Source organism: Morganella sp. HSTU-ASny43, assembly GCF_022819185.1.
In the GTDB taxonomy this organism is placed as follows: domain Bacteria; phylum Pseudomonadota; class Gammaproteobacteria; order Enterobacterales; family Enterobacteriaceae; genus Morganella; species Morganella morganii.
The window spans coordinates 1-57,671 of record NZ_WSPG01000024.1 but is presented as its reverse complement, the minus strand read 5'-3'; the positions used below and the strand labels follow the sequence as shown (position 1 = coordinate 57,671).

Sequence of the window (57,671 nt, the reverse complement as noted above, 5' to 3'; positions counted from 1 at the left end):
AATCAGATAAAACCACACTGACTTCAAAAGCACACCTGAAATCAGGCGGAACCGATGACAATATCGCGAAAAACGCGATCGGTTATAAGCTGATCAACGGCGGTGTGCTCAATCACGACGGTAATATTGATTTCAGCAAAGCGGATAACGCCACCGGCATCCGTGTGGAAACCGGGACGGTTAATAACACCACCGATATTACCGTGAATGGTGTGGGTGTTGATATTTACGGCCGGAATTCCGTGGTAAATAACACCGGTAATATTACCGCCAATAACGGTACCGCCGCAGTCCGTCTGAATAAAGATGCCTCAATGACCATCGGCGGCAAAGGTAAGATCCTCGGTGAAAACTCGGCGGATGCGGTACGGGCCCATTCCGGCTCAAACGTGAAACTGGATAACGCCAATATTGAAGTCACCGGCAGTGGCAGCGGTCTGCATCTGCTGAATACAGATGATGACAGCGGCGCGTTTAAACTGTCCGGCACCGGCACCATCAATGTCAGCGGTGAGAATGCCTCCGGTCTGAAGCTGGAAGCGGATGACGGCAAAGGCGGGGTGATGATGGCGAAAAGCAAGCTCGACACCTCCGGCGCCGGCGGCACCACTATCAATGTAAAAGATAAGGGCGGCAACGGTATTGTGACCAATACTTCCGGTGATGTTATCAGCGGAATGAATGTGAATATCGAATCAGCAGAAGGGGAATCCGCACTGGTGGTGCTTGGTGGGACTAAAAACATCACACAGAGCGGCAAACTGACGTCAGCATCTGACCACAGCGTGGTGGATCTGACTGCGCTGAGAAACGATTTCAGCTTCACCAACAGCGGCACTGTGACTGCCGGTGCCAGCGGTATGGCGGTGGATGCACATCAGAACAGCAATATCCGCTTCACCAACGGCGGCACGATCAGCGGAAAATCGGTGCTGGGCGGCGGTAATAACACCATCGCGCTGAGCGGTAACACCAGTGATATCGCGACAGGCCACGGTGATAACACCATTGAAATGCTCGAAAAAGCGGTAACCGGCATTCTGACAGCCGGTAACGGCAACAATACCGTGACACTGAACGGCGGTACCAAATTACAGACCGGTACTGTCGGTAATGGTCAGAACAATGTGATTCTGAAAAATGTTTCTGAAGCACAAAGTGATGCCCTGTTCGGCAATCTGAAGGCGGGCAGCGGCGGACAGGATGCACTGACGCTGCAGGGCAAAGCAAGCCACTATGTATTACAGGACAGCAGCAAAATCAGCGGCTTTGAAAAACTGAATATTGAGGAAGGCCGTTTTGAACTGCGCAATACCGATATCACGCTGAATGAACTGACAGCAGATGACGGTATCACCGTAAAACAGGGCGGTGAGCTGTTTATCAATCAGAATAAAGCCGATACCTTTGCCCATCAGTTGCAGGGGGATGGTCTGGTCACCACCTCAACAGCGGGTCAGGCGTTTGACTTTAATAATAAGAGCGCGGCTTTTGCGGGGGATAACTTCACCGGCACGCTGCGTCTGACAAACGGCACATTTGATATCGCCGGTGATAACACCCGCGCGCTGCAAAAATCCCGTCTGGATATCGGTGATAAATCTGTTGCAACCGTCCGCGCAGGCGTCGGCACACAGTCATTTGATCGCCTGGCAATGAGCGGCGGGACACTGGCCTTTAACGACAATATCACCGGCAGCAGCAAGGCGGATGGTCACATCAGCGTGAACTCCCTCGAACTGGATAACGCGAAAGGCACTGTTCAGGTGAAAGCGGACGGTTTTGATAATCTGCCAACGCCGTCAGCGGATAACAAAGTGCCGCTGCTGGAGCAGGATGAAGGGGATTCCGTGGTTCAGCTGGTCAATGCCGGTAAAGCCTCGGATTACACCGGCGGGCTGAATCTGCAGCTGACGGATAAAGACGGTAATGTGATCCCGTCAAATACGAAGACAGAGCAGGATCTGCGCCAGGACGGTAAAGTGGTGGCGAAAGGCACCTATGATTACGGCTTACAGACCAGTGCAAACGCCGGTGGTAAAGCGGACGGGTTGTATGTGGCTTATCAGCTGACCGAGGTGGATCTGCAGGGCAAAGGCAGTGATGCGCTGGTGCTGGCAGCACAGTCCGGAAAATCCGGATCGGCGGCTAACCTCGGGGCGAAAATCACCGGACAGGGCGACCTGGCAATTGATACTGCAAGTGAATACGTCACTCTGTCTAATAACAGCAATGATTACACCGGCAGCACGTTTGTCCGTCACGGCAAATTACGGGCAGAAGCCGATAATGTGTTAGGGAATACGCAGTTACTGGATCTGGTATCCGGTACCGCAGTTGAACTGACCAGCACCACCGGTGCCGGTACAGAGCAGACTGCCGGGAAACTCACGTCTGCGGCAAACAGCCTGGTGGCGCTGGGTAACGGCAAACTGACGGTGAAAAACGGCGGTGAGGTAAACGGTTCTCTGAGCGGTACTCAGGCGGGTCAGCTGGTGGTGAATAATGACACACTGACTGTCACCGGGGCAAATAGCGGGATGCATTCCGCAGTGACTATCGATCAGCCTGCACAGGTCACTATCCGTAATATCGCGGGTCTGGGAGACAGCCTGGTCGCCGTGGCGGGTACACTGCGCACGGAAGGCGCGCAGGGTCTGCTGCGTAATCAGCTGACCGGCAGCGGCACCACCGAAATCGCACAGAAATCGGATGCTCAGCTGACGGCAGATAACAGCGGGTTCAGCGGACGTTTCACCACGGATGCAGACAGTACACTGCGTGCCTCACAGGCAGAGCATATCGGCAGCGCGGCAATTGAAAACGCCGGTACGCTGGTGCTGACGCACAATGACGGCAAACAGCCGTGGGATCTGACCAACAGTGTCACCGGGACAGGGACACTGGTGAAGCAGGGCGCGGGCCGTATCACGCTGACAGATAAATCGGCACAGTACACCGGTGCAACAGAGATTCAGAACGGCACATTACAGGCGGGGAGCTATGATTCCGCACTGGTGATGAACAGCCGTCAGGTGAATATCGGCACTCAGGGAATATTTGCCGGTCAGGGTACACTGAAAGGCAGCGTGAATAACGCCGGTCAGTTCTATGTCGGTGAACCGGATAAGAAAGATCTCGGACAGGCAACGGATTACCGCGTTGACGGCAACTTTGTCAACAACGGCGGCAGCATCTGGCTTGCGAGTCAGAAAGAAACCGAAAGCCGTCTGAATGTCGGCGGGGATTTCACTGCGAACGGCGGTTCGATCACACTGAATACCGTGCTGAACAGAGGTCATGAAGACACAATGACTGACCAGCTGGTGGTTGACGGTAATGTGTACACCGGGAAAAACGGCGCAACTACGCTGAATATTAATAATGTTGGTGGCGAAGGTGCTGATACCCTGAAACAGCCGGATGCGATTAAAGTGGTTCATGTCGGCGGAAAATCCGATAAAAATGCCTTTAAACTGGGCGGGCCGGTTGCTATCGGGGTATACGAATATCTGTTACACAAAGGGTATAAAGATGACAGCTGGTATCTCGACTCTTTCGATACCAATGTCTATCCGCCGGATGAAAACAAGGAAGATCCGAACCGTAACGTGAACCCGGAAATCGGCGGACACATGGCTAACCGCACGGCGGCACTGGGCATGTTCTCCATGACCCTGCATGATCGCCTGGGCGAGCCGCACTATGCCGACAGCTTTAAAGGGGATGAAAACGCCTCTTCTGTCTGGCTGCGTATCACCGGGGATCGTCAGCGTCAGGATGCGGTCAGCCGTTCACTGCGTCTGAAAGGGGATACCTACACCACCCAGCTGGGCGGCGATATTATCAACTGGAACAATGATGCACAGGACACTACGATCCGCGGCGGTATCATGGGCGCAATCGGTAAGTCTGATTACACCAGCAGCGCTAAACGGACCGGTACGAAAGCCGATGCAAAAATTGATCGTGCTTACAGCGTCGGTTTATACGGCACCTGGTATCAGAACCGCGAAGATGAAAACAATGCCTATGCGGATGTCTGGGCACAGTATTCCTGGTTTGATAATAAAGTCTCCATGGCCGGCAGTTCATCGGATTATAAGAGCCGCTTAGTCAGTGCTTCTGTTGAAACCGGCTACAGCATGGCGGTGTACAAACCGGATGCGGATAAACAGTGGCTGTTAACACCGCAGGCGCAGGTTATCTTTAATTCGTATGATTCTGATGACAGCAGCAGCGGCACCGGTCTGGTGATGAAAGGCGGGCGCAGTAACAGTGTGGATACCCGTCTGGGGGCCCGTCTGACCTACGCAAACCAGAAGCAGTCAGATAAATCCGCGCAGCCGTTTGTTGAGGTAAACTGGCTGCACAGTACGGCGAAGAGTGATATGACCTTTAATAAACACTACACCTTCAGTGATGATCGTCCGGCGAACCGGTTTGAGATCAAAGCCGGTGTGGAAGGGCAGATTTCACCAAACTGGACAGTCTGGGGTAACGTTTCTCATCAGATGGGCGCGGATGATTACTCCGGTGACCGTGCGATGATCGGCGTGAAATACCAGTGGAAATAAGCTGAACCGCTGAGATAAAAATCCCCCTGTGTTGCCACAGGGGGATTTTTTTTTATCAATAACGTTCCTGATGTCAGCGCCGCGGCGCGAAAGGGTAACGAACAGTGTGAAATCAGTTTGCAGAAGCAGGTTCTAATTTGATTTTTGTTTCTTTTTCTTCTGACAGTGCCTGCTGGCGGTTACGTTCCAGTTCCAGCGCACCGAAGTGAGACAGAATACAGAAGATGATACAGCAGACGATACCGCCTAACAGCAGATAGAAACCGCCGTGCCAGCCCATACGGTCAACAATGAAACCGAACAGGGTGGTGCCCAGGGTTGCACCCAGGATGTAGCTCATGAAACCGCGTAAACCTACCGCAGAACCGACCGCGAAGCTCGGGACGATTTCCATGGTCTGCACGGATGCCAGGAACTGAGGCACATAAATCAGGCAACCGACAACCGCAGCGAAGAAGGTGACGACGGCCAGGGACTGGCTCTGCCAGTAACCGATCAGGCAGAAGAAAATCAGGGTCATACAGACGATCGCCAGCGGCATTCTGCGGCCTTTGAACAGTTTGTCTGTCAGCCAGCCTGCCAGCAGGGTGGACGGAATCGCAGCCCATTCGAAGAACAGGAAGGCCACACTCATCTGATCTTTGCTGAAGTTTTTCTCGGTCAGCAGGTAAATCGGCAGCCAGCTGATGATCCCGAAACGAACCATGTACACGAACACGTCAACAAAAGAGACATACCAGGCGTTTTTGTTTTTCAGTACATAGGTGCAGAAAATCTGAAATGCAGACATATTTTCCGGAGACTGCTCTTTCTGTGCATCAGATAACACCACTTTTTCTTCCGGCATCATTTCTGCCAGCGCCGGTAAGCCTTCCTGTTCCGGAGAACCTTTACCCAGCAGCAGGACGATCACAGCGAAGACTACGGCGATAACTGCCGGAACCGCGTAGCTTGCCGCCTGCCAGTGCTCGGTACCGAGAACCGCGAAAGCCGCACCCACGATTGGCGCAACGATACCGCCGCCGACGTTGTGGGAGATATTCCAGAAAGCCCCGATACGGCCGCGTTCACGGCGCGGGAACCATTTGGCGATAGTAATAAAAGAAGGACCGACGCCCATGCCCTGGAACAGACCGTTGAGGGCAACGAAACCGACGAACAGCCAGAACGCGCTGCTGAAGCCCATACCGAGGTTAACAACGGCACAGAGGATCAGACCAAAGGCCATAAAGGCTTTCGGGCTGGCTTTATCCGCCAGGCTGCTCATAATTCCTTTACTGATCCCGTAAGTGATCAGCATGCAGCTGGTTAACATACCGATCTGCGTTGTGGTCAGATCGAGGTTTTCTTTCAGATACGGTGTGGAGAGCGTAAAGTTATTGCGGACAATATAATACGCTAAGTAACCGAGGAACACGCTGAGCAATGCCTGAACACGATAACGTTTGTAAGTGGCGGGCACTTTTCCGGGTGCTACTTTATTTTTTGCCATAGCCGGCTTTAAAAATGACAGCATAATTTCACCTGCAGAAATGTATTTTAAAATAGGATTACTGTGTGTATGGTCGTTTTTTTTCTGACAGGGTTATCATGTTCCGGCTGAATAAATATCTCAATATCATGCTTTTGAGTCACTTTTGACTCAATGTTAAATATAAAAGGCATAAACTGACACAAATAAGTTTATTTATATGTTTGTTTTGTATCACCATGAAATGAAAGAAAAAATGAATGAAACAAATGATAAGTGAAAATGAATTAACAGCTTTTATATTGAACTGTAAGGCTTTTATTCTTGTTTTGTTGTTATGGTGATTTATTGCTATTATTATTTCCTGCATTGTTATTATCTGTTTATGGCGATGATTTAAAATATCAGGCCGGTTACCGTTCCTGTTAGTTATTTTATTTAATATCTGCGGCGCAGATGCCGGTAAACAAACGGGTAATATTTGTCTCAAACGGACTTTTGCGACAAACTGAAAAAGATGTCATTTTTATGATGTGAATCACACCCCGCAAACGAATACAGAACCCAGCTTATGCCACAACGCCGAATCCGCCGCTTTGCGGCCAGTATGATAACCGCCGCCGTACTGATGTTCAGTCTGTCAGCCACGGCGAAACCGGATGAACTGGTGATCGCCACCACGTTTTCACCGGAAGCAACAGCCCATATTATCAGCAGCTGGCAGCAGCAGCCCGGTGCTGTCCGTATCCGTACCATTAACCGCACCAGTGCGGCACTGGAGCGTCTGCTGGATACCCCGGCACTGGAAGATGTGGATCTGGTGGTGACATCCTCGCCGATGTTATTACAACATCTGCAGGAACATGACCGGCTGGCGGAACTCACAGATCTGCCGGAGGTCTCCCGGCGTCTGGTACCGCTGCGGCTGCGCGATAATGCGGCAGCGGTGGCGTTTTCCGGTTACGGCATTCTGGTGAATAAACGGCGGATGGCGGAAAATAATCTGCCGGTTCCGGCATCGTGGGATTCCCTGACCGACAGCCGCTATCAGGGGTTGCTGCTGATGAGCAGCCCGTCACGTTCGGATACCTATCATCTGATGGTCGAATCGCTGTTACAGCAGCGCGGCTGGGATGAGGGCTGGGCGCTGCTGCTCAATGTTTCCGGGAATCTGGCGACTATCTCGTCACGCAGTTTCGGGGTGGCGGACAAAATCAAAGCGGGGCTGGGTGGTGCCGCGCCGGTGATTGATAACTACGCCTGGCTGCTGCTGGGCGATCCGGAGCTGGCCTTTAATTATCTGCCGGATTCCGCGACATCCCCGACCTTCGTCGCGATAAGCCGTCACAGTCTGAATAAAGACAAGGCCCGCGCCTTTATCCGTTTTTTGCTCAGTGAACAGGGGCAGAACGTGCTGGCGGACAGCAGCACCGGTAAATATCCTGTCACACCGCTGCCGCAGGGAAATCCGCGTGAGCCGGTGCAGCGCCGCCTGCTGAATTCCCCGCATCAGATGGATGAGAATCTGGTGCTCAAACGCCAGCGTATGGTACAGCAGCTGTTTGATACCGCGATCACCTTCCGTCTGACGGAATCCATCGACGCCTGGCGTGCCCTGTATACCGCCGAAGCCCGCGTGAAACGCCCGCTGCCGCATATCCGTGCTCTGCTGACCGCCATGCCGGTCTCTGCACAGGAGAGTGCCGACCCGGCCTATTACTCACGTTTTGACGATAACCGCAAAGCGGAGGAAGAGTATATCCGCTGGCAGCAGTTCTTCCGCGAGCAACAGCGCAAAGCGATTTCGGAACTGGAGAAAGTCCGGTGAAACAGCGTATTGCCCGTTATATCGGCCGTTTCAGTATCAGCGCGATCCTGCGCGGCGCGTTTGTTATCGGCACGCTGATGACACTGATTGTCAGTTGTGTGAGCCTGTACGCCTGGCAGGCGCAGAACCGTCAGATCCGCTACGCGCTGGGGGATTATTTTCCGCGTATTCAGGCGTCGTTTCTGATCGAGGGACAACTGAACACGCTGGTGGATGAGCTGAATGAGTTCCTGAAAGCGCCGGATACTGCAGCACGTCTGCAGCTGCGCAACCAGATCACGCTTCATTTATCACAGATCGAAGCGATCAACCGGAAACTGAGCGGCGAGGATCAGGTACAGATCGCCGCGATTGTGCAGCAGGGACAGGCGCTTTTGCAGCGTCTCGATAATGCCCTGTATACCCTGTTTCTGGCGCGGGAGAATGTAAATACGCTGTCTGCGCGGATTGCCTGGCTGCATGATGATTTCAGTACCGAACTCAGTTCGCTGTCACAGGATATCAGCTGGCAGCAGGGCTCTCTGCTGGATCAGACAGAGCAGGATCCGTCCCGGGCTATCGCCCTGCAGGGCAGTCTGCGCAAAGTGCAGGGGGAGTTACAGCTGATTTATACCCTGGCACGGCTGGAGGGGCAGATTATGGATGATCTGACCGGGCGTCTGCGGGATGAACAGAATGAAAGTACGGAAAGCAGCGCAGATTCGCACAGTTATGTCCGTTATCTTTCCTATCTGAAGTCCGGTGCGGAATCAAACGAAACGGCGTCGGATATGTATCCGAGCACCGTGACACTGCGCCAGACTATTGATGAACTGCTGGATATCGGTCTGTCTGACAGCAAAATGCCCGGTGTGCTGAAAGATTACCGCGCGGCGAAAGCGGAGCTGGCGGCCGCCACGGCAGAAAAAGATCGCATTCTGGAGCGGTTCCGTACACAGCTCGATGTGCAGCTTGATAACAGCCACAGCCAGTTACAGTCTCTGAATCATCATCTGTCCGGTATTATGAGTTACAGCGGCATTATCATTATTATTACCGCGCTGTTGGCGTTATTACTGGCGGTGATCTTTAACCACTATTTTATCCGCACCCGGCTGGTCAGGCGTTTTACAGTGCTGAATCAGGCAGTTGCACGGATAGGACACGGTGATCTGACCGCGGAAATCCCGGTTGAGGGGCGCGATGAAATCGGCCGTGTGGCCATGCTGCTGCGCCAGACACTCAGCCAGATCAACCGGCAGAAAGCGCAGCTGGAACAGGAAATCACCGACAGAAAAGCCATTGAGGCCAATCTGCGGGCTACACAAAATGAGCTGATCCAGACGGCGAAACTGGCCGTGGTCGGGCAGACCATGACCACCCTGGCGCATGAAATCAATCAGCCGCTGAATGCATTATCCATGCACGTTTATATGGCGAAGCGGGCACTGGCGGCGGAAGGAAATACCAATGCCGTGAATGCCCTGAATAAATCCGCGCAGCTTATTACCCGGATGGACGGCATTATCCGCTCTCTGCGCCAGTTTGCCCGGCGGCGGGATGACGGCGCGACACTGCAGCCGATTGATTTGCATCAGAGCATTCAGGATGCGTGGGATATCCTCGCATTACAGAACAAAATGCGTGATGTCACCCTGCACCAGCCGGACTTTCTGCCGCAGGTGCAGGGGGATGCTATCGGCATACAGCAGGTGCTGGTCAATATGCTCTCCAATGCACTGGATGCCTCACCGGCAGCAGCTGAAATTGTGATTGATTTTACAGAGTCCGCCGATGAGATTTCTCTCTTTATCAGTGATAACGGCTGCGGCTGGCCGATGGCGCTGGCGGACTCACTGATGAAACCCTTCACCACCAGTAAAGAAATCGGCCTCGGGATCGGCCTGTCTGTCAGCAGCTCCATTATGCAGCAGCTGGGCGGCAGCCTGCGGATCGCATCCACGCTGACCCGCCACGGATGTGTGATCCTGTGTTTTAAAAAGGTAACTGAATATGCTTGATGATAACTACGATATCTTATTAATAGATGATGATACGGATGTACTGGAAGCTTACTGTATGCTGCTGGAGCAGGCCGGATATCGTGTTTATGCCTGTCATGACCCGCTGGCGGCAAAAGAGCTGGTTCACCGCGACTGGTGCGGTATTGTGCTCAGTGATGTCTGTATGCCGGGGTGCTCAGGTATCGATCTGATGGCATTGTTCCTGGAAAAAGACAAATATCTGCCGGTGCTGCTGATCACCGGCCACGGTGATGTGCCGATGGCGGTGGAAGCCGTCAAACAAGGGGCGTGGGATTTTCTGCAGAAACCGGTGGATCCGGAGCATCTGCTGACCCTGACAGAAAAAGCTCTGGCAGCCCGCAAACAGCGGGTAACCCAGCGCCGCTGGAGCTCAGAGCAGCTGACACTGAATCTTGCTGGTGAGAGTGAATGGACAGAGCACGTCCGCCAGCAGTTGCGCGGACTGGCGGAAACCCGTGCTGCGGTCTTTCTGCATGGTGAGCCGGGGAGCGGCCGCACCTATCTGGCGCGCTACCTGCATCAGATAAGCAGCAATAAATGCGGGCCGCTGGTCATCAAAACCCTGCTCAGTGATGAGGAGATCCCGCTGGATGCCTGGCTGGATGAAGTGACGGACGGCACACTGGTGATCAAAAATATCGATCTGATGCCGCTCAGCCAGCAGCGCTGGCTGGTACAGCATATCCGTCAGGAGCAGCGGATATTCCGTCTGATCGGGATTGCCGACACGCCGCTGATTATGCTGACCAAACAGCAGAAGATTATCGCTGAGCTCTATTACTGTTTCTCCATGACACAGATTGCCTGCCTGCCGTTGTCCCAGCGCAAAGCCGATATTGCACCGATATTCCGTTACTATCTGGAACAGGCCTGTTCCCGTCTGAATCATCCGCTGCCGAACCTTGCGGAGCCGCTGGTGAAAAAACTGACCCGGCGGCACTGGCCGGGCAATGTCAGTGAACTGGCGAACGCGGCGGAGCTGTATGCGGTCGGGATTATGCCGATGGGTGATACCGCGAACCCGCTGCTGCCGTCCGTGGCACCGACTGCGCTGGACCAGCGGGTGGAGAGCTATGAGCGGCAGATTATCACCGAAGCCCTGAATATCCACCAGGGGCGAATTAACGATGTCTCAGAGTATCTGCAAATCCCGCGTAAAAAACTCTATCTGCGGATGAAAAAGTACGGGCTGGACAAGCATCACTACCGTATATGACATAAATTAATCTGATGGTTTTTACCCGTAAGCCGGTTTGTATAAAATAAACCGGCTTTTTTATTTGTTTTCATCCGGTTTTAATTTAAAATTTTTGAATGATTTATTCGTATTATTTTAACGATGACGTTAATAATCAAATATAACGACTATCACCAATGTTAATATCAAAATTAGCGATTCGTGCGCTTTACCTTATTGCTGTTTAACAATAAATGCTTTGGTTTTGAAACTATTTGTCACATTATCCATGCAATAAGTGCTTTTTTTGACATATCTTGCTATTTAGCGTCAATCGGGGCTGAGATCGTGTTGTAATATGAACTTTCAGGGTGAATAATCTACAAGGCTCTGTGTAAATAGGGTCAGAGAGTAGTGGTTAATATAATAGGAATATAAAATGAAAAAGACATTATTAGCTGTATTAGTCCCGCTCGTTGCATTAAGCGGCGCTGCAAACGCGGCAGAGATTTATAACAAAGACGGTAATAAACTGGATCTGTACGGTAAAGTCGATGTTCGTCATTTATTCAGCGACAATGACCACTATGGTGACAGCCAGAACGGTGATGACTCCCGTTTCCGTATCGGTATCAAAGGTGAAACCCAGATCACTGATCAATTAACCGGCTTTGGTCGTTTCGAAAACGAAATCAAAACCAACGGTACTGAAGGCGACAACAAAAACAAAGTTCGTTTAGCCTACGCTGGTCTGAAATTTGCTGAGTTCGGTTCACTGGACTACGGCCGTAACTACGGTGTTATCTATGACACCAACGCATGGACCGATGTGCTGCCAATCTTCGGTAACGACACCATGACTCAGACCGACGTCTACATGACCGGTCGTGCTGCAAACCTGCTGACTTACCGTAACTCTGATTTCTTCGGTTACGTTGACGGCCTGAGCTTCGCATTACAGTATCAGGGCGCGAACGACGATAACTCTATCGCTAACCGTGGTACTCACAACACAATCAACGATACCTACAGCTATGACAACACCGCTAACGGTGACGGTTTCGGTTTCTCCACCGCGTATGACATCGGCTGGGGTGTGAGTGTTGGTGGTGCATATTCAAGCTCCGCACGTCCGCAGGGTCAGAAAGAAAACCTGGCAAGCGGCGCTCTGGGTGACCGTGCAGAAGCATGGAACTTCGGTGCTAAATACGACGCTAACAACCTGTACCTGGCAGCAGTTTACGGCGAAACCCGTAACATGACTCACTACGGTACTAACGACGACAACCGTGGCTTAACTGCTAACAAAACTCAGAACATCGAGTTAGTGGCTCAGTATCAGTTCGATTTCGGTCTGCGTCCGTCCATCGCTTACCTGCAGTCTAAAGGTAAGAGCCTGAGCGGCGGTTACGGCGACGACCAGGACCTGGTTAAATATGTTGATTTAGGTGCGTACTACTACTTCAACAAAAACATGTCTGCTCTGATCGACTACAAAATTAACCTGTTAGACGAAAACGACTTCACCCGTGGTTCCGGTATCAATACCGACAACGTACTGGGCTTAGGTTTAGTTTACCAGTTCTGATTTAATTCAGAGAACGTATAATGAAAAAGGAGGCGAAAGCCTCCTTTTTTTATATCTGAAAATCAGTGAAATAATCACTTTTGAAAACTTTTTAATCGTGTGAGTTATTATTCCACTTTTTTTCAGGCAGTAAAAAAGGAGGCGGTTGCCTCCTTTTTTGGCTTATTGCTTGTAATTTGAATCGACACAGACAAATCACCAATAAGAATTTGTTCGAACGTTGTAATAATAGTTCATTTCAGAATAAAACATTTAACTATTGATGTGATTTTAGGGTTTCATTTATTAATTTTTTGCTTATGATTAATTGATACATAATGTAAGTAAATATGAATAATATTTTTGATGATTTGCTCTGTAATGTCAGGCTGGTTACCGATCAGATTACTTTATGTATTGTGCCGGTGAACCGGCACATCAGAAGGGTTATGCAACCCGGACATCCCCGATCCGGCGCAGGGCATCCGTGACCAGATCCCAGAAGCGGGAGTGATCCAGTTTTACCGCCACCTGTGTCGGACAATCCGCCGGAGCCGGCGAACGGAAATCCGCAACGGTCATACCGAGAGTCAGTGTGCCGGTCAGCTCCACGTCCAGCGGTACTTTGCGGGTGGTCATCACGGACGGATCGATCACATACGCGACCGCGCAGGGGTCATGTACCGGCGGGTAATCAAATCCCTGGGCGCTTTTGTACATGGTGCCGAAAAATTCCAGCAGTTCGAGCACAAACTGTGCCGGTGCTGTGCCGACTGCCGCAATTTTGCTGACAACCTCCGGGGTTGCCAGCGCCTGGTGTGTCAGATCCAGCCCCACCATGGTGAGCGGCCAGCCCGCATTAAACACAATATGTGCCGCTTCGGGATCAATTTTGATATTGAATTCCGCAACCGCACTCCAGTTGCCGGTGTGATAGCCGCCGCCCATCAGCACCACCTCTTTGACCCGGTCAATAATACGCGGCTCCAGCCGGGCGGCCAGCGCGATATTGGTCAGTCCGGCTGTCGGTACCAGGGTAATGGTTTTCGGCGGATGTGCCATGATGGTATCAATGATCAGCTGCACTGCATGGCGCGAATCTAATGTCAGCACCGGCTCCGGCAATACCGGTCCGTCGAGGCCGGAATCGCCGTGAATATCCGGCGCGGTTTCAATCTCGCGGATCAGCGGGCGCGGGCAGCCCGCCGCAAAAGGAATACCGGTAATACCGGCAATACGGGCAACCGCCAGCGCATTGCGTGTCACTTTCTCCAGTGTCTGGTTACCGACCACTGTGGTGACCGCCAGCAGATCAATCTGCGGATTACCGTAAGCAAGTAATAGTGCGATGGCATCATCATGGCCGGGATCGCAGTCAAGAATGATTTTTTTCTTCACATATTCCTCTTTATCTGTCCGTTTACATTCACCGCTATGTTACATACTCTGCGCCCGGAAAAATAATAAGCCGCCCGAAAATCTGAGCGGTGCCCGGGTAATCACAGGAATAACACAATAACGGCGGAGAATAATGCCTGTTTACGGGAACAGAGAAAGTTCAGAGACAGGTGGCCGGATTATCCGCGGAGAGGATCCCAGATTTGCTGAAAACGTTTGGAATTACTGGCGGTATAAATAACGGTGTGGGAAATATTCCGGTGTCCCAGATAATCCTGAATCAGACGGGTATCACGGCCGAGATCCGCAAGGGAATAGCCGCAGGCATGGCGCAGCATATGCGGATGTGGTGCCACGGATATATTGGCAGCCCTGCCGTACTGTTTTAATAAGGTATGAACCTGCTGACGGGAAATAGCCCCGCTTTTCTGCGATAAAAATACCCATTCCAAATCCCGGTTACGCCAGGTATTTCTTATATTCAGCCACGACACCAGCGCATTATATTCAATATCAATAAGCGGTTGTGTGGTGGAAAGCCCGCCTTTCAGACGCCGGACATAAATAAGGCGGCTGTCCAGATCAATATCAGAAAGTGACAGATGACATAATTCACTGACGCGGAAACCGTGCAGATAGCACATTAAAATCATGCAGTAATTCCGTTCGGCATACCGGCTTTTCCGGGCTTCTTTCAGGATGGCGTCAACTTCATAACGGGTCAGAAACTTACGTTTGTCCATGATTTATTCCTGTTTATTGTCCGATAAGTTCATAAAAACCAGAGATATCACTATAGCAAGTAATAAAAATGAATAAAGACAACGGACAGGAAAGAAAGTACTACAAAGTGTTTACGTATTGACAATATATTCATAAAAACCAATCAGCAATTGGCTTTTTTTAATCTGAGACAGATCAATTTAAGGCCATTGTACAGAGGTAAATATTCTTAATTTTAAAAAAGACAAAATACATCAAATTGTTTGTAATTATCACTAAAGGTTTTCCCTTAGTCAAATATTGATGTGTCAGCCAAATTAGCAACACATAACTCATTAATTTTTAAAAGGTTAATATTTTCTTCTGCCGGGCAGAGGCTGCCTGCTTCACCGCTGTCATTATTTTTGACAGTGCTTAAAAACAGAGAGGGGTAGAAACGCGATATTAACCTGTTTTGCGTGATAAAAAAGAACAGCTTTCTTAATTTTTATTCGATAACAGCCATTCATTCTTAACGGGACATTTTGATGTATTTTGTCCCGTTTTTTCATATATCCGGATAACGGAACAGACATATTCATCAAATAACGATAACGCCGCGCGGTTTCATATTTCCGCGTGTGACCGCGTTATTTTTAATATCAAAAAAGCAGAACGTAATATAGGAAATAACATGACTTTGAATAAATTAGCATTAGTGCTGGGCTTTGGTATGTCTGTGGTTGCAGGTGCGGCATCTGCTGCTGATCAGGGACACGGTACTGTTAAATTCACCGGTTCAATTATTGACGCGCCTTGCTCTATTACGCCTGATACCGAAAACCAGACTGTTCCGTTAGGCCAGATCTCCACTGCCGCACTGAAAGACGGCGGCCGCAGTAATTCCCGTGATTTTAAAATCGCATTAGAGAATTGCACCACAGAAACCTACAAAACGGTACAGACCACTTTCACCGGTTCTGAGGCGGCTGATATTCTGGCCGGTTCCCTGGGTATTGAGGGGATTGCCAAAAACGCGGCGGTTGTTATTACTGATGCGGGCGGCAAACAGATCAAATTAGGCACACCAAGCGCGGCGCAGGCTCTGCGTGACGGTAATAACGACCTGAACTTCGCAGCGTATTTACAGGGTTCTGCTGCTGAGGCCGCTGTTCCGGGTGACTTCACCGCTATCGCAACATTCGCACTGACTTATCAGTAATTAATGCCGGTACGGCTCAGGGATGAACCGTGCCGCTTTTCAGTTGCGTGCGTTCAGCGGAGGCAGGAAATGGTGAGCAGAATCATCCCTCAGGGAGTGCTGATAACAATAGTGTGTTTTTCCTCTTATACAGCGGCAGGTGAAACGAAACAGGATGCAAAAACCAGTCTGCGTTTCGGTGCGGTACAGATGCAGGGCACGATCCTCGAGCCGGTCTGCACTATTTCCACCGCCAGCCGTGAGCAGGCCGTGGCGCTGACCGATGTTTCTGTTCCGCAGTTGCGTGATGAAGGGCAGGGACCCGCAGACTACTTCTGGATCAGGCTGGCGGAATGCACCGTGCAGCCGGTGAAAGGCGGTGCGGCGGATAATCTCCGTTTCCGGGTCACGTTTGAGGGGGCTGAACAGGACGGACGTTTTCAGCTGACCGGCTCCGGCAAAGGGGCTTCCTTATCGATTTCAGACCGCAACGGGAATGAGGCGGTTCCCGGCAAACCCTTACCGCCCGCAGATATTGATCTCAATAATATGGCGCTGCGATATCAGGCGCGTCTCGTGAAAAACAGTGATGAACTTCAGTCCGGTTATTACCGGGCAACAGTGGGTTTCAAGCTGGAATATTATTAAACCGAGCTGACTGGATCCATTATGGTAATTCCGCTGAGTACCGTCTCCCGCCGGAGACTGACAGTGCTGATTTCATTAATTCTGACCGGTATCCCGCAGGCAGCTTATCCGGATAATCAGGATGTTGAATTTAATACTGATATTCTTGATGTAAACGATAAACAGAATATTGATCTGTCCGATTTTTCCCGTGCCGGCTATATCATGCCCGGCACCTACGACTTTTTTATCCGAGTAAATAACAGTGAGTTACCTGACAGTTATCCGGTCTCTTATATTGTGCCGCCGGATGATCCGAAAGGCAGTGCCGCCTGTTTATCTCCGGAGCTGATAGCGCAGGCCGGACTGAAACCGGAATGGGCAGAGCGCCTGCGCTGGTGGAATAACGGCAAATGTCTGGATACGGCGTCACTGCCGGGTATGTCGGTGTCACCGAAACTGGCGGACAGCGAGCTTATCCTGACACTGCCGCAGGCTTATCTGGAATACACCGCCGCTAACTGGGATCCGCCTTCCCGCTGGGATGAGGGAATTTCCGGCGTGCTGTTTGATTACAACGTGAATGCCGGTATTAATGACCCGGCACACGGCAAACAGACACAGCAGGTCACCGGGAACGGGACCGCCGGGGCAAACCTCGGGGTCTGGCGTGTCCGTGCCGACTGGCAGGCGAATCTCCGCCATACCACCGGTTCCGGGGATCGCTCCGAACATAACTGGACATGGAGCCAGACCTATCTCTACCGGGCGATTGCCTCATTACAGGCAAAACTGACGATGGGGGAAACCTTCTCGCGCTCGGATATTTTCGACAACTTCCGCTATATCGGGGTCAATCTGGCCACTGATGACAATATGCTGCCGCCGAATCTGCGCGGCTATGCACCGGAAGTGACCGGCGTGGCGAAAACCAATGCCAAAATTACCGTCAGCCAGCAGGGGCGGGTGATTTATGAAACTCTGGTCGCGCCGGGGCCGTTCCGTATTCAGGATATTAATGATGCGGTCAGCGGCAAACTGGATGTCCGGGTGGAGGAGCAGGATGGCTCTGTACAGTCATTTCAGATGGATACCGCCAGCATTCCTTACCTGACCCGTCCGGGCCGGGTGCAGTACAAACTCGCCGCCGGGCAGCCGTCCGAAATCGGCCGTCACGGGAAAGGCCCTGTCTTTGGTATGGGGGAATTCTCATGGGGGATCAGTAACGGCTGGTCATTATACGGCGGCTCCCTCGTTGCCGGGGACTATAACGCCGTTTCTCTTGGTGTTGGTCGTGATTTGATGGCCTTTGGGGCCATCTCTTTTGATGCCACCCAGTCTTTTGCCCGTCTGCCGCAGGAAGACAAACAGTATCGCGGCGGCTCATACCGCCTGAGTTATTCCAAACGGTTTGAGGAGCTGGACAGCCAGGTCACGTTCGCCGGATACCGTTTCTCCGAGCGCGACTTTATGAGCATGAATCAGTATCTGGATCGCCGCTACAGCGATAACCGCGCGGATAACAATAAAGAGCTGTACACCATCATGTTCAGCAAGCAGTTCCCGGATATCGGGCTGAGCACCTATCTGAACTACAGCCACCAGACTTACTGGAACCGGCCGGATAACGACAACTATAACCTGTCGCTGGCGAAGTATATGGATATCGGCAGTTATAAGAACATCAATATCAGCTTATCCGCTTACCGCAATAAATATCAGGATAAGAATGATGACGGGGTATATCTCAATATCAGCATGCCGCTGGGGGATCGCGCCACGGTCAGCTACAACAGCATGATCAACCGTCATGGTAATTCTCATAACGTCAGTTATTACGACCGTCCGGATGATAACAACAGTTACCGCCTCGGTACTGGTCTGAGCAGCAACGGCAAAGCCTCCGTTGACGGCTATTACATGCACTATGCTGACAGCGCGCTGGTCACCGCCAGTGCCGGACATATTGACGGGGAATATACCTCCGCATCGCTCTCGCTTCAGGGCGGGGTGACAATGACACCGCAGGGCGGGGCATTCCACCGCATCAATATGCCGGGCAGCGCCCGTCTGCTGGTGGATACCGGCGGTGTGGCGGATGTGCCGGTCAGAAGTACCGGGGCACTCAGCTATACCAACCGCTTCGGGAAAGCCGTTCTGCCGGATATGAATAATTACTTCCGCAACAGTGCCGCCATCGATATCAACAAACTGCCGGAAAATGCGGAAGCACGTCGTTCTGTTCAGCAACTGACGCTGACAGAAGGCGCCATCGGCTACCGTCAGTTTGATGTGCTGTCAGGACAAAAAGCCATGGCCGCTATCCGTTTGGCAGATGGCAGCGAGCCGCCGTTCGGCGCGGTGGTGACTTCGGCGGATAACCGCGAACTGGGGATCGTCAATGACGGCGGGCAGGTGTATCTCAGTGGCATTAACAGCGGGGATATTCTGACGCTGCGGCGCGGCAGTGAGGCTGCGTGCCGGATGACGGTGCCGGAGCTTGCGCCGGGACACGCGCTGTACACCCTGTTGCTGACCTGCGGCGCAGAGCCGCAATCCGTTCCGGAAAAACCGCAGCCGGTTGCGCTGCCGTCTTCCCCGCCGCCGGCTGACCGCCCGCAGCAGGGGAAATGGCTGAATATCACAGGCCGGGCAGACCCGGCACCTTCCACACGTAACGAAATGAGTGATTCATTATGATGTCAGTTAAACAAACCCGTCTCTCTGTTCTGGCCGTTGCCGCTGTATTGCTGGCCTCAGCACAGTCGCACGCGGCTATCGCGCTGGACAGAACCCGTGTCATTTTCAACGGGGCAGAGAAATCTGTCAGCCTGAATGTCAGCAATCTGAATAAAGAGCTGCCGTACCTGGCGCAGGGATGGATTGAGGATCAGAACGGAGAAAAAATTTCGTCACCGCTGGTGGTTCTGCCGCCGGTGCAGCGTATTGAACCGGGTGATAAAAGTCAGGTAAAAATTCAGGCATTACCGGCGATCGCCGCACTGCCGCAGGACAGGGAAAGTGTCTTCTATTTCAATCTGCGGGAAATTCCGCCGCGCAGCAACCGGCAGAATGTCCTGCAAATCGCCCTGCAGACCCGCATCAAACTGTTTTACCGCCCGGAAGCTATCTATGCCTCACAAACGGATCTGACTAATCCGTGGCAGGAAAAAATCACCCTGACGCGCCGTGGTGATCACTATGAAGTCCATAACCCGACTGCGTATTACGTGACGATTGTGGATGCGCTCAGCGGGCTGGGCGGCAAAAGCCTGAACGGGTTCTCCCCGCTGATGGTGGCACCGAAAAGTCAGGGCACACTCGGCCTGAGTGCAGCCGCTCTCGGCAGTGCGCCGGTGCTGAGTTATATCAACGACTACGGCGGCCGGCCGCAGTTGCAGTTCAGTTGCAGCGGCGCAGAGTGCCGTGTGACAAAAACGGCTGCCGGTAACTGAACAGACAGGGGATAAACCATGGATGAGCGGATCAGAAAACAGCGTTTCCTCCGGCGGATACTGGCGGTTGTGCTCTGTATCTCAGCGGGAAGTGCTGCGGCACTGCCGGAGCGGGTGGCCGGTATCCGGGGCGTGCCCGGGATCACCTATGTCACTATCCGCGGCAATGTGATTGCGCCGCCGCCGTGTGTCATCAACAACGGCAATACCATTCTGGTGGATTTCGGGGAGGTGATGAGCACCCGCATTGACGGCCAGCGCTACAAACAGCCGGTTAATTACACGGCGGAGTGCACAAAGATGCCGACCAATGCCATGACGCTGGCTATCACCGGCAATACCGCCGGGTTTGATGCCGGGTTATTACAGACTGAAATTGCCGGGCTGGGGGTGCGCATGCTTTATCAGGGACGGCAACTCAATCCCGGTGAAAAAGTGAAATTTACTTATCCGGTCTTCCCGGCGCTGGAAGCGGTGCCTGTCCGCGATATGACGGCGGTGCTGACCGGCGGGGATTTCTCGGCGGTGGCAACACTGGAACTGGATTATCAGTAAGGAGCCAGACCATGGCAATACATTACCGGCGGTTACTGATGCTGCTGCTGTGTGCCGCAGCGGGCAGCGCAGCCGCCCCGAACATGAAGCTGTTTGGCACGCTGCTGGTGCCGCCTGCCTGCACAATCAGTGATAACGGCGTGATCGATGTGTTTTTCGGTGACAACGTCGGCGTGCATAAAGTGGATGGCGTCAATTACACCCGGGCGGTCAATTACACCCTGGTGTGTGAGGACAATATTAAAGGCTGGGATCTGGGATTGTCGGTTACCGGTCCGGTCAGCGGGTTTGATGATGCGGCCTTACAGACCAATATTCCCGACCTGGCGATTCACCTGACACAAAACGGAAAGCCCTTCACGCTCAACAAACGCATTGCGGTATCACCGGATAACCCGCCGGTGATTCAGGCGGTGCCGGTAAAACGGCCGGGCAGCACACTGCCGGAAGGTGCATTTGATGTGACCGCTACACTGCTGGCGGAATATCAGTAGGAGCAATGCAATGAATGAAACAATAAGGCGCTTTTTTATCAGTACCTGCGGTGTATTTCTGTTATCACTGCCGGGGGCGGATGCCGGGGCGGTTCCTGACAACCTGTATTTTCACGGCACGCTGGTGGATGAACCCTGCACGATACATCCGGGGGATGAAACCGTGGAACTGCCGTTCGGCAATATTCCTGATAAAAACCTGTACGCCTATCAGCGGACACCCTCAAAGGATTTCCGGATCCGGCTCTCGGAGTGTGACACCTCTATCGGCAGGCGGGTGACAGTGATGTTTGCCGGGGATGAGAATCCGTTTATCAGCGGTGCGCTGGCGATAAGTCCGGGCAGTCAGGCGGAAGGCATTGCAGTCGGGCTGGAAAATGCGGACGGCACGGCGCTGGCGGTCAATGAGGTGTCACCGCAGATTACGCTGAATGACGGACTGACGCTGCTGAACTTCCGCGCCTATGTGCAGGGAGAGCCGGATGCGCTGGCAAATAAAACCATTAAACGCGGGCCGTTCAGTGCCATTGCGACATTTCATCTCAATTATGACTGACGGGTAACTGAGGCTCGCTATGAACAGATTTATGAAAATAATTGCGGCGCTCGCGCTGCTCTGGTCCGCTTCGGCGGGGGCATCGATTTTCTCTTATATCACCGAATCCTCGGGGACACCATCGAATGCCATTTACACCTATATTATCGAGCGCTGGGATCCGGAAGACCCTTCGGCTCCCAATCCCTGCTACGGCTGGTCTGTCTGCTGGATCAATATCAACCACAAACACGATGTTGACGGCTCACCGGGCTCTTCCACCAAATCGATTGTCCGTGTGGAAAAGCTGAGAACACTGGCGGAAGTGCGGGATGCGGTTCTGAACAATATCTCGCTGCCGTATAACGGCACAGCGAAGCATGTCGGCCCGGCGCTGAATTCCAATCAGGAATGTGTGGGGCTGTTTTATGAATCTGAATCAGGCGGCTGGTCGAAAAACGGACGTCTGCTGCCCGGTTCACTCTGTGGTATCGCCCCGCCGCCGGTGGGCGCCTGTGAGGTCACCAGCGGCTCTGTGATCCTGGATTACGGGGATATTGATGAAGTCAGTCTGCCGGATGCGGCGCGTAATAAAAGCATCACTGTCACCTGTAATCTGGATATGAATATCCTTGTGATCGCCTCAGGCTCAGACAGCGGCCGTGTCCCGCTGCGGCCGGATAACAGCCTGTACGCGGATCTTTATCTCAACGGCAATCCGGGAGAGCAGGGGGCACCCATTCATGTCCCGGCCGGTGGTGCGACTCAGGTGGATGTGAAATCGGTGCTGAAAGTGAACGGGCGGGTTGCGCCGGGCGCTTTCGAAGGTTCCGGCTCCATCATTCTTGTTATGCCGTAATTTCTTATTTTCTCTCACAGTGCTGCGGAAACCTGCAGCACTGTGAGCCCGGAGTGAGACTGAAATATGATTACAGAAGATACTGATTTAACCGTTAATAAATCTGTCGGCTACCGGATCTTCCGCAAGCGGAAAGAGCTGGGCTGGTCCGGCAGCCGCCTGGCCGATCATCTCGGGATCAGCCAGCAGCAGTTCTCGCGCTATGAGCGCGGATGCAGTCAGATTAATGTCAGCCTGCTGGTCAGGGCGGCAGAAGTGTTACAGACACCGGTCAGCTGGTTTTTCGCTGACTGTCCGGAAGCGCGTTCATACCGGGAGTGCTTCCGGGGAAAAGCGGATATTTATACGGCGGAATCTGTTCCGGAGTATGGATTATCCGCACCCTCCCGGTACAAAAGGAAACCGGATGAAGGAAAACAGACGTAAACACCTGATGCAGTCTGAGGTGGAAAAAATGATGACAGCGGCGGAAAACGGCCGTGATCCGGAGCGGAATACCTGCCTGCTGTGGATGTGTTTTATCCACGGCTTCCGCGTCAGTGAACTGGGACAACTGAGCTTATCGGACATGGATGTTGCTGCCGATAACCTTTATATAAAGCGGCTGAAAAACGGCCTTTCCACCACCCACCCTCTGAGCGGCACAGAAAAAGCCTTACTCACCCGCTGGCTTAACTGCCGCACCCGTTATCCCCGCGCTGCTGAAAATCACTGGTTGTTTTTATCTCATAAAGGCGGACATCTTTCCCGCTCCCGTATTTACCGGATATTAAAAGAGCTGGGGGAAATGGCCGGGCTGCCGGTGGCGGTTCATCCGCATATGCTGCGTCATGCCTGCGGTTATGCACTGGCAGATAAAGGGGCAGACACCAGGCTGATTCAGGATTATCTCGGACACCGCAACATTCAGCATACTGTGCTGTACACCGCAGCAAATTCGGGGCGCTTTCGCGGGCTATGGGACTAGAATAATGTAACATAATAAACCAAAGCGTCGCTATATTATTTGTTGTCTGTTTAATGGGCAATATTTAAATTTAAAATACATCAAAATAAGTTCATAGTTCCGTCAAAACCACTACCAGTCTGTTTTTTAATCAAAAATAGTTTGTTTTTTAAGTAAAAAATGCCCGTTTTTTATCCTGTGCGGAATTTTCTTAACGATTCGTGCTGGCCGGTTCTGATATAAAATCGCAATATCCCGTCTTTTTTCCGGCTCGTTTCACCTTCCTTTCTTTTTGGTCTCTGCCAAATCAATTTTTGCCATCCGGTAAATTTATACATTTCAGCGTGATACGTAAAACGCAACATTTTGGTTTATTTCGTTGCGTCACGGGGATGAAAAGTAGCCGTCCGGAACGGGCGCTGATGACGAAATAAACCGGATAACCGGCCGGATCATAAATCCGCTGACGGTGAAACGGTACAGGCAGTTCCGGAACTGCATCAAAAACGCACAAAAGCAAAACATTGCTTATGTATGCCTTATGTCGGCATTTTTATCTAAAAACGAGCAGATCAGGAATTTTGATATGAGTATGAAAAAAGTGGTTCTCGCACTGGCAGTTTCTTCCGCAATGGCAATGACTGCACAGGCAGCAAATCAGGGCGGCGGCAAAATCAACTTCAACGGCGAAGTGATTGATGCGGCATGCTCTATCGATGCAAACAGCCTGAAACAGACTGTTGAGCTGGGCAGCGTGGCAAAAGTTCAGTTAGCGAAAGGTGGTAAATCAACACCTGTTGATTTCACTATTCAGTTGCATAACTGCGATATCACCGGCAAAACCACCACGACAGTCACCTTTAAAGGTGTTGCAGGCGGCGCTGCGGCAGACGGTCTGGATAAAGCCTTTGGGGTCAGCGGCCCGGCGACCGGTGCAATGGGTGTGGTCGTGACGGATGCGGGCGGTAATGTGATCGCCCCGGGGGCAGCATCATCCGCATTTACCTTAAACGAAGGTGATAACACGCTGAAATTTAAAGCGTATATGCAGGGTGCCACAACGGCTGTCACCGTTGCGCCGGGTGCTTTCACTGCAACAGCCGACTTCCTGATGGACTATCAGTAATCGGGGTCAGTGTACTTTACCCGTACCGGATATCCGGTACGGGGATCCGGCGGAGAGCAAGCGTGAAGTTAAACATACTCAGTACCGGACTGCTGGCAGTCTGCCTGACTGCTTATGCGGCAGAGGGTGAACGGCAGACCGGGCAGGTCTGGTTACAGGGATTTGTTCTGGACTCCTCCTGCACTATCAATATGCAGGATAAATATCAACGGATTGAAATACCGCAGGTTGCCGCCACCGCATTATATCAGCGCGGATACAGTCCGGCCTTTGCCTTTGCTGTCCGGCTGGAAAACTGTCTGTTGTCAGCGGATGACAAAAATCTGCGGATAACCTTTACCGGACCTTCGGACAGCAACGGATTGTTTGCAGTCAGCGGGGAGGCAGAAGGTGTCGGGATTCAGCTCAGCCGGGAAGAGGGTTCGGTGATCATACCGGGAAAAGCAGTGGCACTCCCGGATATACCACAGACAAAAAATATCACACTGAACTACCGGTTACGGCTGATTGCTGATCGCAACTCACTGAAAACAGGGGCATACCGGTCGACTGTTAATTTCAACCTGGATTATTTGTGATGAAAGCCAATGCACTTCCGTCAGGCCGCAGAACACTGTGCCCGGCGGTGCGGTTAAAACCGCTGACATTTATGATCCTGCTCTCTCTGTTTTCTGCAGCGGCACAGGCGGAGAAGATTACAGAATTCAATACTGAGGTATTGGATCTGAATGAGCGTGGACAGATTGATTTATCACAATTTTCTCAGGCTGGTTATGTGATGCCCGGAATCTATTCCCTGGCACTTAAGGTCAATAACAGCATGCTGGCAGAGCGGCAAATCCGTTTTCTGGCCCCGGATAATGACCCGCAGGGCAGCATGGCCTGTATTACGCCTGATATGAGCGAAGAGCTGGGACTGACCTCATCTGCAAAAGGGGATTTGACCTGGTGGCATAACGGAGAGTGCGCGGATCCGGCATCACTGCCGGGGATGACTCTGCGGGCAGATTTTGCTGCCGGGGCACTGCATGTCAGTCTGCCGCAGGCCTATCTGGAATATACCACAGATAACTGGGATCCGCCGTCACGCTGGGATGAGGGAATTGCCGGTTTTATCCTTGATTACAACCTCAATACACAACTGACAAAACAGCGCGAGGCCGGACACAGTGACCGGCAGGACATCAGCGGTAACGGCACCACCGGGCTGAATGCCGGTGCCTGGCGTCTGCGTGCGGACTGGCAGGGGCGCTATTCGCGTACTAATCATGAATCGGACCAACGCTGGGACTGGAACCGGTTTTATGCTTACCGCGCGATTGCACCGCTGCGGGCAAAATTAACACTGGGGGAAAATTATCTCACCTCCGGCATGTTCGACAGCTTTCGCTATACCGGTGTGGCACTGGATACGGATGACATGATGCTGCCGCCGAATCTGCGCGGCTATGCCCCGGAAGTGTCCGGAGTGGCGAAAACCAACGCCAGGGTCACCGTGAAACAGCAGGGACGGGTGATTTATGAAACCACGGTTGCCGCCGGACCGTTTCAGATCAGGGATTTAAGCAATGCGCTGTCCGGCAAACTGGATGTGGAAGTGGCGGAGCAGGATGGTTCAGTACAGACCTTTCAGGTGGATGCGGCAAGTGTACCGTATCTGACCCGTCCGGGACTGGTGCGTTACAAAGTGGCGCTCGGTAAACCCTCGGAATATGACCACCGTGTCAAAGGACCGGAGTTTATCAGCAGTGAGTTTTCATGGGGTATCAGTAACGGCTGGTCTGTTTACGGCGGCGGGTTATTTGCCGGTAAATATAATGCTGTCTCGGCGGGTATCGGCCGTGACCTGCTGATGCTGGGGGCATTATCCGCCGATATCACCCAATCCCGCGCGTCACTGCCGGACGGTGAAACCAAAAAAGGCGGCTCTTACCGGCTGAGTTATTCCAAACGGTTCGATGCCACCAACAGCCGGGTCACCTTTGCCGGATACCGGTTTTCAGAGCGGGATTTTATGACCATGTCGCAATATCTGAAAGCCCGTTATCACAATTCAGCGGTAACGGGTAACGGCAAAGAGATGTACACCATGACATTCAGTCAATCGTTCAGTTCGCTGAATACCAATGTGTACCTGAATTTTAACCACCAGACCTACTGGGATCGCCCGGCAAGTGATAACTGGAATATTTCCACCTCTCATTATTTTGATATCGGGCAGGTGAAAAATATCAGTCTGAATTTATCGGCTTACCGCAACCGCCACGAAAACGGACGCGATGACGGGATGTATGCCGGGCTGTCTGTGCCGTGGAGGGAGAGTGGTAGTTTTGGTTACAGCGGACAATTCAGTAAAGGGCAGAACAGTCACTCGGCGGATTATAGTGACCGGATTAATGAGCGGACAAATTACCGTCTCAGCACAGGAGTGACCGGCGATCACCGGGTCACCGGTAACGGTTATATGAATTATCGCGGCGATAAAGCGGAAGTAACCGCAATTGCCGGATTTTCCGGTGAACGCTACAGTGCGGCCGGGCTGTCTGTACGCGGCGGGTTTACCGCCACCGCAGAAGGTGCGGCACTGCACCGCAGTGGTGTGATGGGCGGAACACGGATGCTGGTGGATACCGGCGGAGTAGCTGATGTTCCTGTCCGGGGCGGAGGTGCTGAAACCACAACCAACTACTTTGGTAAAGCGGTCGTCAGTGACGTCAGTAACTATTACCGCAGCAGCGTTAATGTGGATCTGAACCGGCTGGGGGAAAACGCCGAAGCCACCCGCTCTGTAGTACAGGGCACGCTGACGGAAGGTGCTGTCGGTTTCCGCCGCTTCGGTATTGTCTCAGGACAGAAAGCGATGGCGGTACTCAGCCTGGCTGACGGAGATGTTCCGCCGTTCGGGGCCGTGGTTCAGAACCACGATCATATACAGACCGGGATGGTCAGTGAAGATGGCATGGTCTGGCTCTCCGGTATCAATCCGGAAGAGACAATGCAGGTGTCATGGGGCGGGGATGTTCAGTGTGAAATCCGTTTCCCGGCGACGATCCCGGACGGAAATCTGCTGTTGCCGTGTGTCTCTGTGGCGAATCCGGTACATGAAAAGTCAGAAAAGTCAGAAAAGTCAGAAAAGTCAGAAAAGTCAGAAAAGTCAGTAAAAACAGAAAAAATATCCCGTTGGCTGACAGATGCTGACGCGGAGAACACCAGAGAGAGTAAGCAATGAAGAATCAATACAACCGTTTTACTTCACGAAGCCTTCCGGTACTGATACTGGCCGGTATCCTGGCTGCGCCGGCAGGACAGGCGGCGATTGCACTGGACAGAACCCGTGTCATTTTAAACGGCAGCGAACGGGCGGAAAGTGTTGAAATTTCTAATCAAAATAAAGAGTTACCGTATCTGGCTCAGGCATGGATTGAAGATGCGCAGGGTAACAAAATCAAAGATCCGCTGGTGGCACTCCCCCCCATTCAGCGGGTGGAAGCCGGTGAAAAAAGTCAGGTAAAAATTCAGCCGACAGCCGGAATGAAGATGCTGGCGCAGGATAAAGAGAGTCTTTATTACTTTAATCTGCGGGAGATCCCGCCGAAAACGGACAAAGCCAACACATTGCAGATTGCCTTACAGACCCGCATCAAACTGTTTTACCGTCCGGCGGGCTTAGTGGTGACGCAGAATGCAAAACCATGGCAGGAGAGTATTACCCTGACCCGGCAGGGAAATACATACACGGTGAATAATCCGACTCCGTATTACGTGACGATTTCATCCGCATCTGCCGCATATAAAGGAAAGGATATCAGTGGGTTTGAGGCATTTATGATTGCGCCAAACAGCAGTGAAGTTCTCGGCGGCAGTGCCGTGTCACTGGGGAATGCGCCGGTACTGGGTTACATCAATGATTACGGCGGCCGCCCGAAAATGATTTTTACCTGTCAGGGTAATACCTGCCGGGTGGGCGAAGTGAAACCGGGCTGATGCGAAACCACAGACCAGGAGCAGAGAAAGTGAAGAGATTCATTCCGTGTATGGCTGTGCTGTGTTCCGGTCTGCTGATGTGTTCAGCGGTACACGGCGCGGATGTTGAAGTAAAAGGGCAGTTGGTGTTTGAACCATGCACCTTATCGCAGGCGAGTGAAAATATCACGCTGTCGTTCGGTACGATAGTCAAAAACTATTTTTATACCGCAGACCGGACACCGCCGGAGCCGTTCAGTATTGAGCTGGAAGGATGTGATACCACTATCGGTAAAGAAGCCTTTATCACGTTTCGCGGGGCTGAAAGCAGCGCGCTGCCGGGATTGCTGGTGCCGGATAACGGCACATTACCGGGATTGGCGATCGGAATCGAAACCTCGGCAGGGCCGCTGCCGCTGAATAAAACCAGCCCGGCATATGCCCTGAGTGACGGCACAACCACACTGAATTTTCAGGGGTATGTGCAGGCAGAGCCGGATGCTGTTAAGGATAAAACCCTGACGACAGGTGTGCTGTCAGCGACAGCCACGTTTGAAATCTCATATCCGTAGCCCGCAGGGCACAACACAGACAGGACAGTATTATGACATTCATAAAACGGTTTAACCGGCAGGCTGCGCATACCCTACTACCGGGCTGGATGTTATTAGCGGTAGTGAGCCTGACGGTATTTCCCGCGCAGGGTAAAACCGGTGATGAAAACCGGCTGAAAATAAATATATCCGGTACGGTGATTGCCACCGGGCGCTGCACATTCAGCAATCAATCATCACCGGATATTAATTTCGGGGATATTCGTTTTTCCTCCGTATCCGGTGTAAATAATATTACCGGTAGTTATATCAGACCGCTGGACAGCGGAATGACCTGTACCGGTGATACAGCAGGAAAGACCCGCTTTCGCCTGGACTCTGCGCGGGGTGATACCGTTGATGATGCCGGTCATAAATTGCTGCCTGTCAGTGTCGGCAGCACACCGGTAATAAATGCAAATCTGGGGATTCGTCTGCTGGTTAACGGAAAACAGCAGGATATTAATACTGATTTTAACGTGGATATTCTGAATCTGCCGAAGCTGCAGGCCGAATTAGTGCAGGTACATCCTGATGATAATACATGGATAAACGGACAATCCATTACATCACAAGCTATTTTAACCATGACTTTTGATTAACCGGGAAATAATGAAAATGAAAAAATAATAATAGTTATGTTATCCGGTTTTTTCTTACTGGCAGCATGGTCAGTGCAGGCCGGGCAGGAACAGACCGGTGATAATAAAACCTTTAATTTTACCGGTACACTGAGAGCGCTGTCTGTCTGTACGGTAAATAATAATCAGACGATTACAGCAGATTTTAAAAATGTCGGTATTAATAAGCTGGACACGAAAGTCTACAGCCTGCCGCTTAATTACACACTGGATTGTCCCGGAGTTAATCCGGCAAATACGCTGCGGATGATCTTTATGACATCCCGCCCGTCGGTATCTGATCCGTCAGCGATTGAAAGTGATGTCAGCGGTTTGCTGGTACGGATTCTGAAGGACGGACAGCCGCTTGAGTTAAATAAATTTTTCAAAATCGATGATGTTACGCAGCGGCCAAAGCTGGAAGCACTGCTGGTAAAAGTGCCGGGCATGGACTTAACACAGTCTCCGTTCCGGGCCACCGGCACGCTGGTGGCGGAATATTTGTAGGAGTAAATGATGAATAAATTAATGATACGTGTGGCGGCGCTGTTTTTTCTGCTGATGGTGTCTCAATCTGTATATGCAAGAGGCTGGGTGGGTGCAAGATCACCTTGTGCAAAAGGAGGTCACGAGGTCAGTCCGGGGTCGGGGATGGGGATGGATTGTGAATGGAGACACTCTGCCGGTGCTTATTATGGTGTTAACCAGCGTGTTGAGATAAGACCGAATATGTTTACCGAGGGTGATGATCAGGCTTATGTGCCGCTTTCCGGCCTGTTTGAATTAAAAATGTACTGGTGTCCCTTACCGGAGAATATGGATACCTGCAGCAGAGCAAACGGGACATTATTGTTATCGGGTGGTGTGGTTAAGCTGAACTCTTCTATCCCATTGAAAAAACAGGATATTGTTAAGCGGTTTGCCGGTAACAGATCGCCATCAGCAGGCGGGTATTGTATTACACTCAGTGACGTTAATACCGGTTATGAATACAGAGGTAATCTGGGTTACGGGCCTGACGGCCGGGGTATATTTTGCGGGGATGTGTATAAATTACCTATGGAACCCCCGAAATGCCTCCTGAATAATGGCGCTGATCTGGATGTCCTGCTGGGTAAACTGGAACGGAATAATATTGCGGTAAAAGCCGGTTCATCTGTTCAGTCTGTTTCCAAAGATATTTCAATAAACTGCAGCGGAAGTATGGCTTACAACGCCAATATGGAATTGAAGTATACCCCGCTCATCGTCGGTGGTGAGGAAATCATCAGCACGACAACGAAGGGGCTGGGAATAGCTGTTATCTATAGCGGTAATGTTGTCAGGCCGGGGAAAAGCTATCCGCTGAGTTATCAGCCGGGTATTCATACCCTGAAGCTGGGTTTTGAAGCAGTGCGTGACCCGGCTGTTGCGGCGACAGACCTGAAAACCGGGGATTTTACGGCGAATGCTGTTTTGGTTTTCACGGAGCAGTAATCACAATTTAATACTGCGGAACCGGGCCACATTACTGGCGGTATATAACACGGTGTGCTGAATATTACGGTGACCGAGATAATCCTGAATTAACCGGGTGTCTGTTCCTCTGTCCGCTAATGCATAACCGCAGGCATGGCGCAGCATATGAGGATGTGCCGCAATATTCAGATCGGCGGACAATCCGCTGTCGCGGATAATCCTGAATATCTGCTGGCGGGATAACCGCCCGCCTTTACGGGAAAGAAAAAGCCAGGGTTCGGCATAATGTACAGATGTATTCCGTTGTTCCAGCCACTGTATCAGTAATTGATATTCAAGGGACTGTAAGGGCTGATTGGTGCTTAATCCGTTTTTCAGCCGGGTAATATGAATGGTTTTTTCATCCATATTAACATCACTGAGCATTAATCCGGTCAGTTCACTGGCCCGTAATCCGTGACTGAAACAAACGGCAATCAGACATTGATTACGAATATGGTTAATTGAGTCAGGTAATGATGATATTAAGGAATGAACCTCCTGTTCACTCAGGTGTTTTCGTTCTTTCATGGAAATATTCGGTATAGTTATTAAGGTCAGGTTTTATTATTTATCTGACGTTATCACAAAATAAACAGATGTCCTATTTTGTATTGTTATTGAATTGATGTTGTTAATGAATGGAATTGATAAATTATTGCTGATTTATCTGACGTTAATAACATTTTTTGTTATCTGACTTTCATTTTATTGTTGTGTATTGTGTTTTTTATTGCTTTTTTTATTTATTTTAACCGGAATTATTTGGCTATTGACAGGTGTTTCTTTTAATTTTTACTGGTGAGATAAATTTAAATTTATTCAGGTGGTAAATTTAAATTTATTTTTATTTTCTTCCCGAATGTATTTCCGGGGGATGTTATTTCTGAAGGTAATAAATATGACAGATATTCTATATGATTCCGATATGGCATCGGTAAACCGAGCTGTCGGTGGCCGGCTTTTTTGCAGACGAAAAGCGCTGGGTTATTCAGGACAGCAGATTGCTGCCTGTCTGGGGATCAGTCAGCAGCAATTATCCCGTTATGAACGGGGGCAAAGCCGGATTAATGTCGGCCTGCTGGTCAGGGCAGCAGATATTTTAAAGACACCGGTCGGCTGGTTTTTTGCCGGGTGTCAGGACAACGCTTTATATGAAGAAAGTCTCAGTGTTCAGTCTGATATTTATACAGCGGCATCAGTGACATCAAAATCAGAATATCTCAACTGAGAGAAAGCGGCTCCGCCGGTATTGCGGAGCCTCAGATTGTTGGCAAAGTCCGGGAAAAAACAGGCCGGGATTTTGTCAGCAATCTTATATCAGAACATCAGCTCTTTTTCACAAACTCAGATTTCAGTTTCATCTGACCAAAGCCATCGATTTTACAATCAATATTGTGGTCACCTTCCACTAAACGGATCCCTTTGACTTTTGTGCCGATTTTCAGCATGGATGAGCTGCCTTTGACTTTCAGGTCTTTGATGACTGTCACGGCATCGCCGTCCGCCAGTAAATTGCCGTTGGCATCTTTGACGATCAGTTCGTCGCTTTCCGCTGCCGGTTCGGCATCATTCCATTCGTGGGCACATTCAGGGCACACATACATTGCACCGTCTTCATAGGTGTATTCAGAATTACATTTCGGACATGAAGGTAATGACATAATGAGACTCTCAGATTTTCACAATGGGGAGCAGCAAATTGTCACACGATGGGGTGATATTTGCCCGTGGTTATGTGCACTGTCTTCAGTGCGGCCGCCAGTATAGCGGGATCGGCACCTTTTTGCAGCTTTTACCGGATAAAGAGTGTGGTTATCGCCTTTTCCGGCTCCCGGACAATAAACAGGTAAATAACGCAATAACAGCCTCCGGTTTCCTGAAAAATCCGCCAGTGCTGATAATCACCGGAGTTTATCTTTTTTTCGGAATAAGTACTCAGGGGGAGTACATAATTACGCAGCGGACTCTTATATATTGAAACTGCATTATTTTAATAACCGGTTTCTGACTTCTTTATTTATTTGTCTGTGGCACATCAGGAGTGAAATATGCGTAACGTTGTCCGTTCTTTATTATTGTCTGCGGCGCTCGTGGCCGGGTCGTTAAATACCGCCTTTGCCGATCCGCATTTAAATTTTGCCTGGCCGGTGAATGTGGGGCCGCTGAATCCGCATCAGTACGCGCCGAATCAGATGGCCGGACAAACCATGGTGTATGAGCCGCTGGTCCGTTATATGAATGACGGAACCGTAAAGCCCTGGCTGGCGGAATCATGGACAGTTTCGGATGACGGTAAAACCTATATTTTCACATTACGTGAAGATGTGAAGTTCTCCAACGGCGAAAAATTTGATGCCGCTGCGGCCAAAGCAAACTTTGATGCCATTCTGGCAAACCGCGAGCGTCACGCCTGGCTTGAACTGGCTAATCAGATTACGGCGGTTGAGGATATCGCGCCGAATCAGTTAAAAATCACCCTGAAAGATGCTTATTATCCTATTCTGCAGGAGCTGGCGCTGCCGCGTCCGTTCCGCTTTATTGCACCGTCACAGTTTAAAGACGGCGGCACCAAAGACGGTATTATTAAACCGATCGGCACCGGTCCGTGGATATTAACGGAATCCCGTCTGAGTGAGAAAGATGAATTTGTCCGCAACGAATCGTACTGGGGTAAAAAACCGGTTTATGAATCCGTTACGTTTAAAGTAATTCCTGACCCGAATACCCGCGCCGTGGCATTTGAAGCCGGTGAGGTGGATTTATTATATGGCACGGACGGTATTATTTATCCGGACACCTATCAGCGCTTTAAAAATATGCCGGGCTATACCACCAAACTCTCTGCACCTCTGGAATCACTGGTGCTGGCTATCAATACCAAAACCGGGCCGACCCGTGATTTAGCTGTGCGTAGAGCCATTAATCACGCGGTTGATAAAGATAAAATGATTGAAAAGGTGCTGTATGGCACACAATTAAAAGCTGACACCCTTTTCTCAGAAAATGTGCCGTATGCAGACGCCGGCTTAACACCGTATGCCTATAACGTTGAGGAAGCGAAATCGCTGCTGGAAAACGCCGGCTGGAAAGCGAAAACCGAAAACGGTATCCGTGAGAAAGATGGCGAGCCGCTGGTGGTGGAGCTGAATTTTGTCGGTACCGATGCGGTGGCGAAGTCGATTTCTGAAGTGGTTCAGGCCGATCTGCGCCGCGCCGGGATTGATGTGAAGCTGGTCGGAGAGGAGGAAAGCAGTATCTACTCACGTCAGAAAGACGGCCGCTTCGGGATGATTTTCAACGGCACCTGGGGTGCGCCGTTTGACCCGCACGCGTTTGTCAGTTCCATGCGTATTCCGTCCCATGCCGATTATCAGGCACAACAAGGGCTGGCGGATAAAGCGGAAATCGATGCCAAAATCACACAGGTGCTGACCACCACAGATGAAAAACAGCGTCGTGCGTTGTATCACGATATCCTGACCCGTCTGCATGAAGAAGCGGTTTATCTGCCGCTGACCTACATCACTGCCATTGCGGTGGCAAAACCGGAAATCGGCGATGTACCGTTCAGCGCGATGTCAAATGAGATCCCGTTTGATCAGCTGACACCGGCTGCGAAGTAACAGGTCCGCGATTATGATGCGATTTATTTTCCGGCGGGTGCTGCTGCTGATTCCGATGCTGCTCGGCACCTCGCTGTTTATCTTTCTGATCCTGCGCCTGGGGCCGTCTGACCCCGCGCTGGATTATCTGCGGCTCTCCAAAATTCCGCCGACCCCGCAGGCGGTGGAAAGCGCCCGTGAGCTTCTCGGTCTCGATAAGCCGATCATGACCCAGTATTTTCACTGGCTGTCTGACGCGCTGCATCTGGATTTTGGTATCTCTTATGCCACACAGAAACCGGTGCTGCCGGATCTGCTCTATTTCCTGCCCGCCACACTGCAACTGGCGGGGCTGGCACTGGCGCTGACTATTATTCTGTCTGTGCCGATGGGGATGCTGGCGGCGCGTTACCGCGAAAAATGGCCGGATCAGCTGGTGCGGGTGATTGCGTTTATCGGGGTTTCCATGCCGAATTTCTGGCTGGGGTTCCTGCTGATCCTGCTCTTTTCGATTCACCTCGGCTGGCTGCCGCCGATGGGTAAAGGGGAAGCAAAACACCTGATCATGCCGGTCATTGCTATCTCGCTGATGTCACTGGCGATTAATGCCCGGTTGCTGCGGGCAAGCATGCTTGAGGTGGCCGGGCAGCGCCATGTCCGTTATGCGCGGCTGCGCGGGTTATCTGAAATGACAGTGGAGCGCTCACATATTCTGCGAAACGCCTGGCTGCCGGTGATCACGGCTATCGGTATGCATATCGGGGAACTGCTCGGCGGCGCGCTGATTATCGAGAGTATTTTCAGCTGGCCGGGTGTGGGGCGCTATGCGGTCTCTGCCATTATGAACCGGGATTATCCGGTGATTCAGTGCTTTACCCTGCTGATGGTGGTGATTTTTGTCCTCTGTAACCTGGTTGTGGATATTATTTATGCGATTGCGGATCCCCGCATCCGCCTCTCTGCGGAGGGTATCGAATGAGCGATATGATACTGAAAGCCCCTTCCGCCTGGCGGACACTGAGCCGCAATCTTTTGTTGTGGTTTGCGCTGTTTGTGGTGGCACTGCTGGTGCTGGCCATGATTGCCGGGCCGTGGATCTCCCCGCATGATCCGGATCTGGTGGAGTTATCAAACCGGCTTCAGGAACCGGATAGTCAGTACTGGCTTGGTACTGACCATCTCGGGCGTGATATTTTTTCCCGTCTGATTGCCGGGGCGCGGATTTCTCTCGGCACTGTCGCTATCACGCTGGTGATTATTATGACGCTCGGACTGGTGATCGGCGGCATTGCCGGGTTTACCGGCGGACGGACGGATCAAATCATCATGCGGTTTACCGATGTGTTCCTGACATTCCCGACACTGGTACTGGCTCTGTTTTTAATCGGTATCCTCGGTACCGGGCTGACAAACGTGATTATCGCGATCGCATTGTCACACTGGGCGTGGTATGCGCGGATTGTCCGCGGGATCATCCTCTCGCTGCGCCACCGGGAATTTCTGCTGGCCGCACGTCTGAGCGGCGCCGGGAATGTGCGGATCTTTCTCCGGCATCTGTTTCCGGCCACCATTTCCCAGCTGATCGTGCTGGCGACTCTGGATATCGGCCACATGATGCTGCATGTCTCCGGGCTGTCATTCCTCGGGCTGGGCGTGGCGGCTCCCACCGCAGAGTGGGGCGTGATGATCAGTGATGCCCGCCAGTTTGTCCGGACATCACCGATGCTGATTTTCTGGCCTGGTTTAATTTTATTTTTCAGTGTGATGGCGTTTAACATCCTCGGGGATGCTCTGCGTGATCGTCTGGATCCGACACTGAGGGCCGGGACATGTCATTAAATCATTCTGTACTGGAGGTCAGCCATCTGTCGGCGGGGTATCTGCATAATAATCATGCCCATTTCCTGATTTCTGATCTGTCATTTTCACTGCGGCGCGGCGAAGTGCTGGCGCTGGTCGGCGCGAGCGGCTCCGGCAAATCCATGACCTGCTCTGCGCTGCTGGATGTACTGCCGCCGGGTGTGCAGAAAACACAGGGCACTATTTTGCTGGACGGACAGCCGGTCACCGGACAGGCCCTGCGCGGCAGGGAAGTGGCGTCGATTATGCAGAACCCGCGCAGTGCATTTAACCCGGTGCGGACCATGCATCAGCATATTACCGAAACACTGAAGGCCACCCGGCAGCCGCTGCATGATATTGATAAACGCATCCGTGATGTGCTGGCGGAAGTGGAACTGGGGGACAGTGAGCATATCCTGAAGCTCTATCCGTTTGAGATGAGCGGTGGCATGTTACAGCGGATGATGATCGCGATTGCGATCCTCAGCGACGCGCCGTTTCTGTTTGCTGATGAGCCGACTACCGATCTGGATCTGGTGGTGCAGATGAAAATTCTCGATTTGCTGGATCACGTAGTATCTGACCGGCAGACCGGGCTTTTGCTGATCACCCATGATATGGGTGTGGTGGCGCGTCTTGCCGATCAGGTGGCGGTGCTGTCAGACGGGAACATTATTGAAACCGGCCCGGTGGAGGATATTTTTTCCCGGCCGCGCTCACCGGTGACCCGCAATCTTATTTCTGCACATCTTTCATTGTATGATCTGGAGCTTTCCGCATGACATTGATCTCTGTTGAACACCTGAGCAAAAGCTACCAAAGCCATTCACTGATGGGAGCGGGAAAGCCGCGCTGTATTCTCGATGACATTTCCCTGACCCTGAATGAAGGGGAGACCGTTGCCCTGCTCGGACGCAGCGGCTGCGGAAAAAGCACGCTGGCACGTCAGATCTGCGGGCTGGAATATCCGGAAAAAGGGGATGTTTTTTACCGCGGAATGCCGGTGCGCAAACTGGATAAAAAACAGCTGCGGCAGTTCCGTTCGGAGATCCAGATGGTCTTTCAGGATCCGCCGGGGGCGGTTGATCCACGTTTTACCCCGGAGCAGATTATTGCCGAACCACTGAAATTGCTGACCTCACTGGATGAAACACAGCGCAAAGCCCGGACTGCGGAACTGCTGGATATGGTGGAACTGCCGCTGTCAGTACTCGGCAAACTGCCGTCGCAGATCAGCGGCGGACAGTTACAGCGCATCTGCATTGCACGGGCGCTGGCCCCGGATCCGCGTCTGATCATCCTGGATGAAGCGGTATCAAACTTGGATATTCATCTGCAGGCATCTCTGCTGACACTGCTCGGGCAGTTACAGAAAACGCAGGGGATTGCGTATCTGTTTGTCACACATGATCTGCGGCTGGTCAGCCGGTTTGCCGCACGCGTGGTGGTTATGGATGAGGGCAAAATTGCAGAAACATCGCCGCAGGGGTGTATTGAGCAACTGCGCCATCCGGCATCACTGGCACTGAAAAATGCAGTATTGCCGCCATTCCCGTCTTCCCACCGGCGAAAAACGGTATCCGTCTGATAAAAATAAAAAAAGCGCCGTGATATTAACAGGGCGCTTTTACTCATTATTTACGGTTTATACTTTACCGGAGCAACTGCATTTGGCGGCAGTCTCTTTGTGATGATGAACATCTGTGCCGCAACAGGCATCAATGGCTTTATTGATAATATCCGCCAGCTTATTGACGGTGGAAATAATTGAGGAAAGCTGTTCACACACATCGCGGCAGTCTGCATGTGAATGACCGTTATCCGGAATCACCGGCGGCGTCAGGCTGTCACAGAGAATTTCCTGTAATACCAGCAGGAAGTTCGCGATACCGGTGGTGTAGATATAAGAGCGCCCGCCGGTCTGCTCTGCCAGCCGCTGATACTCCTTTGTCACTTTGTCTCTTTCCGCAATCGACGGGAAGCGATCAAGGTTTTCCGGGCGGTCATCCGGGGTTCCCTGATAGGTGTAAACTTTGACGCCGTGAAGCTGCGCGACACCAATAGCCTCACTGTTTTTCGTGACAGCGGCACTGGTCAGTATTCCGCCGCCGCCTTCCATGCCTTCATCACCCAGCACAAAAATGGCGCGCCGGGCGCCGGGACGCCAGTCAAAATATTTACTGGCATCAATAACCGCGCGGCATAAATCCTCCTTATTCCCGGCATGGTCACGGCCATCAGCCTCTGTAAATGGTTTTCTGGCCTGTAAGTTTCCCTCGGATGCGCCTTTGCCAATCAGATAATCACTCACTGTCTGATCAAACTTTGTGCCGGTCCAGGTACCCTGAATGCCCAGGAAAGTCGCCCGCAGCTGAGACGGACAGCGGGCTGCCGCTTTCTCTATCGCTGCGTCTATTTCACGGCTCAGATCGGCGGACTCATCTGACATTGAGCCGCTGGTATCAATAATTACCACCAAATCCAGTGCGATATCACTGTTACCGCCCATGACCTGTACTACCGGGTCAATACCGGCTGCCGGTGCAGACAGATCCTGTGTGTTGAGATCCTGATTCATTGTTTTTCCTCTGTGTTTATTGCAGGTGTGTTTTCTGTGCAATTTGTTGCGCAGAGGGGCAGTATCTTTTTATTTCTCAGGGATGTATTTTCTAAAAAATAACAGAATCAGTTTATTTAGTGAGGGGGAGTCATGGCCCCGGTGACAGTGGCATGGCCGGGGCAGAAGGTGTGGTTATTTTTACAATAAAAAATCGGGTTTATTAATATTTTTATTTAAAAACAATAAATTATCTATGTCCAATAAAGTATGAACAGTATCTGATGAATCATATTGTTTTCTGAGTTCATTCAGAAAAACGATCAGTGAGATATCCAGTGCTGTGAGTATCCGGAACAGCAGGCTGACCGTCAGATTCCCTTTACCCAGCTCATAGCGGGAAACCTGTTGCTGACTGATTTCAAGTGTAAAGCCTAACTTCTCACCGCTTATTTTTTTCAGCTTACGAAATCTGTACAGCACCTCCCCGATATTTTTATTGAGTAAATCTGAATCTATGCATTGATATTTCTGCACCATTTATCTCCGTAGATTAAATCTGTCATAACAGGAATGGTTGTTATTCCCGGTAAATAATTACCGGTTGTGTTTTCTTGTCTTATTAACATGTCTGGTGTTTTTTTCAAAAAAATGAATTGTGTATCTAATGATTAAAATTAAATAACACATGTTATTTTTTGATGCAAATATAATCTTGGTATGTTTTATTATTTTCATAAATTTACATATTTGGTATGTAGTTTAATCACTTTTATTTGACACAGCGCAAAATATAAAAAATCTCTCATGTTTTACATGAATTTTTTGTTGAAATTTTTTATTCGATCTTTTCGTGTCATTGTCTGACAAGACATGTTAAGCAAATCGTGAGCATAAAATGCGTTATTTTGTCTGTAATAATGGGCGTTTTTCAGTATATTTCGCCATCAGTATAATGTGACAATATTAAATTATTGCTTGTTTTACAGTTATTTGTATTGTTTTTATCACAGAGGGAGTGTGATGGCAGCGGTATTATTTAATTGTTAAATTTTATGCGGTCACGCGTTAAGAAAACAAACATCTGTAACAAAATTCTGTTTGTTTTGATTTCAATGCATTAAATTTTGTTTAAATTGCGATTAAGTGACATTTCATGCTATTGTTAATCCAATTATAGATAAATAAAGAATAAACATTCCGGGGATTTTGTTACTAAGTAATGTTTACTTACATCTTTCATATTAATTCATTGAAATATCAGTTAAAAATAATCAAAACAATTTATTAACATCATTATCATAAAAATATCTTATCTATTATCGTGGTTGTAATAACAGATAAACACACGTAATGTGTAACGTAAATATAACCTGAATTATTTCTGATAATAATATTTATCTGCTGACTTTATATATTAATAAAGCCGGATGGATTTTATTTAATTGTTTTTTAACTTTTGTATCCTGCTTTTATTTTTGCGCCGGGAGGCTTTCCCTTATGAAAAAATATAAATCTGTAAAAAGATTCGCATTGCCGGTATCTATTATACTGGGGTCGGGATTATATTCACTTCCCGGTATAGCGGATCCCTGTACATCGGTGACAGACGGCGACGGAAAAAAACACCTGACCTGTACCTCCACTATTTATTATTACAATTCTGGTGAGCACGGCGGAACGGCATTATCCGATTATGCGAGTGTGACTATCAATACTACGCCGGAAGCGTCAATCTCGCCACTCCAGGGCTGGGCGGTTTACGGGAACAGCAGCACCTATAATTTCAATGAGCTGAATATTGAGACCAGCGGCGCCAAATCTGACGGTATCGTGACAAAAAACGGTGCCAGTAAAATCAATATTGATAAATTAACCATTAAAACCACAGGTTCTTCCGCTGATGGTCTGAACGTCGGCAAAGAGAGTAACGGCACGGTGATTACCGTGGGTGACGATGCCTATATTGATGCATTCGGGATGGGGGTGCGTGCTAACTCATCAACTATCGGCACCAACGAGAACCTGATTACCCTCGGGAAAAATGCAGTCATTATTTCGCACGAAGCCGGCAGTAATCTGGAATTTCTGGGACGCGAATTAGGCACCGGATATGCGGTTTACGCCGGGAATACCAACTCCGCAGCAACCGGGGATGCCCGTGTGGTGATCGGCGATAACAGCACCATTGTGGCAAACGGCGGCTCTGCGCATGCGGTTTATGCCAACAAAGGCGGTATTATCGAACTGGGTTCAACGAATATCCGCGCCGAAGGCACGACGGCACACGGTATTTATGCCGAAGCCGGATCGAAAAAGGTTGGTGGTGCAACAGTTACTGCGGGCAGTCAGGTATATCTCGGCGGTGATACCACCATTAATGTGGTCAGTGACGGCCGGAAATTTGCCCTGTATGCCAAAGGGGCGGATTCACAGATATCCTCTTCTGATCGCCTGTCCGGTGACAGCATCCGCAGTGTATTCACCGTTGACGGCGATATGAAAGCAGAGACAAAAGGGATTATTGATCTGCAGATGGCGGATAACAGCCGGTTCTCCGGCAGTACCAACTCACTGGAATATAATGCGGCAGGCGCGCCGAATACGACCACAAACGGTACCATTAATCTGGATATTGCCGGTGCCAACAGTATCTGGAATATGACCGCTGATTCAGTGCTGTCAAACCTGACACTGACCGGTGCGACACTCCGTTATAACTCTCCGGATGATCTGAGCGATCCGGACGCCTTTGTACCGAAAACACTGACCGTGGCTGGTGATTACACCGGTAACGGCGGCCACCTGATTATGAATACGGTGCTGAACGGGGATGATTCACCGACTGATAAACTGCTGATCAAAGGTAATTCTGCCGGAACCACTACCGTCAGTTTTGTGAATATCGGCGGGCAGGGCGGGCTGACCATACTCAACGGCATTGAAGTTATCACGGTTGACGGTATTTCTGACGGTACTTTCACTCAGAACGGGCGGATTGTTGCCGGGGCGTATGATTATTATCTGGGACGCGGTAAAAACGGCAATGAGAATAACTGGTATCTGACATCAGATTACAGCCCGGTGACACCGGAACCAGAACCAGAACCAGAGCCGGAACCGGAGCCAAAACCGGAACCGGTAGTCCGCCCGGAAGCCGGGGGATATATCAATAACCTGTATATGGCAAATAACCTGTTTAATGTGCGTCTGCATGATCGTCTCGGTGAAACCCAATATACCGATGTACTGACCGGTGAGCGCAAAGTTACCAGTCTGTGGCTGCGGAATGTGGCCGGACATTCAACCGTGAAAAGCGGCGACGGACAGTTAAAAACCGGGACAAACCGTTATGTGGTACAACTGGGCGGGGATATCGCACAGTGGTCTGATAATGATCTTAACCGCTATCATATCGGGTTAATGGCGGGTTACGGCCGCATCAGCGGCAAGACCACAAACCATGTGACAAAGACCAGAGCCAAATCTGACGCAGATGGTTACAGTGCCGGGATCTACGGTACTTACTACGCGAATGAAGCGGATAAAAGCGGTCTGTATGTTGACAGCTGGGTGCAGTACAACTGGTTTAAAAACCGGATTAACGGAGACGAATTACCGGAAGAAAAATATAATTCTGACGGTATCACGCTTTCCGCCGAAGCCGGATACAGTTTCCTTATAAATGAAACACAGGGCAGTGATGGCAGTACCAACCGCTGGTTTATTCAGCCGAAAGCACAGGTGACCTATATGGGTGTGAAAATGGATACCCATACAGAGCGGGGCGGTACCCGCGTATCGGCGACCGGTGAAGGGAATATTCAGACCCGTCTCGGGGTAAGAGTGTACGGACTGGGACAGGCGTTGCAGGATAAAGACAATGATCGTCACTTCCAGCCGTTTGCTGAAATTAACTGGCTGAATAACAGTAAGATGACCGGCGTGTCCATGGACGACGATCACGTTGGTCAGTCCGGCACCCGCAATATCGGTGAAATTAAAGTGGGGATTGAAGGACAACTGACCCGCAATGCGGACATCTGGTTTAACGTGGCGCAGCAGGCCGGCAGTGATCATTACTCGGATACACAGGGTATGTTAGGTCTGAAATACCGCTTTTAACTGTCAGTAACATCCGGCCGGGGTAACAGGAATACTGTTATCCCGGTTTTTTTGTGTCCGGCGCTGATAGTGACTTAATCATTACCCCAGCGGTTCAGAAATTCAGCGATATCATCGATACGCTGTTTATTAATACCGGCTTCAGCTGCCATCTTTTTCTGGGCTTCCTCACTGATCTCTTCATTGTTCGTCAGACAGGTGATCAGTAACTGAAAATAGTGCGCCAGTCCGTCATACTCCTGCTCTTCAACCGGTTCTTCCGATTCCAGCGCGTACTCATCAGCGATATCGTAGTATTTATCCGGTACTATATTTTCCATAAATTCCTCCGGGGTTCATGCCGGTACCAGTGGTTTGTATCACACCATTGTAGCCGATCCGGCTTCGTTTTAGCACCTTACCCGGCGCTCCATCGTTATATAATATGATCTTTCCGGAAACGGATGGCGACCAACACGTATTTACCGGCTCAGGTTTCTTTTCTTGAAAGTTGTGATTTAAAAAAGGAATAAATGAGAGGAAAGATAAAAAACCGGAAAATCGCGCCTTAAAAATGATATCACTAATACAAATGTAACTGTATTAACCGACCGGTATGCGGCAAAGCAGCGAAATGAAATCACCTGTTGTGCCGGAAGGGCACAGAGTTGATTGTGGTTGTATCCGGCGGGGACAGGAAACCTGTTTTTACAGAAGCCTGAAAAGCAAAAACCCGCCATAAGGCGGGTTCTTTGAATAGTGGTGCCGGACTCGGAATCGATTTTATTATGTATCTTATTGGTTTTTAAATTTATTTTTTGATGTGATTATATTTATACCCTCATTTATACCCTCGGTTCGGGATCATACAGTGATGAAGGACCAAAAACAGCATAACAGCAGGGTTAATAGTTATAAATCCTACCAGTCAGCCTGAGGTATTAAAAGGGTATCACAGAGTGACTTCACCTCCTTTAAATGATTATGTATTGTTGTTTTTTTTTTCATATCTGAGCATTTACTCAGATTTGCCGACGATCAGTGAAGTGTTCATACATTTTCTCTGTCATCACCCATAGCGCTTTGTTCAGACGGATATCACCATCGATACCGGTCACGGCCCGAGTGCGTGATCGTTTCCCTTTGGCTGTACGTCCGGACAGTCCGCCTTTAATCAGGTTCTCCTGCAAACGCTGGTACACCGTCCACAGATCATCTTTCTTATCTTCCCACCGGCGGGGTTGCAGCACCTGTTCTTCTGTGATCGGTTGGTGGTCATCCCCGAACCGGTACGTAATGGCGGCATGCGCCAGCGCCTGCTGTGCCGGTGGTGGTAACAACAGCGACTGCATCTGTTCGCGTTTTTCAGCCACCGCATCAAACGTTTCCAGCACTTCATAAGCCCCTTCAATCACTTTATCGACGACATTACCTTTGTGCGGCACTCTGACCTCACCAAAGGTATCACCGCAGACCAGCCCGTTCTCACAAACCGCACGGAATAACCCCGGCAGCATCTGATAACTGCTGGTGCCGTCGTGGCTGTTTAACAGAATAATTTCCGGTACCTGGACGCCGGTGATCTGGTTATGACGGCGAAGGCGCAGCATATGCTTGGTGTGATCCCGGCGGCTGTCGTCACGGACCCGGGTCTGACAGGCAAAGAACGGATAAAAACCTTCTTTCTGCAGGCTCTCAAGCAGGGTTATGGTAGGAATATAAGTGTAGCGGTCACTGCGGGATTCATGTTTCTCTGCTGAAAAGACACTGGGTACAGTGCAGTATAATTCTTCGGTGGTTAACGGGCGGTCACGACGAATGATATTCGTTCTGCCGAAGCGGGAAGCTAAACGGGTCATAATAATACTCCTGTAGAATAAACAGATAAAAGGGGGCAGATAAAAACCGGGACTGAACGGGATAAAGGAAGAGATAAGATGAAGTGCTGCAGATACCGGCTTTTTATACGGTAACGAGGCTGTGGGTGGCATAGCTGCTGTGGTGAGTTATCAGGCCGGTTGCCTTCCGTGCCCGCAGAATATCGGTCGCAGTGATACTGCTGTTGCACTGATCGGTGCGGACCAGTGCGTATTTCTCCGCAAAGGCATTCAGTGCCTCACACAATGACACCCCGCGACAAAGGCAGGCCTCAATCACGCGCTCATTACTGAATTCCGTGTCGTTCAGAGTGAGGCCGTAGTGCTGTTGCAGCAGGTAAGTCAGCAGTGTCTGCCAGACGGCCGCCGGTGACGCGGGTACTGCTGTATTGTTCATGGCGCAGCTCCCGGTTAATCGATAAGACGGAAAATAGCGGCACACTCCTCATGCTGCAGGGCGTAGTCCCGCAACTGATAAAAATACTCCACTATCTCCGGACTTTCGGTTTTAAATGACCAGAGGCTGTAGGTAATGAGACATACCGCGATACCGGCCGCTTCGGGGCTCAGTTCCGCGTCATTGCCGTTATGCGGGTTAACCATCGGGAGTGACGTTTCAATCATGTCAGGCCAGATAAATGCGCCACCGTTGGTGAGCATGCTGAATTCCCAGAATGCACCGTGATAAATGTCACACAGATTATCCATCATCTTAAAAATGTCGCTTTCCAGGCGCTGCCAGTCCGGGACGCTGCCGAAATAAAACCGCCAGAATGTGCCCCTGCCACGGGGATGAACCAGATTGCTTTTGATGGCTGCAGGCTGCTGCAGCGGAAGTACTGATAACGTCATCGTGAAACTCCTTTGTATTTATGGGTAAGTGGGTTACTGATTTGTGAATGGCGCATAAAAAAACGGCAGACTGTGAACGTCTGCCGTCAGGGGTGATGTGATAAACCAGTATGCCGTACAGGTCAGCGGGGAAAGAGCCGACCCAGCAGACGGTCAAGGGTACCGCCCAGCACGGCTGAGCAGGCCAGCGCCGCACTGAGCCCGGCCGCCAGCTTTTCCGCTGAAGTGGCATCCTCATTGTCTGCCGCCTCAGCCGCGGCCTGCCAGGCGCAGTACGTGGCTAACGCCACCGTTACCACGCCGAGCGTGGTGGCCATTAATTTAAAAACAGACATCTGTGTTTCCTTTTTGTATGCTTCAGTTACTGCGGACCGGACCAGCTGTCAGTATCCATCTGCAGGAAGGACGCACAGTCTCCCTCTCCGGCTTTACAGACCCGCTCCGCGACGGATTTCGGCGGCCATTTCTGGTCTGTCTTATACTCCAGACCGTTATTGTCGATACAGCCCACCTTCAGCCAGTTGGCCTGAGCACCGGTATTATAATAAATACTGCTGATACAGGTCATGGCCACCGGAGCCGGATAGCCTTTGGACAAATCTGCTCTGGTCTCACTTTCCAGCTCTCCGGCGGGAAGTGGCTTCCACCCGGCGTTTCGGCCTTTGCTGTCGTTCTGCATTTTCAGCTGCTGCCCGTATTCCGGGGTCAGGTAATAAGTGTAACGATCAGGCTGCACCTCACCGGGCATGCGTAGTGCAAAAACCGGGGCGGACAGCAGTAAACAACCAAGCAGTGTCAGACTTCTTTTCATGGTGACATCCTTATTAAGGTAATGAACGGATAAACTGATAATGGGGTAATGCGGTGATAAATTCGGGACGGGTGACTGTCCGTGCGATAACGGTGTCCTGCCGGAAGCGGCGTCCGGACACTGCAATGTTCTGCAGCTGACTGAACCGGAACACCCGCAGGGCAGACTGCCATTCCCCGCACAGATACCAGTCCCGCTGAAAGTAAATCAGCTTGTAGGGAGACATGCCCTCATGGTCCTGACCGTCACAGCGGAAGCTGAGCAGCCGCCTGCGGACAATCGCCTGTGTCACCACATAAAAGCCGCCGAACAGCGTCGGGGCGGATTGCGGTGGCTCATGGTAGACCAGACAGGGGGCACCGTTTTCCGGACTGAGCAGCACGGACAGCAGCCTGCGGTCAAGCGAGGGGAACAGCGGGGTGATATGGGTGATATCGGCAAAGTACAGGATATCGCTGTCTGTCCGGTAAGGGCGCTGACCGGCGGCCAGCCTGTATCCGCCCTGATACGGCTCAGTGTCCAGAAAGACCAGACGCTCACTGAAATCCCGCTGCAGTGTGCGGGCCGAGACATTAAACTCACGGGCGAGCTGTGCCGGATACAGCGTTTCGCCGCGGAACAGGCGGCTGATAATCATGGCCAGCCGGAATGCAAGCCGGTCATGACGTGAATCTGGCGTATGCATGAGCGCAGCCTCCGTGAGTCAGTCAGATAAAAAGGGAATAACGAAATACGGAAATCAGGCCGCCAGGGCCTTCTGGCGCAGGTACGCCACAATGATGCAGGCCGGAATGGTGACCCGGTAAGCGGGACCGGCGATATCAGCTATCAGCCAGGCGGAGCTCAGCGCAATCCCGACGGGACCGGCCAATATGCCTAAGATGCGGGAACCGAAGAATACAGAAGCCATTCCGGTCACACCGGCTGTGGTTGCCATACCCCCCATCGCCTGTATCACACCGAAAGAGGCGATGGATGCGAGCTCCAGAGCAGCCACACCGGAGACATTTACTGCTGCCTGCAGAGCCATCATAACGAGCTGCGGAGTGGGATTAGTCAGGTTGAGTTTCATTTCCTGTGATAAGGCAGCCAGTGCGTCCGGTGACATATCACTGATGCTGGTTCTCATTATCTGCATCAGGAGATTGATTTCTGCTGTTTCTGTACAGTCTTCCTTTTCATGCTTTATTTTCATTCTGCTGCAGACATCCAGCAGAATTTCACGGTAGAGCACGCCTTTGTTGCCGCGCAGCAGCGTGGCCAGACTATTGGCACCGAAGGCCTGCAGTTCGGCACAGATGGCAGGCCAGTACTTCTGATGGTCGGGGTAAAAGAGCTGATATTCCGGTGAGGTGGTCAGAGACTCCGCCAGGCGCTTTTTGCCGTCTTTACTGTCGTGTGTCAGGACGGAGACCAGCAGACCGAGGTCCTCATTGCTGCACTGACCGATAAACGCGAGGTCGGGGTCGATACGGTAAGTTGCCATAACAGAAATTCCTTACAGGGTGATTTAAGACAACCACAGAATAACAAAGGGGTCTGACAGGGTATGACGCGGAAAATCGCTGTTTTCGGGGGATAAAAAACGGGAAAACGACAGGGTGTGTCGCCGGTCAGTTATTCTGACCGGTGTTTTCCCTGTCATATCAGTTGATTAATGTGTATCTGAAAAATCACTGATTCAGGCAAATTATTTTTTCTGTATCTGTGCGGTACCACTTTCTGCAGGTGCCTTCTGTTCCGTCTGAAGAGAAGCCGTACCGAAACTGCGCATTCCTGAGATATGGAATGCTTTTTTTACCAGCGATTTAACATAAAAACTAAACGGTATATGGGATGGGTCATTAGTAAAACTATATTCAGCACCCAGGTTTCCTCCGTTTAAATCAGGATAAATATCCATGACCTGCCTGGTTTTACTTCGGGAATCGAAGCTTTCATACGCTTTATAGATAATTTTCTTTTTTCTTTTTGCGTTGTTGTTTGCTCTGCTGTTTTCATAGCTTTCCGTTATCGTAAAATGTCTGGCCTGTCCGGTTGTATTATATTTTTCAAGGATTCCAAACCAGACGCTGTTTATTTCCCGGCCAAGAAGATAATTGTATTGCCTGTCCTTAAGGTAGAAGTTGATATGGATGTACATATACTCCCCGCCTGTCTCCTGTAACGACACCCAGAAACGGCCAATAACATTTCTTTTAAAGAATGCACGCGACCTGATGTTATTAAAAAATTCAGCCCTGAAATTATTTAATATTTTATTATAAGCATTGATGTTTTCCGGTGTTTCATTTCCAATGAACTGACGCCCTCTGTTAACAGATAATGAAAAACACAAAAAAACAGCCTTTTTATTTAGTTTTAAAATATTTTTGTGGTATTTCATAATGGAGTTATACATTCGCTCCTTTACTCTGAAAACCCCATCCAGTTGCCTGATGGTTTTTTCCCCGCAACCAATACTCATTACTCCGTCAATGATTTTTGGATACCCATCATTATCTATAACTCTGATTAAATCGATATCTGTCTTCAGATCTTCATCATAACAATTCAGACAGTAATCATGACGTACCCCTTGAATTACCTCTGAGAATTCCCGCACCGGATTCAACCCCCAGTTATAAACAATATCTTTTTTATAGGGGAAAAGAAACCTGAAATCTTCCCGCATTTCTTTATAAATCATGGTTAACCTCTTACGCTAAATAAAACACATGTTACGCTAATTTACACACCATAAACATGATTCGTTTCACACATGTTATTTTTCACTCTATAAACAGCAAGGTTTTTTGTAGAGTGGGAAGATGAATAATACCAGAGTCAACTACTTCGGGTAGTTCAGTCCATGGCTGTTATAAAAAACGGGATATCAGTCATTACATGGCAGTGAGGCCATACCTGTGCGTTGGTATAGTAATATATATGCTACACATACTACATTGCACATACTATATTCAGTGCATTCATCATCCCTTTCATCGTATACATTACATCCTGTAATCAGAGTACGACACACCGCAAAGGTAATATAACCCTGATGCTGCTCATCATATAAAAAGCATTGCCATTACTATTGGTGATATATATCTTTGCTATTCCGATATTGCTGAGGTGAATACATATCTCTCAGCACTGAATAATGTTTATCACTCATCATATACACTCTGAATACTACCCACCTGATCCAGGGGTGGGGACATCATTTACTATCATAAATAGGCTGATTTTTAATATTCTTATGTATGACATACATGTATATATGGAGTCGGCCCTCTCCTGACACCCCACCTGTATCAGTCAGCTATATTTCATAAATCAGTTATTTTTTACTGACTACTCACCTTTGTATGAGACTTAATTAACGACTGAGGTGACAGTATGAAAACATATAACCCGTATTACCAGCAAAGAACAGAGAGTGTGATTAATAATGCTCTCAGTAAATTAACCCGTATTATGGCGCTGCGTATTGACCTGCGTTTACCACCCGATTATCCGGACAGCCCGGATGACTCTAAAGTAATAACCCGTTTCTTTGATTCTCTGAAAGCTAAACTGCGTTATGACACAACCCGTAAAGCGTCCCGCTGGGGGCGTAATCTCAATAATCCGCTTTATTATGTCTGGGTACGTGAATACGGTGAAATTAATAACCGCAGGCATTACCACCTGGTCTTATTCGTTAATAAAGACATTTATCATTCACCGGGAGTTTATAACGGGGAAAATAATCTGGCCTCTTTTATTCAGCAGGCCTGGTGCAGTGCCACCGGTTTAGCCTGGCCGGTGCATTCCCGTCTGGTTCATTTCCCTGAACACGGTGTCGTTTACCTCGACAGAAACAGCCCTGAGTTACCCGCACAGCTCGCAGCCTTAAAACAACGGACGGATTACTTAGCCAAAGATCATACCAAGGCTTACCACGATGGTTTCCGGTCATTCGGAACCAGCCGGTAAATTTTTTTTTACAGACAAGGGGAATCATATAGAAGTGATATCCCCTGAATCATTGATAGCACTTCTGCCTTTTCAATTAAACAAAGACAGGAGATTCCCCATGAATACCACTGATACCACCAATGCCCCTTCTCCGCTTGACGAACCACTTGTTGATATGAAATTCATCACCAAATTTACCGGATTAACGGACAAGTGGTTTTACAAGCTGATCCAGGAAGGCCTGTTCCCGAAACCGATTAAACTGGGACGTAGTTCCCGGTGGCAGAAAAGTCAGGTTGAAGCCTGGTTGCAGGAGCGTATTGCGGAGTCCCAGAGATAAGGCCGGGCTTTATTACTTTTCTTTCCCTGCGACTTCAATCCTGTCATTCTCCCTTCAACAATATGTTTCATAATACGTATATGTAGTTGTTTAATAAACTTGACCACTTTGACAGGCAGCTTTGAGCAAACAGCGGAAGTTCAGGAAGGTTGTGATTTGCTTTTAACCTTCGTAATTTAGACGTATTATTTTAAGACTAACCCACTTTCCCTCGTCATCTTTTCAGTTTTGTGAAAAGTTATTTTTAAGGTTACTGCCCCATGGAACTATGGATATTTATAGCAGCTATTTATTTAATTTATATTATTTTTTTCAAAAAAAAGCGTAAATCAGCAGGCTCTAATACTTCCAATCCTGTGAAAGCACCACCAAAAGAATGGATTGCTGATAACAAAAAGAATAAAGCTGTAATGCACAATGATGATAACGAAGATGACAATCTGGCTACGTTTACACTAAGTGGCGAACGGAATGTCGAATACAGCATAACAGTCACTCAACGCCAGAATATCTCAAAAATTACCGGTGCTTTGGCTCGCTGGATTTTACCGGGGGAGGTGACCACAGTCGGTGGGGTGGAGGTTACCGGTGGCCACTTCTATCTTGGACAGCGAATGAAATCTGCCGGGCATAACTCAGGCGGTTATTATGATGATAGTAGCGAGGCATCGCTAATTGACGACACGCTTAAGATATACCCCACACCTTACATTTACGAAGATAGTTCATTAGGGTACTGGCCCAGTTTTTCCTCACTTTCACCTGAAGCACGTGGCGCGTACCTGAGTTGGCTTGCCAGCGACAGATGTGACACTTCTTGCCCAATTGGTTACGTTTTTATTTATCTGTATGGTCTGGAAAGACGGGCACTTGTTGACAGCAGGGACAACAATATATCTGACGATGAGTTCTGTTCTCTTTTCAAAGAGATCTGCCGTCTCAGATCGGTTTTCATTGAAAACCGATCTTTCCGGTACTACTCGTCCCAGTTACTTGAAGCGATGTCCATTCTTCGTCCGAGCGAAAATCTTGCAGCCGCTCTCAGCAATGATTCGGAGTTCAGCAATAGCATGCAGTTCAGGCTAATTCTGGCAAAGACTGTTGAGGTAGGAGCTCCGGTGACAGCTGATCTGGCTCTGACGTGGGTGACAAACCATACTGAATACTCATTACGAACCCCAGCCCGCCGCTGCGCGAAAGAATTTGCTTCTCTTTTTAAACGGCGTTACACCCTTAAATACGGTGAAGGAATGGTAGTGAAGCCGAATAAAGCGCGTCTGCGTTTAGATTACACGCCTGCAAGTCCTGGTTTGCGAGGTATTCGGCTTCCTGTTCCCGACTTGCCGGATCCAAGTGCATTGAAAGGCCCTGTTCAGAAGCTTATGACCCTTGCCGATATATGTACAGATGAACTGGATGCATACAGTCGTTACCTTGGTAGAAAAGGTACTTCAGCAAATGATACCGCTGCAATTTTGTTGCTGCCTTCAGAAATCGTTAACGAAAGCGCTGAAAAAATATTAAGTGCATTCAAACTATGGGCTGATGACGCGATCCTCAGTAAGGGTGGGGTAGTTTCAGTTGCTGACTACTGGTCACATATGAATGCTACCTGTCCGGCGAAGATCAATAAAAAAGAGGCCGACTTGATGCAGGCCTTTGCTCAGAAAATGGGATACTGTCTGGCTCCTGACCCCTATTACCACCACGTAAAAGCAGATGTCGATGGTGTTCTTGTTTTATTCCCTGCTGGTGAAGGTGGACGCTTCTCTCCTTCTCCTGAATTTATCACAGCTGTATTGACGCTCCGATTAGGTGCGGTAGTCGCCTTGATTGACAATTCTCTCGATCAAGCCGAACAGAAAGTGCTTGAGAATGCCATCAACAACAATGCCAGCTTCAGCGATGATGAAAAGCGCTCTCTGCACGCATATTTAACGTGGCAGCTTCATACCCCGGCGAATATGACGGGAATGAAAAGCCGGATTGAATTACTTGGTGCTGCGGAAAAATCAGCTGTGGGTAAGGTTATCGTTAGTGTTGCTTGCTCTGATGGCAGAATTACGCCTGCCGAAATCAAACAGCTTGAGAAGATTTATACAAGCCTGGGGCTTGATCCCTCATCCGTATCAAGCAATATCCATCAGCATTCCGCAACTGAAACTGCTTTCGTTTCATCTGTACCAGCTAATCAGTCGACGGCAGGGTTTACACTGGATGCCAACGTACTTGCCCGCCACGAATCTGCCACTGATGATGTTCGTAAATTACTGAACTCGATTTTCACTGAAGAAGAACCAGAACAGCCAGAAAGCGCTCCAGCCTCATTAACCGGAGAAGTGGGACTTGACTCCGCTCATAGCGAACTTTATCGCAGGTTGCTGGAGAAAGATCAATGGTCCAGAAAAGAGGCGACAGAGTTGTGCAGTAACTGGAACCTGATGCTCGGCGGTGCGCTTGAAGTGATCAACGATTGGTCCTATGCGGTGATTGATGTACCAGTGCTGGAAGATGCTGATGATCACATTTGGGTTGACCTGGAAATAGCCAAAGAATTAGAGGGTTAGTGAATGTCTGTAACACGTATAAGAGTGAAAGAGCGCGACGCTATTATTCAGTCACTTAAGTCGGGAGTAACGCCAAGGATAGGTATTCAGCATATCCAGGTTGGCCGCGTGAATGAGATAACCGCCCTCCATCAGGATATTGAACGGATTGTTGATGGCGGGGCAAGCTTCAGACTTATCATTGGTGAGTACGGTTCCGGGAAAACGTTCTTTTTAAGTGTTGTACGGTCTATTGCGTTAGAGAAGAAGCTGGTTACGGTCAGTGCAGACCTTTCTCCCGACAGACGTATTTACTCATCGGGAGGTCAGGCTCGTAATCTTTACTCAGAGCTTATGAAAAATATGTCCACCAGAAACAAACCGGATGGCAATGCGTTACTTAGCGTTGTGGAAAGGTTCGTTACTGAGGCAAGGAAGGAAGCTGATGCGAACGGCTCTCAGGTCTCATCCGTTATTCATAAACGCCTTGCTGCTTTGTCAGATATGGTGGGCGGATATGACTTTGCGAAGGTCATTGACGCATTCTGGCGCGGGCACGAGCAGGATAACGAAACCTTAAAATCCAATGCCATTCGCTGGTTGCGGGGCGAGTACACCACCAAAACTGATGCCCGTAATGATCTCGACGTCCGAACGATTATCTCAGACGCCTCATTCTATGATTCTTTGAAGTTGATGAGCCTTTTTGTCCGTCAGGCAGGCTATGCCGGACTTTTAGTTAGCCTCGACGAGATGGTGAATCTTTTTAAGTTGAATAATACGCAAGCTAGAACAGCCAACTACGAACAGATCTTGCGGATCCTGAATGACTGTCTGCAAGGCTCCGCCGAAAATATTGGTTTTATCCTTGGGGGGACGCCAGAGTTTCTTTTCGATCCACGTAAGGGGCTCTACAGCTATGAGGCGCTCCAGTCGCGTCTGGCAGAAAACCGATTCGCACAGAAAGCAGGCGTGATTGACTACTCGTCTCCCACGCTGCATCTTGCCAGCCTCACTCCTGAGGAACTGTATATTTTACTGAAAAATCTTCGTCATGTTTATGCTGGTGGAGATCCCGCTAATTATCTGGTACCAGATGATGCTCTAACCGGGTTTCTGCATCACTGCAGCAAAACCATCGGAGATGCTTACTTTAGAACTCCCCGCAATACCATAAAAGGTTTTCTGGATATGCTGGCTGTGCTGGAGCAAAACAGAACGATGAACTGGCAAGCGCTCATCGAGGGGGTGGCGATTGAAGAAGACAATCCCAGCGATATGGATGACGCCATTGTTGAGGAAAGCGATGACGATGATGACCTGGCGAATTTCAGACTATGAGCAGTGTCCACAATAGTCTCGATCCCCGTGTCCGTAAGTGGGTTTATAAGCAGGGCTGGTCATCATTAAGGCCCTTGCAGGAGAGTTCTATTCCGGCAATTTTAGCCCGTGACCGTGATGTACTAATTAGTGCAGGTACAGCTGCGGGTAAAACAGAGGCTTTCTTTCTTCCTGCCTGTTCGGTGATTGCAGATCTCACCGGTGGATTTGGCATTATCTATATCAGCCCGTTGAAGGCATTGGTTAACGATCAGCACCGTCGTCTTGAGAGTCTTGGTGAAGCCCTGGAAATGCAAGTGACGCCTTGGCACGGGGATGTACCACAAAGCAAAAAGAAGAAAGCACGGACAAACCCGTCTGGCATCTTACTTATCACACCTGAATCACTTGAGTCTTTGCTCATAAACTCATTGGGTTGGCTCAAACAGGCATTTTCTTCAGTGGCATATATTGTTATTGATGAGTTCCATGCTTTTATTGGCTCAGAGCGTGGTATACAACTGCTTTCTCTGCTTAATAGAATTGACCATGTGCTAGGCCGCCAGTTAAATCCAGTTCCCCGTGTCGCGTTGAGTGCCACGCTGGGAGAGCTGGAAAAAGTGCCAGAACTATTGCGTCCGGATAAGAGATTACCTTGTGAAACGGTAACAGACAGTAATAGCACAGCCACACTACAGGTTCAGGTTAAAGGTTATCTTGAGCGGGTGCCCGAAAAAGGAGAAGAGCTCCAGAGCTCTGCCGAACAGCTCGTCTGTGCGGATATTTTCAGGCTCTGCCGTGGCGATTCCCACCTGGTCTTTGCTAACAGTCGAAAGCGTACTGAAAGCATAGCGGCAACACTGAGCGACATGTGTGAGGCAAATGTCGTTCCTAATGAATTCTTTCCTCATCATGGTTCCCTGGCCAGGGAGTTACGTGAGACGCTTGAAGCCCGACTGCAGAAAGGGAATTTGCCCACAACCGCTGTTTGTACAATGACGTTAGAGCTGGGTATTGATATTGGTAAGGTGCAGTCGGTCATACAAGTTACACCTCCGCATTCTGTTTCCAGTCTGCGTCAGCGTATGGGACGTTCAGGGCGGCGCGATTCCCCATCGGTGCTGAGAATGTTAATTACTGAACCTGAACTTACCGCAACCAGCAGCATTGTGGATCATTTACGTCTGCAGTTGGTCCAGGCGATGGCAATGATCAGGCTGATGATCTCTAAACGCTGGTTCGAGCCTGCAGATATCCGGCAGAAACATTACTCCACGCTGCTACACCAGATCCTTGCTATTACTGCGCAATGGGGCGGAGTTCGTGCCGATCAGCTCTGGTCACAACTTTGCCAGACAGGTCCGTTCCGGAATGTCGATATAAATGACTTCAAAAGTCTGCTTACACATATGGGGATATGTGGCCTGCTCACTCAACTTGCCAGCGGTGAAATAGTTGTCGGGGCTGAGGGGGAGAAGCTGACTAATCACTATACGTTTTATGCCGTATTCAATACACCTGAGGAGTTTCGAATTGTTACGGGAAACCGAACTCTTGGCACAGTGCCTGTAGACTCCCCACTTTTGCCTGAGCAGCACATCATCTTCGGCGGACGGCGCTGGAAAGTGTCAGAGATCGAGGTCGAAAAAAAGGTTATCTATGTTGAAGCGACTAAAGGCGGACAGCCGCCACTATTCAGTGGTAGCGGGATGTCTGTTCATGATGTTGTTCGCCAGGAGATGCTCGCTATCTATAGGGAAAATGATTACCGTATCGCGGTAGGAAGCAAGAGAGTCGATTATGCTGATGCCACTGCCAGAAGGCTCTTTGCGGAAGGCAGTAACAACTTCCAACGTTACAATCTGCAAAATGACTATTTTATTGCCAATGGTCAGAACTGCTACGTGATTCCGTGGATGGGGGATAAAATTGTCAATACAATTACGTCCCTGCTCATACGTTGTGGCTTTAAGGCCAGTTCATTTGCCGGAGTGATAGAAATAGAAGATTCAAGAGTCGCTTCTGTCCGGCACGCACTTAAGGGAATGCTATTGTCAGGCTTACCTTCAGAATTCGAGCTTGCTGCAGTTGTTCCGGAAAAGTATTTGGATAAATATGACGAGTATTTGCCGGAGTCTTTGCTTGCGAAAGGGTATGGGGCAAAGGCGTATGACATAGAAGGTACGCGCATCTGGCTTGATCTCCTCCCCAATTCAGCGCCGGGTTAAATCAGAGATCCGGACCTTTTTGCAGACTCCGGAGGAATTCCTCCGGAGTCTGGTTATTTAATGAGGAATGGGGTCTTTGCCGGTTATATTCCTGCCGCCAGCACTCGATCTTTTCCTGCGCATCTTCCAACGACAAGAACCAGTGAACGTTCAGACACTCGTCACGGAAGCTACCATTAAAGGATTCCATCAACGCATTGTCCGTCGGTTTTCCGGGCCGGGAGAAGTCTATCGTGACTCCGTTTTCATATGCCCATTTATCCAGCGCCTTTGAGATAAATTCATTGCCGTTGTCGGTCTGAAACCGTTCGGGAACGCGGTGCTGTAACTGCTTCAGACGCGCCATTACCGCAACCACATCGTCACCCCGCAGACCCTGTCCAACTTCTATCGCCAGACATTCACGACTAAAATTATCGACTACAGTCA

52 protein-coding genes (1 of these 52 running past the window's edge) are annotated in these 57,671 nt (G+C 50.1%); 35 read left to right on the top strand and 17 right to left on the bottom strand.

The window, feature by feature from the left end; translation table 11 throughout:
- Positions 1-4,577: the 3' portion of an autotransporter outer membrane beta-barrel domain-containing protein gene (locus GN208_RS13275; protein ID WP_004234874.1), read on the top strand. Its footprint begins 2,701 nt before the window's first position; the window shows 4,577 of its 7,278 coding nt (coding positions 2,702-7,278); its start codon lies off the left edge, out of view; it ends in the stop codon at positions 4,575-4,577.
- 112 nt (positions 4,578-4,689) lie between these two features.
- Here the strand turns inward: GN208_RS13275 and GN208_RS13270 are convergent, their stop codons facing one another.
- The gene (locus tag GN208_RS13270; protein WP_015423009.1) at positions 4,690-6,093 is read right to left on the bottom strand and encodes an MFS transporter; all 1,404 of its coding nucleotides are present in this window, start codon (positions 6,091-6,093) and stop codon (positions 4,690-4,692) included.
- Positions 6,094-6,655: 562 nt separating this feature from the next.
- Here GN208_RS13270 and GN208_RS13265 point away from each other — a divergent pair.
- The 4 genes from GN208_RS13265 to GN208_RS13250 all read left to right on the top strand — a co-directional run bounded on the left by GN208_RS13265 (position 6,656) and on the right by GN208_RS13250 (position 12,665).
- Positions 6,656-7,876 (top strand): ABC transporter substrate-binding protein, encoded by a 1,221-nt coding sequence (locus GN208_RS13265; protein ID WP_170950663.1) that lies wholly within the window; start codon positions 6,656-6,658, stop codon positions 7,874-7,876.
- Complete coding sequence (locus tag GN208_RS13260; RefSeq protein ID WP_015423008.1) at positions 7,873-9,876, top strand: ATP-binding protein; 2,004 nt, start codon at positions 7,873-7,875, stop codon at positions 9,874-9,876. Before GN208_RS13265 ends, GN208_RS13260 begins: the two co-directional genes overlap by 4 nt.
- A complete protein-coding gene (locus GN208_RS13255) occupies positions 9,869-11,116 on the top strand; it encodes a sigma-54 dependent transcriptional regulator (protein ID WP_004234891.1) in 1,248 nt (415 codons plus the stop codon). The genes GN208_RS13260 and GN208_RS13255 overlap by 8 nt, the downstream gene beginning before the upstream one ends.
- A 400-nt stretch (positions 11,117-11,516) precedes the next feature.
- The gene (locus tag GN208_RS13250; RefSeq protein WP_004234892.1) at positions 11,517-12,665 is read left to right on the top strand and encodes a porin; all 1,149 of its coding nucleotides are present in this window, start codon (positions 11,517-11,519) and stop codon (positions 12,663-12,665) included.
- A gap of 426 nt (positions 12,666-13,091) precedes the next feature.
- Here the strand turns inward: GN208_RS13250 and GN208_RS13245 are convergent, their stop codons facing one another.
- Both GN208_RS13245 and GN208_RS13240 read right to left on the bottom strand, forming a co-directional pair.
- The gene (locus GN208_RS13245; RefSeq protein ID WP_015423007.1) at positions 13,092-14,042 is read right to left on the bottom strand and encodes a nucleoside hydrolase; all 951 of its coding nucleotides are present in this window, start codon (positions 14,040-14,042) and stop codon (positions 13,092-13,094) included.
- A 179-nt stretch (positions 14,043-14,221) separates the two neighbouring features.
- Positions 14,222-14,785, bottom strand: a complete 564-nt coding sequence (locus GN208_RS13240) for a tyrosine-type DNA invertase (protein ID WP_004234895.1) — start codon at positions 14,783-14,785, stop codon at positions 14,222-14,224.
- A gap of 653 nt (positions 14,786-15,438) precedes the next feature.
- Between GN208_RS13240 and GN208_RS13235 the strand changes: the two genes are divergently transcribed.
- The 18 genes from GN208_RS13235 (at position 15,439) to GN208_RS13150 (ending at position 31,194) form a co-directional block, all read left to right on the top strand.
- Positions 15,439-15,966, top strand: coding sequence for a fimbrial protein (locus GN208_RS13235; RefSeq protein WP_004234897.1), 528 nt, complete (start codon positions 15,439-15,441; stop codon positions 15,964-15,966).
- A gap of 69 nt (positions 15,967-16,035) precedes the next feature.
- On the top strand, positions 16,036-16,593 hold the full coding sequence (locus GN208_RS13230) for a fimbrial protein (RefSeq protein ID WP_015423006.1): 558 nt from the start codon (positions 16,036-16,038) through the stop codon (positions 16,591-16,593).
- Positions 16,594-16,614: 21 nt separating this feature from the next.
- Complete coding sequence (locus GN208_RS13225) at positions 16,615-19,272, top strand: outer membrane usher protein (RefSeq protein WP_004234900.1); 2,658 nt, start codon at positions 16,615-16,617, stop codon at positions 19,270-19,272.
- Positions 19,269-20,027: a fimbria/pilus periplasmic chaperone gene (locus GN208_RS13220; protein ID WP_004234901.1), complete on the top strand. Its 759-nt coding sequence runs from the start codon at positions 19,269-19,271 to the stop codon at positions 20,025-20,027. The genes GN208_RS13225 and GN208_RS13220 overlap by 4 nt, the downstream gene beginning before the upstream one ends.
- 18 nt (positions 20,028-20,045) lie before the next feature.
- Positions 20,046-20,582: a fimbrial protein gene (locus GN208_RS13215; RefSeq protein ID WP_004234902.1), complete on the top strand. Its 537-nt coding sequence runs from the start codon at positions 20,046-20,048 to the stop codon at positions 20,580-20,582.
- An 11-nt stretch (positions 20,583-20,593) separates the two neighbouring features.
- The gene (locus tag GN208_RS13210; protein ID WP_004234905.1) at positions 20,594-21,076 is read left to right on the top strand and encodes a fimbrial protein; all 483 of its coding nucleotides are present in this window, start codon (positions 20,594-20,596) and stop codon (positions 21,074-21,076) included.
- Positions 21,077-21,086: 10 nt separating this feature from the next.
- Positions 21,087-21,632 (top strand): fimbrial protein, encoded by a 546-nt coding sequence (locus tag GN208_RS13205; RefSeq protein WP_004234907.1) that lies wholly within the window; start codon positions 21,087-21,089, stop codon positions 21,630-21,632.
- A gap of 31 nt (positions 21,633-21,663) precedes the next feature.
- Positions 21,664-22,470, top strand: a complete 807-nt coding sequence (locus GN208_RS13200; protein ID WP_105212834.1) for an adhesin — start codon at positions 21,664-21,666, stop codon at positions 22,468-22,470.
- Between the two features lie 66 nt (positions 22,471-22,536).
- The gene (locus GN208_RS13195; protein WP_004234910.1) at positions 22,537-22,896 is read left to right on the top strand and encodes a helix-turn-helix transcriptional regulator; all 360 of its coding nucleotides are present in this window, start codon (positions 22,537-22,539) and stop codon (positions 22,894-22,896) included.
- Entirely contained in the window at positions 22,877-23,437 is a 561-nt protein-coding gene (locus tag GN208_RS13190; protein WP_015423005.1) for a tyrosine-type DNA invertase, read from the top strand. Before GN208_RS13195 ends, GN208_RS13190 begins: the two co-directional genes overlap by 20 nt.
- Before the next feature lie 565 nt (positions 23,438-24,002).
- Complete coding sequence (locus GN208_RS13185) at positions 24,003-24,542, top strand: fimbrial protein (protein ID WP_015423004.1); 540 nt, start codon at positions 24,003-24,005, stop codon at positions 24,540-24,542.
- A gap of 62 nt (positions 24,543-24,604) precedes the next feature.
- Positions 24,605-25,120: a fimbrial protein gene (locus GN208_RS13180; RefSeq protein ID WP_015423003.1), complete on the top strand. Its 516-nt coding sequence runs from the start codon at positions 24,605-24,607 to the stop codon at positions 25,118-25,120.
- Positions 25,120-27,771: an outer membrane usher protein gene (locus GN208_RS13175; protein WP_111759534.1), complete on the top strand. Its 2,652-nt coding sequence runs from the start codon at positions 25,120-25,122 to the stop codon at positions 27,769-27,771. Before GN208_RS13180 ends, GN208_RS13175 begins: the two co-directional genes overlap by 1 nt.
- A complete protein-coding gene (locus tag GN208_RS13170) occupies positions 27,768-28,526 on the top strand; it encodes a fimbria/pilus periplasmic chaperone (protein ID WP_004234927.1) in 759 nt (252 codons plus the stop codon). The genes GN208_RS13175 and GN208_RS13170 overlap by 4 nt, the downstream gene beginning before the upstream one ends.
- 29 nt (positions 28,527-28,555) lie before the next feature.
- Complete coding sequence (locus tag GN208_RS13165) at positions 28,556-29,077, top strand: fimbrial protein (RefSeq protein WP_243828439.1); 522 nt, start codon at positions 28,556-28,558, stop codon at positions 29,075-29,077.
- A gap of 32 nt (positions 29,078-29,109) precedes the next feature.
- On the top strand, positions 29,110-29,700 hold the full coding sequence (locus GN208_RS13160) for a type 1 fimbrial protein (RefSeq protein WP_015423000.1): 591 nt from the start codon (positions 29,110-29,112) through the stop codon (positions 29,698-29,700).
- Between the two features lie 36 nt (positions 29,701-29,736).
- Complete coding sequence (locus GN208_RS13155) at positions 29,737-30,225, top strand: fimbrial protein (RefSeq protein ID WP_101924309.1); 489 nt, start codon at positions 29,737-29,739, stop codon at positions 30,223-30,225.
- A 6-nt stretch (positions 30,226-30,231) separates the two neighbouring features.
- Positions 30,232-31,194 carry a fimbrial protein gene (locus tag GN208_RS13150; protein ID WP_004234932.1) on the top strand — a complete coding sequence of 321 codons (963 nt, stop codon included), beginning with the start codon at positions 30,232-30,234 and terminating at the stop codon, positions 31,192-31,194.
- On the opposite strand, the gene GN208_RS13145 is transcribed toward GN208_RS13150, so the two are convergent.
- On the bottom strand, positions 31,195-31,746 hold the full coding sequence (locus GN208_RS13145; protein ID WP_004234933.1) for a tyrosine-type recombinase/integrase: 552 nt from the start codon (positions 31,744-31,746) through the stop codon (positions 31,195-31,197).
- A gap of 370 nt (positions 31,747-32,116) precedes the next feature.
- Here GN208_RS13145 and GN208_RS13140 point away from each other — a divergent pair, with 370 nt between their 5' ends.
- Positions 32,117-32,446, top strand: coding sequence for a helix-turn-helix transcriptional regulator (locus tag GN208_RS13140; RefSeq protein WP_015422997.1), 330 nt, complete (start codon positions 32,117-32,119; stop codon positions 32,444-32,446).
- A gap of 97 nt (positions 32,447-32,543) precedes the next feature.
- Here the strand turns inward: GN208_RS13140 and GN208_RS13135 are convergent, their stop codons facing one another.
- The gene (locus GN208_RS13135; protein WP_004234936.1) at positions 32,544-32,879 is read right to left on the bottom strand and encodes a zinc ribbon domain-containing protein YjdM; all 336 of its coding nucleotides are present in this window, start codon (positions 32,877-32,879) and stop codon (positions 32,544-32,546) included.
- Positions 32,880-33,266: 387 nt separating this feature from the next.
- On the opposite strand from GN208_RS13135, the gene nikA reads away from it, so the two are divergent.
- The 5 genes from nikA to nikE are packed head-to-tail and all read left to right on the top strand — an operon-like array spanning position 33,267 to position 38,250.
- Complete coding sequence (nikA, locus tag GN208_RS13130) at positions 33,267-34,841, top strand: nickel ABC transporter substrate-binding protein (protein ID WP_004234938.1); 1,575 nt, start codon at positions 33,267-33,269, stop codon at positions 34,839-34,841.
- 13 nt (positions 34,842-34,854) lie between these two features.
- Positions 34,855-35,799, top strand: a complete 945-nt coding sequence (gene nikB, locus GN208_RS13125; RefSeq protein ID WP_004234940.1) for a nickel ABC transporter permease subunit NikB — start codon at positions 34,855-34,857, stop codon at positions 35,797-35,799.
- A gap of 5 nt (positions 35,800-35,804) precedes the next feature.
- Positions 35,805-36,659: a nickel ABC transporter permease subunit NikC gene (gene nikC, locus GN208_RS13120; RefSeq protein WP_193756063.1), complete on the top strand. Its 855-nt coding sequence runs from the start codon at positions 35,805-35,807 to the stop codon at positions 36,657-36,659.
- Positions 36,650-37,444, top strand: a complete 795-nt coding sequence (nikD, locus tag GN208_RS13115) for a nickel import ATP-binding protein NikD (protein WP_004234946.1) — start codon at positions 36,650-36,652, stop codon at positions 37,442-37,444. Before nikC ends, nikD begins: the two co-directional genes overlap by 10 nt.
- Positions 37,441-38,250, top strand: coding sequence for a nickel import ATP-binding protein NikE (gene nikE, locus GN208_RS13110; RefSeq protein ID WP_004234949.1), 810 nt, complete (start codon positions 37,441-37,443; stop codon positions 38,248-38,250). The genes nikD and nikE overlap by 4 nt, the downstream gene beginning before the upstream one ends.
- A 57-nt stretch (positions 38,251-38,307) precedes the next feature.
- Here nikE and GN208_RS13105 read toward each other — a convergent pair whose 3' ends face one another.
- Both GN208_RS13105 and GN208_RS13100 read right to left on the bottom strand, forming a co-directional pair.
- Complete coding sequence (locus tag GN208_RS13105; protein WP_004234951.1) at positions 38,308-39,240, bottom strand: hypothetical protein; 933 nt, start codon at positions 39,238-39,240, stop codon at positions 38,308-38,310.
- 180 nt (positions 39,241-39,420) lie between these two features.
- The gene (locus GN208_RS13100) at positions 39,421-39,759 is read right to left on the bottom strand and encodes a helix-turn-helix transcriptional regulator (protein ID WP_004234954.1); all 339 of its coding nucleotides are present in this window, start codon (positions 39,757-39,759) and stop codon (positions 39,421-39,423) included.
- 1,062 nt (positions 39,760-40,821) lie between these two features.
- Between GN208_RS13100 and GN208_RS13095 the strand changes: the two genes are divergently transcribed.
- A complete protein-coding gene (locus GN208_RS13095) occupies positions 40,822-43,344 on the top strand; it encodes an autotransporter outer membrane beta-barrel domain-containing protein (RefSeq protein ID WP_243828438.1) in 2,523 nt (840 codons plus the stop codon).
- Between the two features lie 74 nt (positions 43,345-43,418).
- Here GN208_RS13095 and GN208_RS13090 read toward each other — a convergent pair whose 3' ends face one another.
- The 9 genes from GN208_RS13090 to GN208_RS13050 form a co-directional block, all read right to left on the bottom strand.
- Entirely contained in the window at positions 43,419-43,664 is a 246-nt protein-coding gene (locus GN208_RS13090; protein WP_004234957.1) for a DUF2543 family protein, read from the bottom strand.
- A gap of 681 nt (positions 43,665-44,345) precedes the next feature.
- A complete protein-coding gene (locus GN208_RS13085; protein ID WP_243828437.1) occupies positions 44,346-45,182 on the bottom strand; it encodes a DUF932 domain-containing protein in 837 nt (278 codons plus the stop codon).
- 103 nt (positions 45,183-45,285) lie between these two features.
- Entirely contained in the window at positions 45,286-45,597 is a 312-nt protein-coding gene (locus GN208_RS13080) for a TA system toxin CbtA family protein (RefSeq protein WP_243828436.1), read from the bottom strand.
- Positions 45,598-45,611: 14 nt separating this feature from the next.
- Positions 45,612-46,052 carry an antirestriction protein gene (locus GN208_RS13075; RefSeq protein ID WP_243828435.1) on the bottom strand — a complete coding sequence of 147 codons (441 nt, stop codon included), beginning with the start codon at positions 46,050-46,052 and terminating at the stop codon, positions 45,612-45,614.
- A gap of 122 nt (positions 46,053-46,174) precedes the next feature.
- Positions 46,175-46,387: a hypothetical protein gene (locus GN208_RS13070; protein WP_036410305.1), complete on the bottom strand. Its 213-nt coding sequence runs from the start codon at positions 46,385-46,387 to the stop codon at positions 46,175-46,177.
- Positions 46,388-46,413: 26 nt separating this feature from the next.
- The gene (locus tag GN208_RS13065) at positions 46,414-46,863 is read right to left on the bottom strand and encodes a hypothetical protein (protein ID WP_243828434.1); all 450 of its coding nucleotides are present in this window, start codon (positions 46,861-46,863) and stop codon (positions 46,414-46,416) included.
- Positions 46,864-46,876: 13 nt separating this feature from the next.
- Positions 46,877-47,548 (bottom strand): WYL domain-containing protein, encoded by a 672-nt coding sequence (locus tag GN208_RS13060; RefSeq protein ID WP_243828433.1) that lies wholly within the window; start codon positions 47,546-47,548, stop codon positions 46,877-46,879.
- A gap of 54 nt (positions 47,549-47,602) precedes the next feature.
- Positions 47,603-48,349, bottom strand: a complete 747-nt coding sequence (locus tag GN208_RS13055) for a DUF3944 domain-containing protein (protein WP_243828432.1) — start codon at positions 48,347-48,349, stop codon at positions 47,603-47,605.
- A gap of 204 nt (positions 48,350-48,553) precedes the next feature.
- Positions 48,554-49,552, bottom strand: coding sequence for a hypothetical protein (locus GN208_RS13050; protein WP_243828431.1), 999 nt, complete (start codon positions 49,550-49,552; stop codon positions 48,554-48,556).
- Positions 49,553-50,247: 695 nt separating this feature from the next.
- Here GN208_RS13050 and GN208_RS13045 point away from each other — a divergent pair.
- The 5 genes from GN208_RS13045 (at position 50,248) to GN208_RS13025 (ending at position 57,242) form a co-directional block, all read left to right on the top strand.
- The gene (locus tag GN208_RS13045) at positions 50,248-50,826 is read left to right on the top strand and encodes an inovirus Gp2 family protein (RefSeq protein WP_243828430.1); all 579 of its coding nucleotides are present in this window, start codon (positions 50,248-50,250) and stop codon (positions 50,824-50,826) included.
- 100 nt (positions 50,827-50,926) lie between these two features.
- Positions 50,927-51,148, top strand: a complete 222-nt coding sequence (locus GN208_RS13040; protein ID WP_243828429.1) for an AlpA family phage regulatory protein — start codon at positions 50,927-50,929, stop codon at positions 51,146-51,148.
- Positions 51,149-51,408: 260 nt separating this feature from the next.
- On the top strand, positions 51,409-53,715 hold the full coding sequence (locus GN208_RS13035; RefSeq protein ID WP_243828428.1) for a TerB N-terminal domain-containing protein: 2,307 nt from the start codon (positions 51,409-51,411) through the stop codon (positions 53,713-53,715).
- Positions 53,716-53,718: 3 nt separating this feature from the next.
- A complete protein-coding gene (locus tag GN208_RS13030; RefSeq protein WP_243828427.1) occupies positions 53,719-55,035 on the top strand; it encodes an ATP-binding protein in 1,317 nt (438 codons plus the stop codon).
- Positions 55,032-57,242, top strand: coding sequence for a DEAD/DEAH box helicase (locus GN208_RS13025; RefSeq protein ID WP_243828426.1), 2,211 nt, complete (start codon positions 55,032-55,034; stop codon positions 57,240-57,242). The genes GN208_RS13030 and GN208_RS13025 overlap by 4 nt, the downstream gene beginning before the upstream one ends.
- 1 nt (position 57,243) lies before the next feature.
- Here GN208_RS13025 and GN208_RS13020 read toward each other — a convergent pair.
- The coding region (locus GN208_RS13020) for an integrase core domain-containing protein (RefSeq protein WP_243828425.1) at positions 57,244-57,671 on the bottom strand (428 nt) is incomplete at its 5' end.

What these genes read in the sequence shown, in the direction of transcription:
- GN208_RS13270 (WP_015423009.1), bottom strand. Translation starts at nt 6,093, where the DNA reads ATGCTGTCATTTTTAAAGCCGGCTATGGCAAAAAATAAAGTAGCACCC.
- GN208_RS13265 (WP_170950663.1), top strand. Translation starts at nt 6,656, where the DNA reads ATGATAACCGCCGCCGTACTGATGTTCAGTCTGTCAGCCACGGCGAAA.
- GN208_RS13255 (WP_004234891.1), top strand. Translation starts at nt 9,869, where the DNA reads ATGCTTGATGATAACTACGATATCTTATTAATAGATGATGATACGGAT.
- GN208_RS13250 (WP_004234892.1), top strand. Translation starts at nt 11,517, where the DNA reads ATGAAAAAGACATTATTAGCTGTATTAGTCCCGCTCGTTGCATTAAGC.
- GN208_RS13240 (WP_004234895.1), bottom strand. Translation starts at nt 14,785, where the DNA reads ATGGACAAACGTAAGTTTCTGACCCGTTATGAAGTTGACGCCATCCTG.
- GN208_RS13235 (WP_004234897.1), top strand. Translation starts at nt 15,439, where the DNA reads ATGACTTTGAATAAATTAGCATTAGTGCTGGGCTTTGGTATGTCTGTG.
- GN208_RS13230 (WP_015423006.1), top strand. Translation starts at nt 16,036, where the DNA reads ATGGTGAGCAGAATCATCCCTCAGGGAGTGCTGATAACAATAGTGTGT.
- GN208_RS13225 (WP_004234900.1), top strand. Translation starts at nt 16,615, where the DNA reads ATGGTAATTCCGCTGAGTACCGTCTCCCGCCGGAGACTGACAGTGCTG.
- GN208_RS13220 (WP_004234901.1), top strand. Translation starts at nt 19,269, where the DNA reads ATGATGTCAGTTAAACAAACCCGTCTCTCTGTTCTGGCCGTTGCCGCT.
- GN208_RS13215 (WP_004234902.1), top strand. Translation starts at nt 20,046, where the DNA reads ATGGATGAGCGGATCAGAAAACAGCGTTTCCTCCGGCGGATACTGGCG.
- GN208_RS13210 (WP_004234905.1), top strand. Translation starts at nt 20,594, where the DNA reads ATGGCAATACATTACCGGCGGTTACTGATGCTGCTGCTGTGTGCCGCA.
- GN208_RS13205 (WP_004234907.1), top strand. Translation starts at nt 21,087, where the DNA reads ATGAATGAAACAATAAGGCGCTTTTTTATCAGTACCTGCGGTGTATTT.
- GN208_RS13200 (WP_105212834.1), top strand. Translation starts at nt 21,664, where the DNA reads ATGAAAATAATTGCGGCGCTCGCGCTGCTCTGGTCCGCTTCGGCGGGG.
- GN208_RS13195 (WP_004234910.1), top strand. Translation starts at nt 22,537, where the DNA reads ATGATTACAGAAGATACTGATTTAACCGTTAATAAATCTGTCGGCTAC.
- GN208_RS13190 (WP_015423005.1), top strand. Translation starts at nt 22,877, where the DNA reads ATGAAGGAAAACAGACGTAAACACCTGATGCAGTCTGAGGTGGAAAAA.
- GN208_RS13185 (WP_015423004.1), top strand. Translation starts at nt 24,003, where the DNA reads ATGAGTATGAAAAAAGTGGTTCTCGCACTGGCAGTTTCTTCCGCAATG.
- GN208_RS13175 (WP_111759534.1), top strand. Translation starts at nt 25,120, where the DNA reads ATGAAAGCCAATGCACTTCCGTCAGGCCGCAGAACACTGTGCCCGGCG.
- GN208_RS13170 (WP_004234927.1), top strand. Translation starts at nt 27,768, where the DNA reads ATGAAGAATCAATACAACCGTTTTACTTCACGAAGCCTTCCGGTACTG.
- GN208_RS13160 (WP_015423000.1), top strand. Translation starts at nt 29,110, where the DNA reads ATGACATTCATAAAACGGTTTAACCGGCAGGCTGCGCATACCCTACTA.
- GN208_RS13155 (WP_101924309.1), top strand. Translation starts at nt 29,737, where the DNA reads ATGTTATCCGGTTTTTTCTTACTGGCAGCATGGTCAGTGCAGGCCGGG.
- GN208_RS13150 (WP_004234932.1), top strand. Translation starts at nt 30,232, where the DNA reads ATGATGAATAAATTAATGATACGTGTGGCGGCGCTGTTTTTTCTGCTG.
- GN208_RS13145 (WP_004234933.1), bottom strand. Translation starts at nt 31,746, where the DNA reads ATGAAAGAACGAAAACACCTGAGTGAACAGGAGGTTCATTCCTTAATA.
- GN208_RS13140 (WP_015422997.1), top strand. Translation starts at nt 32,117, where the DNA reads ATGACAGATATTCTATATGATTCCGATATGGCATCGGTAAACCGAGCT.
- GN208_RS13135 (WP_004234936.1), bottom strand. Translation starts at nt 32,879, where the DNA reads ATGTCATTACCTTCATGTCCGAAATGTAATTCTGAATACACCTATGAA.
- nikA (WP_004234938.1), top strand. Translation starts at nt 33,267, where the DNA reads ATGCGTAACGTTGTCCGTTCTTTATTATTGTCTGCGGCGCTCGTGGCC.
- nikB (WP_004234940.1), top strand. Translation starts at nt 34,855, where the DNA reads ATGATGCGATTTATTTTCCGGCGGGTGCTGCTGCTGATTCCGATGCTG.
- nikC (WP_193756063.1), top strand. Translation starts at nt 35,805, where the DNA reads ATGATACTGAAAGCCCCTTCCGCCTGGCGGACACTGAGCCGCAATCTT.
- nikD (WP_004234946.1), top strand. Translation starts at nt 36,650, where the DNA reads ATGTCATTAAATCATTCTGTACTGGAGGTCAGCCATCTGTCGGCGGGG.
- nikE (WP_004234949.1), top strand. Translation starts at nt 37,441, where the DNA reads ATGACATTGATCTCTGTTGAACACCTGAGCAAAAGCTACCAAAGCCAT.
- GN208_RS13105 (WP_004234951.1), bottom strand. Translation starts at nt 39,240, where the DNA reads ATGAATCAGGATCTCAACACACAGGATCTGTCTGCACCGGCAGCCGGT.
- GN208_RS13100 (WP_004234954.1), bottom strand. Translation starts at nt 39,759, where the DNA reads ATGGTGCAGAAATATCAATGCATAGATTCAGATTTACTCAATAAAAAT.
- GN208_RS13090 (WP_004234957.1), bottom strand. Translation starts at nt 43,664, where the DNA reads ATGGAAAATATAGTACCGGATAAATACTACGATATCGCTGATGAGTAC.
- GN208_RS13085 (WP_243828437.1), bottom strand. Translation starts at nt 45,182, where the DNA reads ATGACCCGTTTAGCTTCCCGCTTCGGCAGAACGAATATCATTCGTCGT.
- GN208_RS13080 (WP_243828436.1), bottom strand. Translation starts at nt 45,597, where the DNA reads ATGAACAATACAGCAGTACCCGCGTCACCGGCGGCCGTCTGGCAGACA.
- GN208_RS13075 (WP_243828435.1), bottom strand. Translation starts at nt 46,052, where the DNA reads ATGACGTTATCAGTACTTCCGCTGCAGCAGCCTGCAGCCATCAAAAGC.
- GN208_RS13070 (WP_036410305.1), bottom strand. Translation starts at nt 46,387, where the DNA reads ATGTCTGTTTTTAAATTAATGGCCACCACGCTCGGCGTGGTAACGGTG.
- GN208_RS13065 (WP_243828434.1), bottom strand. Translation starts at nt 46,863, where the DNA reads ATGAAAAGAAGTCTGACACTGCTTGGTTGTTTACTGCTGTCCGCCCCG.
- GN208_RS13060 (WP_243828433.1), bottom strand. Translation starts at nt 47,548, where the DNA reads ATGCATACGCCAGATTCACGTCATGACCGGCTTGCATTCCGGCTGGCC.
- GN208_RS13055 (WP_243828432.1), bottom strand. Translation starts at nt 48,349, where the DNA reads ATGGCAACTTACCGTATCGACCCCGACCTCGCGTTTATCGGTCAGTGC.
- GN208_RS13050 (WP_243828431.1), bottom strand. Translation starts at nt 49,552, where the DNA reads ATGATTTATAAAGAAATGCGGGAAGATTTCAGGTTTCTTTTCCCCTAT.
- GN208_RS13045 (WP_243828430.1), top strand. Translation starts at nt 50,248, where the DNA reads ATGAAAACATATAACCCGTATTACCAGCAAAGAACAGAGAGTGTGATT.
- GN208_RS13040 (WP_243828429.1), top strand. Translation starts at nt 50,927, where the DNA reads ATGAATACCACTGATACCACCAATGCCCCTTCTCCGCTTGACGAACCA.
- GN208_RS13035 (WP_243828428.1), top strand. Translation starts at nt 51,409, where the DNA reads ATGGAACTATGGATATTTATAGCAGCTATTTATTTAATTTATATTATT.
- GN208_RS13030 (WP_243828427.1), top strand. Translation starts at nt 53,719, where the DNA reads ATGTCTGTAACACGTATAAGAGTGAAAGAGCGCGACGCTATTATTCAG.
- GN208_RS13025 (WP_243828426.1), top strand. Translation starts at nt 55,032, where the DNA reads ATGAGCAGTGTCCACAATAGTCTCGATCCCCGTGTCCGTAAGTGGGTT.